The 54,666-nt window shown below is 61.6% G+C and carries 62 protein-coding genes (2 of these 62 running past the window's edge); 37 read left to right on the plus strand and 25 right to left on the minus strand.

The features are described from left to right. The 7 genes in view from B9Z50_RS03525 to B9Z50_RS03555 are tightly spaced (at most 41 nt apart) and all read left to right on the plus strand, a layout consistent with a single transcriptional unit that may run on beyond the window. Positions 1–514 carry the 3' portion of an ABC transporter substrate-binding protein gene (locus B9Z50_RS03525; RefSeq protein WP_370463057.1) on the plus strand. 1,085 nt of this gene lie to the left of the window's left edge, so the window shows 514 of its 1,599 coding nt (coding positions 1,086–1,599); its start codon lies off the left edge, out of view; its stop codon occupies positions 512–514. Beyond that, positions 514–1,494: an ABC transporter permease gene (locus tag B9Z50_RS03530; RefSeq protein ID WP_108362243.1), complete on the plus strand. Its 981-nt coding sequence runs from the start codon at positions 514–516 to the stop codon at positions 1,492–1,494. Before B9Z50_RS03525 ends, B9Z50_RS03530 begins: the two co-directional genes overlap by 1 nt. Positions 1,495–1,496: 2 nt before the next feature. Then, positions 1,497–2,747, plus strand: a complete 1,251-nt coding sequence (locus tag B9Z50_RS03535) for a M20 aminoacylase family protein (RefSeq protein WP_108362244.1) — start codon at positions 1,497–1,499, stop codon at positions 2,745–2,747. 41 nt (positions 2,748–2,788) lie between these two features. Then, positions 2,789–4,372: an ABC transporter substrate-binding protein gene (locus B9Z50_RS03540; RefSeq protein WP_233249734.1), complete on the plus strand. Its 1,584-nt coding sequence runs from the start codon at positions 2,789–2,791 to the stop codon at positions 4,370–4,372. 2 nt (positions 4,373–4,374) lie between these two features. Next, on the plus strand, positions 4,375–5,286 hold the full coding sequence (locus B9Z50_RS03545; protein WP_108362245.1) for an ABC transporter permease: 912 nt from the start codon (positions 4,375–4,377) through the stop codon (positions 5,284–5,286). Further along, on the plus strand, positions 5,283–6,251 hold the full coding sequence (locus B9Z50_RS03550; RefSeq protein WP_108362246.1) for an ABC transporter ATP-binding protein: 969 nt from the start codon (positions 5,283–5,285) through the stop codon (positions 6,249–6,251). The genes B9Z50_RS03545 and B9Z50_RS03550 overlap by 4 nt, the downstream gene beginning before the upstream one ends. Continuing rightward, positions 6,248–7,243, plus strand: a complete 996-nt coding sequence (locus tag B9Z50_RS03555; RefSeq protein ID WP_108362247.1) for an ABC transporter ATP-binding protein — start codon at positions 6,248–6,250, stop codon at positions 7,241–7,243. The genes B9Z50_RS03550 and B9Z50_RS03555 overlap by 4 nt, the downstream gene beginning before the upstream one ends. A gap of 343 nt (positions 7,244–7,586) precedes the next feature. Here B9Z50_RS03555 and B9Z50_RS03560 read toward each other — a convergent pair whose 3' ends face one another. Beyond that, positions 7,587–8,501, minus strand: coding sequence for a porin (locus tag B9Z50_RS03560; RefSeq protein ID WP_146183153.1), 915 nt, complete (start codon positions 8,499–8,501; stop codon positions 7,587–7,589). A gap of 314 nt (positions 8,502–8,815) precedes the next feature. On the opposite strand from B9Z50_RS03560, the gene coq7 reads away from it, so the two are divergent. Beyond that, positions 8,816–9,436, plus strand: a complete 621-nt coding sequence (coq7, locus tag B9Z50_RS03565; RefSeq protein ID WP_108362554.1) for a 2-polyprenyl-3-methyl-6-methoxy-1,4-benzoquinone monooxygenase — start codon at positions 8,816–8,818, stop codon at positions 9,434–9,436. Positions 9,437–9,677: 241 nt separating this feature from the next. On the opposite strand, the gene B9Z50_RS03570 is transcribed toward coq7, so the two are convergent. The 3 genes from B9Z50_RS03570 to B9Z50_RS03580 are packed head-to-tail and all read right to left on the minus strand — an operon-like array spanning position 9,678 to position 10,973. Next, positions 9,678–10,181 carry a hypothetical protein gene (locus tag B9Z50_RS03570; RefSeq protein ID WP_146183154.1) on the minus strand — a complete coding sequence of 168 codons (504 nt, stop codon included), beginning with the start codon at positions 10,179–10,181 and terminating at the stop codon, positions 9,678–9,680. Further along, positions 10,178–10,480: a nucleotidyltransferase domain-containing protein gene (locus B9Z50_RS03575; RefSeq protein WP_108362250.1), complete on the minus strand. Its 303-nt coding sequence runs from the start codon at positions 10,478–10,480 to the stop codon at positions 10,178–10,180. Before B9Z50_RS03575 ends, B9Z50_RS03570 begins: the two co-directional genes overlap by 4 nt. A 40-nt stretch (positions 10,481–10,520) precedes the next feature. Further along, the gene (locus B9Z50_RS03580) at positions 10,521–10,973 is read right to left on the minus strand and encodes an OsmC family protein (protein WP_108362251.1); all 453 of its coding nucleotides are present in this window, start codon (positions 10,971–10,973) and stop codon (positions 10,521–10,523) included. A 293-nt stretch (positions 10,974–11,266) separates the two neighbouring features. Between B9Z50_RS03580 and ilvA the strand changes: the two genes are divergently transcribed. After that, positions 11,267–12,814: a threonine ammonia-lyase, biosynthetic gene (ilvA, locus tag B9Z50_RS03585; RefSeq protein WP_108362252.1), complete on the plus strand. Its 1,548-nt coding sequence runs from the start codon at positions 11,267–11,269 to the stop codon at positions 12,812–12,814. Positions 12,815–12,854: 40 nt separating this feature from the next. On the opposite strand, the gene B9Z50_RS03590 is transcribed toward ilvA, so the two are convergent. Then, entirely contained in the window at positions 12,855–13,331 is a 477-nt protein-coding gene (locus B9Z50_RS03590) for a type II secretion system protein N (RefSeq protein ID WP_108362253.1), read from the minus strand. Positions 13,332–13,352: 21 nt separating this feature from the next. Between B9Z50_RS03590 and gspG the strand changes: the two genes are divergently transcribed. The 12 genes from gspG to B9Z50_RS03650 are packed head-to-tail and all read left to right on the plus strand — an operon-like array spanning position 13,353 to position 24,878. Next, the gene (gene gspG, locus B9Z50_RS03595) at positions 13,353–13,826 is read left to right on the plus strand and encodes a type II secretion system major pseudopilin GspG (protein ID WP_108362555.1); all 474 of its coding nucleotides are present in this window, start codon (positions 13,353–13,355) and stop codon (positions 13,824–13,826) included. After that, a complete protein-coding gene (locus tag B9Z50_RS03600; protein ID WP_108362254.1) occupies positions 13,801–14,289 on the plus strand; it encodes a prepilin-type N-terminal cleavage/methylation domain-containing protein in 489 nt (162 codons plus the stop codon). The genes gspG and B9Z50_RS03600 overlap by 26 nt, the downstream gene beginning before the upstream one ends. Then, entirely contained in the window at positions 14,286–14,639 is a 354-nt protein-coding gene (gene gspI / locus B9Z50_RS03605; RefSeq protein ID WP_108362255.1) for a type II secretion system minor pseudopilin GspI, read from the plus strand. The genes B9Z50_RS03600 and gspI overlap by 4 nt, the downstream gene beginning before the upstream one ends. 14 nt (positions 14,640–14,653) lie before the next feature. Further along, the gene (locus tag B9Z50_RS03610; protein WP_108362556.1) at positions 14,654–15,406 is read left to right on the plus strand and encodes a type II secretion system protein J; all 753 of its coding nucleotides are present in this window, start codon (positions 14,654–14,656) and stop codon (positions 15,404–15,406) included. Beyond that, positions 15,403–16,389: a type II secretion system minor pseudopilin GspK gene (gene gspK / locus B9Z50_RS03615; RefSeq protein ID WP_108362256.1), complete on the plus strand. Its 987-nt coding sequence runs from the start codon at positions 15,403–15,405 to the stop codon at positions 16,387–16,389. Before B9Z50_RS03610 ends, gspK begins: the two co-directional genes overlap by 4 nt. Positions 16,390–16,396: 7 nt before the next feature. Then, complete coding sequence (gene gspL / locus B9Z50_RS03620; RefSeq protein ID WP_158270622.1) at positions 16,397–17,656, plus strand: type II secretion system protein GspL; 1,260 nt, start codon at positions 16,397–16,399, stop codon at positions 17,654–17,656. Next, entirely contained in the window at positions 17,653–18,180 is a 528-nt protein-coding gene (gene gspM, locus B9Z50_RS03625; RefSeq protein WP_158270623.1) for a type II secretion system protein GspM, read from the plus strand. Before gspL ends, gspM begins: the two co-directional genes overlap by 4 nt. 14 nt (positions 18,181–18,194) lie before the next feature. Next, positions 18,195–19,016: a type II secretion system protein N gene (gene gspN, locus B9Z50_RS03630; RefSeq protein WP_108362558.1), complete on the plus strand. Its 822-nt coding sequence runs from the start codon at positions 18,195–18,197 to the stop codon at positions 19,014–19,016. 44 nt (positions 19,017–19,060) lie between these two features. Continuing rightward, positions 19,061–21,265 (plus strand): type II secretion system secretin GspD, encoded by a 2,205-nt coding sequence (gspD, locus tag B9Z50_RS03635; RefSeq protein ID WP_233249735.1) that lies wholly within the window; start codon positions 19,061–19,063, stop codon positions 21,263–21,265. A 7-nt stretch (positions 21,266–21,272) separates the two neighbouring features. Continuing rightward, positions 21,273–22,691, plus strand: coding sequence for a GspE/PulE family protein (locus B9Z50_RS03640; protein ID WP_108362258.1), 1,419 nt, complete (start codon positions 21,273–21,275; stop codon positions 22,689–22,691). A 6-nt stretch (positions 22,692–22,697) separates the two neighbouring features. Then, positions 22,698–23,936: a type II secretion system inner membrane protein GspF gene (gene gspF / locus B9Z50_RS03645; RefSeq protein WP_108362259.1), complete on the plus strand. Its 1,239-nt coding sequence runs from the start codon at positions 22,698–22,700 to the stop codon at positions 23,934–23,936. Positions 23,937–23,978: 42 nt separating this feature from the next. Beyond that, on the plus strand, positions 23,979–24,878 hold the full coding sequence (locus B9Z50_RS03650; protein ID WP_108362260.1) for a 5'-nucleotidase: 900 nt from the start codon (positions 23,979–23,981) through the stop codon (positions 24,876–24,878). Here the strand turns inward: B9Z50_RS03650 and B9Z50_RS03655 are convergent, their stop codons facing one another. The 8 genes from B9Z50_RS03655 to phaP all read right to left on the minus strand — a co-directional run bounded on the left by B9Z50_RS03655 (position 24,879) and on the right by phaP (position 31,788). Then, positions 24,879–25,505 (minus strand): DUF3299 domain-containing protein, encoded by a 627-nt coding sequence (locus B9Z50_RS03655; RefSeq protein WP_108362261.1) that lies wholly within the window; start codon positions 25,503–25,505, stop codon positions 24,879–24,881. 70 nt (positions 25,506–25,575) lie between these two features. Beyond that, complete coding sequence (locus B9Z50_RS03660; RefSeq protein WP_108362262.1) at positions 25,576–26,877, minus strand: ABC transporter permease; 1,302 nt, start codon at positions 26,875–26,877, stop codon at positions 25,576–25,578. Further along, positions 26,874–27,563, minus strand: a complete 690-nt coding sequence (locus B9Z50_RS03665) for an ABC transporter ATP-binding protein (RefSeq protein ID WP_108362263.1) — start codon at positions 27,561–27,563, stop codon at positions 26,874–26,876. Before B9Z50_RS03665 ends, B9Z50_RS03660 begins: the two co-directional genes overlap by 4 nt. Continuing rightward, a complete protein-coding gene (locus tag B9Z50_RS17545; RefSeq protein ID WP_158270624.1) occupies positions 27,560–27,733 on the minus strand; it encodes a hypothetical protein in 174 nt (57 codons plus the stop codon). The genes B9Z50_RS03665 and B9Z50_RS17545 overlap by 4 nt, the downstream gene beginning before the upstream one ends. A 182-nt stretch (positions 27,734–27,915) precedes the next feature. Beyond that, positions 27,916–28,854, minus strand: coding sequence for a DMT family transporter (locus B9Z50_RS03670; RefSeq protein WP_108362264.1), 939 nt, complete (start codon positions 28,852–28,854; stop codon positions 27,916–27,918). A 124-nt stretch (positions 28,855–28,978) separates the two neighbouring features. Continuing rightward, positions 28,979–30,223 (minus strand): hypothetical protein, encoded by a 1,245-nt coding sequence (locus B9Z50_RS03675; RefSeq protein WP_108362265.1) that lies wholly within the window; start codon positions 30,221–30,223, stop codon positions 28,979–28,981. 130 nt (positions 30,224–30,353) lie between these two features. Beyond that, positions 30,354–31,142: an enoyl-CoA hydratase/isomerase family protein gene (locus tag B9Z50_RS03680; protein WP_108362266.1), complete on the minus strand. Its 789-nt coding sequence runs from the start codon at positions 31,140–31,142 to the stop codon at positions 30,354–30,356. Positions 31,143–31,230: 88 nt separating this feature from the next. After that, complete coding sequence (gene phaP / locus B9Z50_RS03685) at positions 31,231–31,788, minus strand: TIGR01841 family phasin (protein WP_108362267.1); 558 nt, start codon at positions 31,786–31,788, stop codon at positions 31,231–31,233. 239 nt (positions 31,789–32,027) lie between these two features. Between phaP and B9Z50_RS03690 the strand changes: the two genes are divergently transcribed. Beyond that, positions 32,028–32,627, plus strand: coding sequence for a hypothetical protein (locus B9Z50_RS03690; protein WP_108362268.1), 600 nt, complete (start codon positions 32,028–32,030; stop codon positions 32,625–32,627). Between the two features lie 10 nt (positions 32,628–32,637). Here the strand turns inward: B9Z50_RS03690 and B9Z50_RS03695 are convergent, their stop codons facing one another. From B9Z50_RS03695 to B9Z50_RS03705, 3 genes are all read right to left on the minus strand, one after another. After that, complete coding sequence (locus B9Z50_RS03695; RefSeq protein WP_108362269.1) at positions 32,638–33,573, minus strand: alpha/beta hydrolase; 936 nt, start codon at positions 33,571–33,573, stop codon at positions 32,638–32,640. A 107-nt stretch (positions 33,574–33,680) separates the two neighbouring features. Further along, positions 33,681–33,962 carry a heavy-metal-associated domain-containing protein gene (locus B9Z50_RS03700; protein WP_199221655.1) on the minus strand — a complete coding sequence of 94 codons (282 nt, stop codon included), beginning with the start codon at positions 33,960–33,962 and terminating at the stop codon, positions 33,681–33,683. A gap of 11 nt (positions 33,963–33,973) precedes the next feature. Further along, entirely contained in the window at positions 33,974–34,726 is a 753-nt protein-coding gene (locus tag B9Z50_RS03705; RefSeq protein WP_108362270.1) for a DUF4395 domain-containing protein, read from the minus strand. A 48-nt stretch (positions 34,727–34,774) separates the two neighbouring features. Between B9Z50_RS03705 and B9Z50_RS03710 the strand changes: the two genes are divergently transcribed. Further along, positions 34,775–35,386: a Crp/Fnr family transcriptional regulator gene (locus B9Z50_RS03710; RefSeq protein ID WP_158270625.1), complete on the plus strand. Its 612-nt coding sequence runs from the start codon at positions 34,775–34,777 to the stop codon at positions 35,384–35,386. Here the strand turns inward: B9Z50_RS03710 and B9Z50_RS03715 are convergent. The 4 genes from B9Z50_RS03715 to B9Z50_RS03730 all read right to left on the minus strand — a co-directional run bounded on the left by B9Z50_RS03715 (position 35,383) and on the right by B9Z50_RS03730 (position 38,978). Continuing rightward, entirely contained in the window at positions 35,383–36,597 is a 1,215-nt protein-coding gene (locus B9Z50_RS03715) for a serine hydrolase (RefSeq protein WP_108362272.1), read from the minus strand. The genes B9Z50_RS03710 and B9Z50_RS03715 overlap by 4 nt on opposite strands. 285 nt (positions 36,598–36,882) lie before the next feature. Continuing rightward, positions 36,883–37,026: a hypothetical protein gene (locus B9Z50_RS03720; protein ID WP_199221671.1), complete on the minus strand. Its 144-nt coding sequence runs from the start codon at positions 37,024–37,026 to the stop codon at positions 36,883–36,885. A gap of 16 nt (positions 37,027–37,042) precedes the next feature. Continuing rightward, the gene (locus tag B9Z50_RS03725; protein ID WP_108362274.1) at positions 37,043–38,266 is read right to left on the minus strand and encodes a Fic family protein; all 1,224 of its coding nucleotides are present in this window, start codon (positions 38,264–38,266) and stop codon (positions 37,043–37,045) included. Positions 38,267–38,366: 100 nt separating this feature from the next. After that, positions 38,367–38,978, minus strand: a complete 612-nt coding sequence (locus B9Z50_RS03730; RefSeq protein ID WP_108362275.1) for a PolC-type DNA polymerase III — start codon at positions 38,976–38,978, stop codon at positions 38,367–38,369. A 202-nt stretch (positions 38,979–39,180) separates the two neighbouring features. On the opposite strand from B9Z50_RS03730, the gene B9Z50_RS03735 reads away from it, so the two are divergent. Genes B9Z50_RS03735 through B9Z50_RS03745 form a run of 3 tightly spaced genes read left to right on the plus strand, consistent with a single transcriptional unit; the run spans position 39,181 to position 40,603 of the window. Beyond that, positions 39,181–39,465 carry an antitoxin gene (locus B9Z50_RS03735; protein ID WP_108362276.1) on the plus strand — a complete coding sequence of 95 codons (285 nt, stop codon included), beginning with the start codon at positions 39,181–39,183 and terminating at the stop codon, positions 39,463–39,465. Positions 39,466–39,480: 15 nt separating this feature from the next. Then, positions 39,481–39,879, plus strand: a complete 399-nt coding sequence (locus B9Z50_RS03740) for a type II toxin-antitoxin system VapC family toxin (protein ID WP_199221656.1) — start codon at positions 39,481–39,483, stop codon at positions 39,877–39,879. A 46-nt stretch (positions 39,880–39,925) separates the two neighbouring features. Next, the gene (locus tag B9Z50_RS03745; RefSeq protein WP_108362277.1) at positions 39,926–40,603 is read left to right on the plus strand and encodes a metallophosphoesterase; all 678 of its coding nucleotides are present in this window, start codon (positions 39,926–39,928) and stop codon (positions 40,601–40,603) included. Between the two features lie 26 nt (positions 40,604–40,629). Here the strand turns inward: B9Z50_RS03745 and B9Z50_RS03750 are convergent, their stop codons facing one another. Next, on the minus strand, positions 40,630–40,842 hold the full coding sequence (locus tag B9Z50_RS03750) for a hypothetical protein (protein WP_108362278.1): 213 nt from the start codon (positions 40,840–40,842) through the stop codon (positions 40,630–40,632). 162 nt (positions 40,843–41,004) lie between these two features. On the opposite strand from B9Z50_RS03750, the gene B9Z50_RS03755 reads away from it, so the two are divergent. From B9Z50_RS03755 to B9Z50_RS03790, 8 genes are all read left to right on the plus strand, one after another. After that, positions 41,005–41,427 carry a hypothetical protein gene (locus B9Z50_RS03755; RefSeq protein ID WP_108362279.1) on the plus strand — a complete coding sequence of 141 codons (423 nt, stop codon included), beginning with the start codon at positions 41,005–41,007 and terminating at the stop codon, positions 41,425–41,427. A gap of 25 nt (positions 41,428–41,452) precedes the next feature. Next, positions 41,453–41,593: a hypothetical protein gene (locus B9Z50_RS17550; protein ID WP_158270626.1), complete on the plus strand. Its 141-nt coding sequence runs from the start codon at positions 41,453–41,455 to the stop codon at positions 41,591–41,593. A gap of 157 nt (positions 41,594–41,750) precedes the next feature. Beyond that, entirely contained in the window at positions 41,751–43,853 is a 2,103-nt protein-coding gene (locus B9Z50_RS03765; protein WP_146183156.1) for a DNA/RNA helicase domain-containing protein, read from the plus strand. 29 nt (positions 43,854–43,882) lie between these two features. Continuing rightward, entirely contained in the window at positions 43,883–44,344 is a 462-nt protein-coding gene (locus B9Z50_RS03770) for a DUF3427 domain-containing protein (protein ID WP_108362562.1), read from the plus strand. A 197-nt stretch (positions 44,345–44,541) separates the two neighbouring features. Continuing rightward, complete coding sequence (locus B9Z50_RS03775; protein ID WP_108362282.1) at positions 44,542–45,132, plus strand: hypothetical protein; 591 nt, start codon at positions 44,542–44,544, stop codon at positions 45,130–45,132. Beyond that, positions 45,113–45,859 carry a Fic family protein gene (locus B9Z50_RS03780; RefSeq protein ID WP_233249736.1) on the plus strand — a complete coding sequence of 249 codons (747 nt, stop codon included), beginning with the start codon at positions 45,113–45,115 and terminating at the stop codon, positions 45,857–45,859. The genes B9Z50_RS03775 and B9Z50_RS03780 overlap by 20 nt, the downstream gene beginning before the upstream one ends. 412 nt (positions 45,860–46,271) lie before the next feature. Beyond that, on the plus strand, positions 46,272–48,341 hold the full coding sequence (recG, locus tag B9Z50_RS03785) for an ATP-dependent DNA helicase RecG (protein WP_108362283.1): 2,070 nt from the start codon (positions 46,272–46,274) through the stop codon (positions 48,339–48,341). A gap of 16 nt (positions 48,342–48,357) precedes the next feature. Continuing rightward, positions 48,358–49,320 (plus strand): LysR substrate-binding domain-containing protein, encoded by a 963-nt coding sequence (locus B9Z50_RS03790; RefSeq protein ID WP_108362284.1) that lies wholly within the window; start codon positions 48,358–48,360, stop codon positions 49,318–49,320. Here B9Z50_RS03790 and B9Z50_RS03795 read toward each other — a convergent pair. The 4 genes from B9Z50_RS03795 to nthA are packed head-to-tail and all read right to left on the minus strand — an operon-like array spanning position 49,281 to position 51,884. Then, positions 49,281–50,138: a DMT family transporter gene (locus B9Z50_RS03795; protein ID WP_108362564.1), complete on the minus strand. Its 858-nt coding sequence runs from the start codon at positions 50,136–50,138 to the stop codon at positions 49,281–49,283. The two genes, B9Z50_RS03790 and B9Z50_RS03795, sit on opposite strands and share 40 nt — an antisense overlap. Positions 50,139–50,170: 32 nt before the next feature. After that, positions 50,171–50,548: a nitrile hydratase accessory protein gene (locus tag B9Z50_RS03800; protein WP_233249737.1), complete on the minus strand. Its 378-nt coding sequence runs from the start codon at positions 50,546–50,548 to the stop codon at positions 50,171–50,173. After that, positions 50,545–51,234, minus strand: a complete 690-nt coding sequence (nthB, locus tag B9Z50_RS03805) for a nitrile hydratase subunit beta (protein ID WP_108362285.1) — start codon at positions 51,232–51,234, stop codon at positions 50,545–50,547. Before nthB ends, B9Z50_RS03800 begins: the two co-directional genes overlap by 4 nt. Then, on the minus strand, positions 51,231–51,884 hold the full coding sequence (gene nthA, locus B9Z50_RS03810) for a nitrile hydratase subunit alpha (RefSeq protein ID WP_108362565.1): 654 nt from the start codon (positions 51,882–51,884) through the stop codon (positions 51,231–51,233). The genes nthB and nthA overlap by 4 nt, the downstream gene beginning before the upstream one ends. Before the next feature lie 213 nt (positions 51,885–52,097). Here nthA and yajC point away from each other — a divergent pair, with 213 nt between their 5' ends. From yajC to secF, 3 genes are all read left to right on the plus strand, one after another. Then, positions 52,098–52,427, plus strand: a complete 330-nt coding sequence (gene yajC, locus B9Z50_RS03815; protein ID WP_108362286.1) for a preprotein translocase subunit YajC — start codon at positions 52,098–52,100, stop codon at positions 52,425–52,427. A gap of 73 nt (positions 52,428–52,500) precedes the next feature. After that, positions 52,501–54,381 carry a protein translocase subunit SecD gene (gene secD / locus B9Z50_RS03820; RefSeq protein ID WP_108362287.1) on the plus strand — a complete coding sequence of 627 codons (1,881 nt, stop codon included), beginning with the start codon at positions 52,501–52,503 and terminating at the stop codon, positions 54,379–54,381. Positions 54,382–54,393: 12 nt separating this feature from the next. Next, positions 54,394–54,666: the start of a protein translocase subunit SecF gene (gene secF / locus B9Z50_RS03825; RefSeq protein WP_108362288.1), read on the plus strand. 678 nt of this gene lie beyond the right edge of the window; 273 of the gene's 951 nt are visible here — the first part of the coding sequence; it begins with the start codon at positions 54,394–54,396; the stop codon falls past the right edge of the window.

Raw genomic sequence — 54,666 nt, forward strand, 5'->3', positions numbered from 1 at the left:
GACCGATGCCGGTTACCCCAATGGCTTTGAGGTGGACTTTGCCTGCCCGAACAACCGTTACATCAACGACGAAGAAATCTGCCAGGCCATCACGGCCATGTGGGCCAAAGTGGGTGTCAAGGCCAAACTGCGTACACAGCCGCTGGTGACTTACTTCCCCATGATCCAGCGCTACGAAGCCAGCATCTACATGCTGGGCTGGGGCGTGCCGACCTTTGACGCGCTCTACAGCCTGCAGTCGCTCACTCGCTCGGTGGGCACAGGTGGCGACGGCAACTACAACGTGGGCCGCTACAGCAACACCCGCATGGACTACATCGTGGACCGCGTGAAAACCGAGACCGATTTGTTGGTCCGTGACCGTTTGCTGACCGAAGGCCTGCAGTTGCAAAACGACACCGTGGCGCACATCCCGCTGCACAACCAGGTGATCCCTTGGGCCATGAAGAAAAACGTCGATGTGGTGCACCGCCCTGACAACCGCCTCGACTGGACACTGATCAAGGTCAACTGATGCTCGCTTTCATCTTGCAGCGGCTGATCCAGGCCGTGATCGTGATGATCACGGTCGCCTTCATCGCCTTCTTGCTGTTCCAGTACGTGGGCGATCCGGTGGTGTTCCTGCTGGGGCAAGACGCCACCAAAGAGCAGATCGACCTGCTGCGGGCTGACCTGGGTCTGGACCAGCCTTTCTTTGTGCAGTTTGGCCACTTTTTGGTCAATGCGGTGCAAGGCGAGTTTGGTCTGAGCCTGCGCCAAGGTGCGAAAGTTTCGCGCCTGATCGCCGAGCGCTTGCCCGCCACGCTGGAGTTGGCCATGGTGGCCGCTGGCATGGCCTTGATCATTGGCATTCCCATGGGGGTGTACGCGGCTTTGCGCCGGGGCACCTGGGCCAGCCAACTCATCATGACGGTGTCGCTGCTGGGGGTGTCGCTGCCAACTTTCCTGATCGGCATCTTGTTGATCTTGGTGTTTGCGGTGATCCTGGGCTGGTTCCCCAGCTTTGGCCGCGGTGACGTGGTGCAAATGGGCTGGTGGTCGAGCGGTTTGATGACGGCCAAGGGCTGGCACCACATCGTGCTGCCAGCCGTGACGCTGGCCATTTTTCAGCTCACGCTGATCATGCGCTTGGTCCGGGCCGAGATGCTGGAGGTGCTGCGCACCGACTACATCAAGTTCGCCCGCGCCCGTGGCCTGTCCAACCGCGCCATTCATTTTGGCCATGCGCTCAAAAACACACTGGTGCCAGTGATGACCATCACCGGTTTGCAGCTGGGCGGATTGATCGCATTTGCCATCATCACCGAGACCGTGTTCCAGTGGCCTGGCATGGGCTTGCTGTTCATTCAGGCGGTGACATTTGCCGACATCCCGGTCATGGCCGCCTACCTGTGCCTGATCGCGCTGATCTTTGTGGTCATCAACCTGATCGTCGATTTGCTCTACTTTGTGGTGGACCCGCGCCTGCGCGTGGGCAAACCTGGGGGGCATTGAGCGTGGGCGCTTCTTTGCAATCGGTGTTGGGGCGGGGCGCAGCGTTTGCACGCATTGCCCAATTCCATCCTGAACTCACGGCCTTCAGGCGAGACCTGCATGCCCACCCCGAGTTGGGCTTTGAAGAGGTGTACACCTCGGCCCGCGTGGCCGAGATGCTCAAAGTTTGCGGCGTGGACAGCATCCACACCGGCATCGGCAAAACCGGCGTGGTGGCTTTGGTGCATGGCCAAGGTCGCACGGCGGACAACCCGGGCCGCATGATAGGCCTGCGGGCTGACATGGACGCGCTGCCGCTGACCGAGCACAACGAATGCAACTGGAAATCTGGCACGCCTGGCTTGATGCACGGGTGTGGTCACGACGGCCACACCGCCATGCTGATGGGTGCGGCGCGTTATCTGGCCGAAACCCGGCGCTTTGATGGCACGGCCGTGCTGATTTTTCAGCCCGGCGAAGAAGGCTACGCGGGTGCCCGCGCCATGATGCAAGATGGCCTGTTCGACCGATTTCCTTGCGAGCAGGTCTATGCCCAGCACAACTCCCCCGAGACGCCCTTGGGCGTGATCGGCATCACCCCCGGACCCATGCAGGCGGCGGTAGACCGCATCGAGATCCGCATCATTGGCAAAGGCGGACACGGTGCCCGCCCCCACCAGGGGATTGACCCGGTTCTGGTGGCCGGCCACATCATCACGGCCGCACAAAGCGTGGTCTCGCGCAACTTGTCGGCTTTTGACCAGGCGGTCATCAGCATCTGCTCGATGCAGGCAGGTCATCCCGGTGCCATGAGTGTGATTCCGGGCGAAGCCACGTTGGTGGGCACAGTGCGCACCTACAGCGAGCGCGTGCAAGACCAGATCGAAGACCGCCTGCGCGCCTTGTGCAATGGTGTGGCGCAAGGCTTTGGGGCCTCGGCCGAATTGACCTACGAGCGCGTCTACCCTGCCACCGTGAACACCGTACCTGAAGCGCAGTTTGCCTGCGACGTGGCAGCCGCGTTGGTGGGCGAAGACAAGGTCTGGCGCGACATGCTGCCCAGCATGGGCGGCGAAGATTTCTCTTTCATGTTGCAGGCCAAGCCCGGCGCGTACATCCGCATTGGCCAAGGCCTGCCGCACGGCCCTGGCCCGCACCCGCTGCACAACAGCCGCTACGACTTCAACGACGACATCCTGCCCTTGGGTGCCGCCTTGCATGCCAGCTTGATCGAGCAGGCTTTGCCACTGAGTTCTGCCTTGCGCAGTTCATGATTTTTTCAGCCCCTTTCACTCACCACTAACAGGAGTTTTTCATGCGCATGCATTCCTTCAACCGCACATTGACCGCTTTGGCCGTGGTTTCGGCTTTGGCTGTGGGCAGCGCCCATGCCGCCACACTGCGTGTGGCCAACCAGGGCGACGCCAACTCCATGGACCCGCATTCGCTCAACGAGTCGCTGCAACTGAGCGTGACCAACAACATCTACGAATCGCTGGTCGGTGTCAGCAAAGACCTGAAGTTTGAAGCGGGCCTGGCCACTTCGTGGAAGCAGACCTCGCCCACCGTGTGGCGCTTTGAGCTGCGCAAGAACGTGAAATTCCATGACGACACGCCCTTTACCGCCGATGACGTGGTGTTCTCGCTCAACCGCGCCGCAGGCGAAGGCTCGGACATGCGCAGCAACACCAACGACATCAAGGAAGTGCGCAAGATCAACAGCCACACCATCGAGATCGAGACCAAATCCCCGTTTCCCATTCTTCCTAATGTCTTGTCCACAGTGTTCATCATGAGCAAGAAATGGTGCGAAGACAACCAAGCCACGCGCCCGGTGGACCGCCGCAAAGGCATTGAAAACGCCGCCTCCTTCCGCGCTAACGGCACAGGGCCTTATCGCTTGCGTGAGCGCCAGCCCGATGTGCGTACAACCTTTGTCCGTAATGCCAATTACTGGGGCAAGATTGAGGGCAACGTGGAAGAGGTCATCTTTACGCCCATTGCCAATGATGCGACTCGTGTAGCGGCCTTACTTTCAGGTCAGGTGGACATCATTGAGCCGGTCCCTGTGCAAGATGTCCCACGCGTCAATAACAACGCCAACACAATTGCACTCGTCGGGCCAGAATTGCGCACCATTTTTCTGGGGATGGACCAAAAACGTGATGAATTGTTGTTTTCCAGCGTGAAGGGCAAAAACCCCTTCAAGGACAAGCGCGTGCGCCAGGCCTTCTACCAAGCCATTGACATCGAAGGCATCAAGCGCGTGGTGATGCGCGGCGCCTCCAACCCCAGCGCCCTGATGGTGGGCCCGGGCATCAACGGCTTCAACCCCGAACTGAACAAGCGCCTGCCCTACGACCCCGAAGCCTCCAAAAAGTTGCTGGCCGAAGCCGGTTATCCCACAGGCTTCACCATCGACATGAACTGCCCTAATGACCGCTATGTGAACGACGGCCAGATCTGTGAAACCGTGGCCGCCAACTTGGCTCGCGTGAACGTCAAGGTCAACCTCAAGGCCGAGACCAAGGGCACCTATTTCCCCAAAGTGCTGCGCCGCGACACCAGCTTCTATTTGCTGGGATGGACCCCCAGCACCTATGACGCGCACAACGCCCTGAACGCGCTGATGCGCTGCGTGGACGACAAGGGTGCAGGCCAGTTCAACCTGGGTTCCTATTGCAACCCCAAGGTCGATGAGCTGATGATCAAGGTGCAAAGCGAGACCGACCAGGCCAAACGCAACGCCATGATCCGCGAGTCCTTTGAACTGCACAGCGCCGACATTGGCCACCTGCCTTTGCACCAACAGGCCTTGGCCTGGGGCACCAGCAAAAAGGTCACGCTGGTCCAGCGTGGTGACAACTACATGCCCTTCAAGTCCATCACCGTGAAGTGACCATGAGCAATGTCTTGACCCGTTGGCTTCACAGCGATGTGGGCTACAGCTTTCGCCAGTCGCCCACCGCCATGGTGGCGGCGGCCATTGCCTTTGTGTGTCTTTTCGCTGCGGTGTTTGCCGGCTGGGTCGCGCCCACCAACCCGTTTGATCTGGCCACGCTGGAGCTGAGCGATGCCCGCTTGCCTCCGGCTTGGATGGAGGGCGGCAGCACCAAGTTCTTGCTGGGCACCGATGACCAAGGCCGGGACATTTTGTCGGCCATCATCTACGGCTCGCGCATCTCCTTGGTGGTGGGGCTGGCCTCGGTCGTCTTGTCGGTGGTGGTGGGCGTGGGTCTGGGCTTGCTGGCGGGTTTCAAAGGCGGCTGGATCGACGCCTTGCTCATGCGCCTGTGCGACGTGATGCTGTCCTTCCCCGCCATTTTGGTGGCTTTGCTGATCGCTGGTGTGGGGCGTGCCCTGTTTCCCAACGCGCACGAATCACTGGCCTTTGGTGTGTTGATTTTGTCGATCTCACTGACCGGTTGGGTGCAATACGCCCGCACGGTGCGAGGCACCACCTTGGTGGAGCGCAACAAGGAATACGTGCAGGCCGCCCGCGTGACGGGCGTGGCCCCCTTGCGCATCATGGTCAAGCATGTGCTGCCCAATGTGATGGGCCCGGTCATGGTGCTGGCCACCATCCAGGTGGCGACCGCCATCATCACCGAAGCCACGCTGTCGTTTCTGGGTGTGGGCGCACCACCCACCTCGCCATCGCTGGGCACGCTCATTCGCGTGGGCAACGATTATTTGTTCTCAGGCGAGTGGTGGATCACGATTTTTCCGGGTCTGATGCTGGTGCTGATCGCCCTGTCGGTCAACTTGCTGGGTGACTGGTTGCGCGATGCGCTCAATCCGAGATTGCGATGAGTCTTTTACAAGTCAAAAACCTGGTGGTGGAATTCCCCAGCCGCCACGGCACGCTGCGTGCGCTGGACGATATTTCTTTCGACATCGCCCCCGGTGAAATTCTGGGTGTGGTGGGTGAATCGGGCGCGGGCAAGTCGCTCACAGGCGCGGCCATCATTGGCCTGCTGGAGCCGCCGGGTCGAGTGGCCAGCGGCGAAATTTGCCTCGAAGGCCAGCGCATCGACCACCTGAACAACGACGAGATGCGCCACATCCGTGGACGCAAGATCGGCGCGATTTTTCAGGACCCGCTGACCTCGCTCAACCCGCTGTACTCCATCGGGCGGCAGCTGACCGAAACCATCCTGGCCCACCTGCCTGTGTCGCCGCAGGAAGCTCGCCAGCGCGCCATCCAACTGCTCAAGGACACCGGCATTTCGGCCGCCGAAGAGCGCATCGACCATTACCCGCACCAGTTCTCTGGCGGCATGCGCCAGCGCGTGGTGATTGCGCTGGCCTTGGCCGCTGAGCCGCTGCTGATTGTGGCCGACGAGCCGACCACGGCGCTTGACGTGTCGATCCAGGCGCAGATCATCAGCTTGCTCAAAAAGGTTTGCAAAGACCGGGGCGCTGCCGTGATGCTGATCACGCACGACATGGGTGTGATCGCCGAGACCTGTGACCGCGTGGCCGTGTTGTACGCCGGGCGCGTTGCCGAAATCGGCCCGGTGCACCAGGTCATCAACCACCCGGCCCACCCTTACACCGCAGGCCTGATGGCCTCCATCCCCGACATGGACAGTGACCGCGAACGCCTGAACCAAATTGACGGCACGATGCCGCGCCTGAACGCCATCCCGCAAGGCTGCGCCTTCAACCCGCGCTGCCCCAAAGCCTTTGACCGCTGCCGCCAAGACCGACCCAATTTGGTCCAAGCAGGTGTTACTCGGGCCGCTTGCTGGCTGCACGATGGGAGCGCCGCATGAGCGAACACAAGACCCAGCCCTTGGTCGTCGCACATGACCTGGCCAAAACCTTTGACGTGTCGGCCCCATGGCTCAACCGCGTGATCGAGCGCAAGCCACGCCAGATGCTCAACGCCGTGGACGGCGTGAGCTTTGAGATCGAGCGCGGCAAAACTTTGGCGCTGGTGGGCGAGTCCGGCTGCGGTAAAAGCACTGTGGCACGTTTGCTGGTGGGACTTTACGAGCCCACACGCGGCGGCCTGACCTTTGATGGCCAAGACGCGCACGCGGCTTTCAAGTCAAGCGATGCCAAAGCCATGCGCAAACGCATCCAGATGATTTTCCAAGACCCCTATGCGAGCCTGAACCCACGCTGGACGGTGGACAACATCATTGGCGAGCCGCTCAAAGAGCATGGCCTGATCAGCGACGCCGAAGAGCTCAAAGCCCGCGTGGCCGAATTACTCAAGTCGGTGGGTTTGTCGCCGCTCGACATGGTCAAGTACCCGCACCAGTTCTCGGGCGGTCAGCGCCAGCGCATCTCGATCGCCCGCGCCTTGGCCACCGCGCCCGAGTTTTTGGTGTGTGACGAGCCGACCTCGGCGCTCGATGTGAGCGTGCAGGCGCAGGTGCTCAACATCATGAAAGACCTGCAACGCGAACGGGGCCTGACCTATTTGTTCATCAGCCACAACCTGGCCGTGGTGCGCCATGTGAGCGACCAGGTGGGCGTAATGTATTTGGGCCGACTGGTGGAGCTGGCCGACAAGCACACCTTGTTTGACAACCCGCAGCACCCCTACACCCGCATGTTGCTGGACGCGATTCCGAAGATGCATGACACCGGCCGCGCCCGCACCCCAGTGCAAGGCGAAGTGCCCAACCCGCTCAACCCGCCCAGCGGCTGCACCTTCCACCCCCGCTGCCCACAGGCTACTGACATCTGCCGCGCCGAACGCCCCGCTTTGCGCGACTTCAAAGGCATCAAGATCGCTTGCCACGCAGTGGTGTGAATTTGGGGCGAGTGTTGAAAAGTCATTGAGTGGATTGAGTCAACGTTTGACAAAATTCTCACGATCCAGCTTGATCTGATCTTCCAGCAGTTTTTGAGCAACAATCATTTCTTCAAATTGTCGCTGGGAATCTTGTTGTGCATATGCCATGTCTTTGCTCCAATGTTGCAGTTCTTGATTTGATAAATTCATCAGCTTGCACACTGTGCAGCACCAGTGTTTTCCCTTGTGTGCAGTTGTGTCGTCTCTTCAGCACCATCGTGTAGGCGACAAAAAACCCACCGTGTTGCCACGGTGGGTTTTTGTTCTTCTGAATCTCAAGCTGGGTTACCCCAGCGAGGGATTAGAAGTTGTGACGGATACCGAAGCCAACAGCTGCATCAGCGTTGTCAGCTTTGGAAGTGTATGCAGTCAAGCTGCTGCGCTTGCTCAAAGCGTACTGTGCAGACAAAACGTAGGTGTTGACGTCTGTGTCTTTAACCATGCGATAGTCAGCTTGCAGAGTCAAAGCACCCATGGGTGCGCTAACGCCAACGTTGGTTGTTTGACCATCAGCATCTGTATCAACGCTGCTCAGGGAAACCTTAGCGGCGCCCAGATTGTAAGAAGCACCCATGTAAGTGCCTTTACCGTTAGCAGCACCGTTGTCAGCAGAAGATGCTGCCAGTGTCAAAGGACCAGCAGCGTAAACAACTGACAAGTCAGTTGCGCCTTTGGCACCACCGTTGTCAGCTTTTTGAACCATGGCTGCACGAATGGTCAGAGCACCGATTGTGTTGCTGTAGTTGATGCTGTTGTCGTTACGTGTGGCACCGCCGTATGTGGCGATGCTGTAGTTGTTGGCAGCAGAAGCGTCAGAGCTGGCGCGGGCAAAGAACGAAGGGCTCAGAATGCTTGAGCCAATTTGCACTGTTCCGAAGCTACCAGACAAGCTGATGTGTGCACCGCGGTCACCCAAAGAAGCAGCTGTTTCTTTGCCGCTGTTCAAGCCAGTTTCGACGGTGAAAGAAGCTTTCAAGCCACCGCCCAAGTCTTCGGTGCCCTTCACGCCCAAACGTGGGGTGCCGTTGACACCACTCTTGAATTTGGTGTCGGTGCCGTCGTTGATGAAGCCAGCGTCAACAACGCCGTACAAAGTCACGGTGGATTGAGCGAAAGCGGCGCCGGAAGCTGCCAAAACAGCCATAGCAATCAGAGTTTTTTTCATTGCAAATTTCTCCAAGGTTAAAACAAGGGCCCGAATCAGAAAGATGTTCAACACCTGTCGAGACCCTGAGCCAACCCCCGATACCGGGTGGTTGAAGCTATTGCACCAGAGGCTTGCGTCAATTCCAAGGAATTTGCCCAAATAAGCGCCATTTCGTTGCACGGATGCAACAAACAACGGGGAATCGGACCCTTGTTTTCAGAATTTTTGAAGATTTATCTAATAAATTCAACAACATCCAAGCCGTTTTGAATCTAAAAAATGACTTAATCCTTGGCAACCGTGTCTGTGGATGTGCGGCCCATCCCACTCAAAAGCCTTGGATGAGACGTGCCTGTTCTGTGCCTGTATAAACTGTTGGCATGATGAATGCCCTGCTTTTGGCCACCGACAGTGCCCTGCGCACTCTGTTTGCACAACCCCGCGCCAGTCGGCCTAACCCCGCCTCGTCTGTCACTGAGCTGCAGCTCAACGATGCCGAGCGCCGCCAGGCCGGGGCTTTGATGCGCATCAACCATGTGGGTGAAGTTTGCGCCCAGGCGCTGTACACCGGGCAGGCCTTGGCTTGCCGCGATCCGGCCTTGCGCGCCCAGTTGGCGGAGGCCAGCCGCGAAGAAACGGACCACTTGGCCTGGACGCAGCAGCGCCTGAACGATCTGAACGACCGCCCCTCGTTGCTGAACCCCCTTTGGTATGCGGGTGCCTTTGCCATTGGTTTTGCAGCGGGCAAGATCGGCGGAGACAAAGTCAGCTTGGGTTTTGTGGTCGAGACCGAACGCCAGGTCGAAGCCCACCTGCAAAGCCACATGGATTTGCTGCCCGCCGCAGACACAGCATCACGCGCCATCGTCTCGCAAATGAAAGCCGACGAGATCGCCCACGCCCAGATGGCGATGCATGCAGGTGCGGTGGAGCTGCCCGCGCCCGTCAAGACCCTGATGCAAGCGGCGGCCAAGGTGATGACCACGGTGGCTAACCGGGTTTGACGTGCGCAACTGGCTTGATTTGTCGCCCACTTCTATGCGGATAGAAAATTTTTTAGCCTGAAGTTTTGCGCTTTGCACGCGCTGCAACCAGAAAACCTGACGCACCTCTTTTCCGAATTTATGGAATGCGATTCCATAAATTCGGGTTTTAAGCCACTTTCACCACCTCAATACTGTTCTTGGTTTTGAACCTTGGGTCCAGAATGATGCTGCCGAGCAAAGAAAGCATCAAACAGAAACGTCAGTCCAGCAGGTTTTGCGTTCTCTGTTTGAATCTATCGACAGTCGTCCCCAGCATGGCCACGTGCGCATGCGCTGCGTAAAGGGCCATGTGCAAGGTTTCAGCGCGGTCGATGTATTCGTGCACCATCAAGTTACGCAGCTTTCTCACAGCCAACCATTCGTCAGCACCATCAATCAGACCCAATCGCTCAGCACGGTCCAGATTTTCCAGAACTGCGCCAACCCCCTCTTCCATGGCTTTGAGCCAGGCGGGCAGCAGTTTGTCACCCAACAAATCTTGCAGCCGACCAAATCGCGCCACAAAAGCGTCAACACGTTCTGAAAAATCGATGTCCGCAAGATGGATCACCAAGCCTTCGGGACTGAAGGGTTTGCCAAAAAGCCGTTGATCCGTTTGCTGCAAATGCAGAAACTCAGCCTGCGCCGTTTTGAGCAAGCCTGACAAACGCTCACGATCGCCTTGGGTGAGTTTGTCTTTCAAACTTGGGGGATGCGCGCTCATGTCAACAAAATACCTTCTGACAGCGCCACAGTGTCCACAGGCAAGGTGTTGTGCGTGTCGACCTGCAAACGAACATCGACCTTGCGCCCGTCAAGCTGCCGCTGTAATTGCGCAGCCAACAATGAGGCCTCCCAGATTGGGTTGTTCACTTCACCCTGAACTCGAACATGCAGATCAATGTCGCCACCTTTGGCCGCATCATCCAGACGCGAGCCAAACAAGCGCACCTGCGCCTGATCGCCAAAACGCTGTACAACAGCTTGGTGAATGATGGTTTGCGATTGTGCCGAGAGTCTCATGGGTGGGGGTGTCTCATCAGAGAGGCTGAGCGTAACGGATTCAGCCCGCTTCCACCACATCAAAACTGGTCGTGATCTCGGCCGTTTTGCCCAGCATGATGCTGGCCGAGCAGTATTTGTCGTGGCTCATGGCGATCGCGCGCTCCACGGCAGTGGCCGGCACGCCCTTGGCCGTGACGGTGAAGTGCATGTTGATCTTGGTGAACACTTTGGGGTCTACCTCAGCACGTTCGCTGCTGATTTTGACGCTGCAGCCGCGAACGTCGTGGCGTCCACGCTTGAGGATTAGCACCACGTCGTAAGCGGTGCAGCCCCCGGTGCCAGCCAACAGCATTTCCATCGGACGTGGGGCGAGGTTCTGGCCGCCGTTTTCGGGCTTGGCTGCGTCAGGCGCACCGTCCATGTTGACGATGTGGCCCGAGCCCGTTTCGGCAACAAAGCCCATGCCCGAGCGGGTGCCGGCAGCGCCGGTCCAGGTGACTGTGCATTCCATTTTTTTGGTTTCCTTATGGGTCGTCGCTGCTCAACGCAGGGATCTTGAGAGGTCGTTAAGGTGGTCAACTTTACAAGTTTTTGCACTTTGAGACCGTCACCTTGCTGCAATGCAACAAAAAGACCCGTACAATTGCGAACAAGCGTGCTTTTTTAGCCCGCACCGTTTGTCTCCTCCACCCTCTGAAAAGGTGGATTTGCCCCAAGTCGCAAGATTTGGGGCATTTTTTTTGGCCGTTATCATCAAGCCCATACTTTTTTAGGCGATGCGGCACGTCTGCCATCGCACCGGACATGACGACCCCACACCTGACCCCCGCCGATTACCTGATCAAAATCCTTAACGCCAAGGTCTATGACGTGGCCAGCGAATCGGCCCTTGAAACCGCCAAAAACCTGTCGCGCCGCTTGGGCAACCAGGTGCTCCTCAAACGCGAAGACCAGCAGCCCGTGCACAGCTTCAAGCTGCGCGGGGCTTACAACAAAATGGCGCACCTGAGCCCTGAGCAGCTCCAAAAAGGCGTAATCTGCGCCTCGGCCGGCAACCACGCACAAGGCGTGGCGCTCAGCGCGAGTCGCCTAGGCACTCGCGCCGTGATCGTGATGCCGACCACCACACCCCAGGTCAAGATCGATGCCGTCAAAGGGCTGGGCGGCGAAGTGGTGCTGTTTGGTGACAGCTACTCCGACGCCTACAACCATTCGGTGGCGCTGCAGAAAAAGCAGGGCCTGAGCTTTGTTCACCCATTTGACGACCCGGATGTCATTGCAGGCCAGGGCACGATTGCGATGGAGATGCTGCGCCAGCACCAAGGGCCGCTCGATGCGGTGTTTGTGGCCATTGGCGGCGGCGGCCTCATCAGCGGCGTGGCCAACTACATCAAGGCGGTGCGCCCCGGCGTCAAGGTCATTGGCGTGCAGATGAACGACTCCAACGCCATGATCCAGTCGGTGGCTGCCAAACAGCGCGTGACACTGCCCGACGTGGGCCTGTTCTCGGACGGCACGGCCGTGAAGCTGGTGGGCGAAGAGACCTTCCGCGTGGCCAGCAACTTGGTGGACGAGTACATGACGGTGGACACCGACGCGGTGTGCGCGGCCATCAAAGATGTGTTTGTGGACACGCGCTCGATTGTGGAGCCCGCTGGCGCACTGGCGGTGGCCGCCATCAAGCAATACGTGGCCGCGCACAAGTGCAAGGGCCAGACCTTTGCGGCCATCTTGTGCGGCGCGAACATGAACTTTGACCGCCTGCGCTTTGTGGCCGAACGCGCCGACGTGGGAGAAGAAAAAGAAGCCCTGTTTGCCGTGACCATTCCGGAAGAGCGCGGCAGCTTCAAGCGCTTTTTGGAAACCATCGGTAACCTGCCAGGCGGCCCACGCAACGTGACCGAGTTCAATTACCGCATGAGCGACTCGGACAAAGCCCATGTGTTTCTAGGCCTGAGCACCCACGGCAAGGGCGAAAGCGCCAAGATCGCGGCCAAATTCAACAAGCAGCAATTCAAGGCGATTGACCTCACGCACGACGAACTGGCCAAAGAACACATCCGCCACATGGTGGGCGGGCATTCGGCGCTGTCACAAGACGAGCGCTTATTGCGTTTTGAGTTCCCCGAGCGCCCCGGCGCCTTGCTCAAATTCTTGAGCCTGATGCGCCCGGGCTGGAACATCAGCCTCTTCCATTACCGAAACCAAGGCGCCGACTACGGCCGCATTCTGGTGGGGCTGCAGGTGCCACCCAAGGACGATAAAGCCTTTGACAAGTTCCTCAAAACACTGGGTTATCCGTATGCGGAAGAGACGGACAACCCGGTGTACCGCTTGTTTTTGCGCGCCTGAGACGCCTTACAAGCCAGCTCGGCTGGCCATTCCGGATGCTTCAAGGCGCCTTGTCGGTGCCGGGCAAGCTGAGTGAAAAAAGGCCCGCGCCTTGTGCGCTGGCACCCAGCTGGGCTTGCTTGGGTCCCAGGCCCTGCAAAACCACACCCTCCGTCACGGTCTGCCCCACCCGAAAAGCCCGGGGCGGCTGGCCGTCGACCGCGATCAGGGCGCTGCCCTGACCCGAAGCCCCGGCCACCACACCCCAGAGCTGAAAGCGTGAGGATTGGGCGATGCTGACCTCCGGTGCTGGTGCTTGTACGCCCCAAGCCCGGGCCAGGTACACCGAGGGTTGCAAGGCCGATGCGGCTGTGGATTGGCCTGCGCTGTGCACCACAGGCACGCCCTGCACCGTGCTGCCTGAAGGAAAATTCAGCACCCAAAAGGCGGCGCTGGCAGCGGCCGCACACCAAAGCAGGGCCGCGCCAGCGCCGGGCCAGAACTTGGCGCTTTGTGGGGTGGGGGAGATTTGCAACATGGGCGGATTATGATCGAAGGTATGCAAGACATCGCCCCACTCCCCGCCCCAAGTTCTGTGACCGCTGCGGCTCGCCCAGCGCCAGCCCGCCAACGCGGCTTCACCCTGATCGAGCTGATGGTCGTGCTGGCCATCATCGGCGTGCTGGCCGCGCTGATCGTGCCCAATGTGCTCGGCCGCGCTGACGACGCCCGCATCACCGCCGCCCGCACCGACGTGGGCAACCTGATGCAGGCACTCAAGCTCTACAAGCTGGACAACCAGCGTTTTCCCAGTACCGAGCAGGGCCTGAACGCGCTCGTCCTCAAGCCCACCACCGAGCCTGTGCCCGGCAACTGGAAGCCTTATTTGGACAAACTGCCCAGCGACCCGTGGGGCCGTCCTTACCAATACCTGAACCCCGGCATCAAGGGTGAGGTGGATGTGCTGTCCTTTGGCGCTGACGGTCAGGCCGGCGGTGAGGGCAACAATGCCGACCTCGGCAGCTGGCAGTAAACGCCCCACCGCCCTGCCCACGGGCTTCACCCTGCTGGAGCTGCTGGTGGTGGTGGCCTTGATCGCCGTGGCCACTGCAGGTGTGAGCTTGTCTCTGCGCGACAGCGCGCACAGCGCCCTGCAGCGCGATGCCGAACGCTTGGCCGTGCTGCTCGAAACCGGGCGAGCACAGGCCCGCGCCAACGGCCTGCCCGTGGTCTGGCGCACGCAAGACAACGCACAAAACGCATTGCAAAGCTTTGTATTTGAAGGCCTGCCGCCGCCCGGCCTGCCGCAAAACTGGCTGGCCGCCAGCACCCGCGCCACCCCCGGCAGCGCCGTCACCTTGGGGCCAGAGCCCCTGATCGAGCCCCAAGCCGTGGCCTTGTCGGCGCCGCAGTCGCCCGGCCAGACGCTGTGGGTGGTGACAGACGGCCTGCGGCCCTTCAAAGTGCAAAACACGCTTGAACAGGCGCTGCCATGAAGCAGCGCGGCTTCACCCTGATCGAGGTGCTGGTGGCTCTGGGCATCACGGCGGTGGCGCTCATGGCGGGGCTCCAGGCCACAGGTTCACTCAGCCGCAATGCCGAGCGACAGACCGTGAGCATGCTGGGCCAGATCTGCGCCGACAACCAACTGATCGCTCTGCGCCTGCGCAGGCAACTGCCAGACACAGGCAACACCAGCGTCGAGTGCCTGCAGGCTGGGCGACCGTTGCAGGTCGAGGTGTCAGTTCGGCCCACGCCCAACCCCAATTTCAGACGCGTGGATGCACGGGTGCTGGACCAAGGCGCTTTCGTGTTGCAGGTATCCACCGTGATGGGGCGCAACTGATGACGATGCAAAGGATGAGGCCCCCCCCACAAGCCACACGCGGCTTCACCCTGATCGAGGTGATGGTGGCCATCAGCGTGATGGCCTTGATGAGCCTGATGGCCTGGCGCGGTTTGGACGGCATGCTGCGCAGCCAAAGCAGCCTGCAAAGCCGCTCGGACGAGATCCGCAGCCTGCAAGCGGGCTTGGCGCAGTGGCAAACCGATCTGGACCAATTGGCCGAGCTGAGCGGCACACCCAGCTGGGACTGGAATGGTCAGGTGCTGCGCCTGACCCGACGCACCGCCGATGCCCCCTTGCCCAACAGCAGCCCCAATACAACCCCCCCCCCCGTGCCCGCCAGCGTGCGTGTGGTGGCCTGGACCTGGCGCAGCAACCCAGGCCGGCCCGGCGGCGGCGATTGGCAGCGTTGGCAATCCCCCCCCCTGAGCCAGCGCCAGGACTGGCAAAACGCCTGGGCCCTGGCCGCACAATGGGGCCAGACCGCCAACGACAGCACGCGAGCCGGACAGATTCAGATCCACCCCTTGTCGGGCTGGCAGCTGTTTGTGCACCGGGGCGGCAGCTGGACCAACCCCTTGTCGAGCGATGCCGTGACCGCGGGCACACCGGACAGCCCGAACACCACCCCGAACTCCAACACAGCGCCCACCGCCACCCCCCCCGACGGCGTGCGCCTGGTGCTGACGCTGCCCCCCGGCCCCGCGGGCGCGGGCTCACTCACCCTGGACTGGGTGCGCCCCACCTTGTCAGGCGCGCCGTCATGACACGCCCCGCACACCAGCAGCGCGGCGCGGCCTTGCTCACGGCCATGCTCACGGTGGCCCTGGTGGCCACATTGGCCAGTGCCGCGCTGTGGCAGCAGTGGCGCCAAGTCGAGATCGAGATCGCTGAGCGCGGGCGCAGCCAAACCGCATGGATGATGACCGGTGCACTGGACTGGACGCGGCTGATCCTGCGTGAAGACGCGATTTCGGCGCAAGGCGCTGCCGCCGACCACCTGGGCGAGCCCTGGGCCTTGGCGGTGCAAGAATCCAAACTGTCCACCTTTTTGTCACAAGACCAGCAGTGGCGCGAGGGCGATGCCGAGGTCTTTTTATCGGGCCAGGTCACCGACGCGCAGTCGCGCATGAACGTGATGAACCTGGTTGAAAACGGGCAAGTCTCAGCCCCGGCGCTGGCCCGTTTTGCCGCCTTGTTCGAGCGCCTGGGCCTGCCCCTGGGCGAGCTGCAAACTTTGGCCCAGCAGCTGCAGGCCAGCTTGCAGGCCAGCAGGGCCAACCCATCCAGCGCATCCAGCCCCAACCCTGGCCCCGCCGCGCTGATGCCCCAACAAACGGCCCAACTCGTCTGGCTGGGCCTGAGCCCCGGCACGGTGGCGGCCTTGCAGGCGCACATCACCGTATTGCCCGAGGCCACGCCCGTGAACCTGAACACCGCCTCGGCCGAGGTGCTCTCGGCCGTGCTGCCCGGGCTGGACCTGGCCTCGGCCCGGCAAGCCGTGACCCAGCGCCAGCGCGGGCACTGGGCCAGCCTGAACGCCGCGCAAGAGGCTTTGGGCGCCAGTGGCCGCTTGCTGGACGACAAACAGCACAGCGTGCAAAGCCGTTACTTTGAGGTGCAGGGGCGCATGCGCATCGACAACGTGGTGCAGCAAGAGACCGCGCTGGTGAGGCGCTATGGCGGCCAGGTGCGCATGCTCTGGCGCGTGCGCAGCCCGCAGTTGCGTCTTGATGCCCCTCTACAATGAGCCGCACATGCGCACCCTGATCATCCAACTGCCGCCAGGCCTGCCCAGCCCCAGCTTGGCCTATACCCATGCCCAGGTTATGGCCGAGCCCGGCACACGCCCGCTGGCGCTGCAGTGGGCCGCAGCCGCTTTGTTGCCTGCTGCCGACCGCCAAACCGAAACCGTGGCCCTGGTGCCTGCGGCAGCCTTGTCGTGGCACCGCGTTGATTTGCCCGCAGGTCTGCACAAACAAGCCCAGCGGGTGCAAGCGGCCTTGCAAGGCCTGCTGGAAGAGCGCCTGCTCGACGACCCTGAACACATGCACCTGGCCTTGCAAACCAACTGGGCCAACACCCCCAGCCCTTGGGTGGCGGTGTGCGACCGCGCTTGGCTCGGTGCCCACCTGCAAGCCCTCGAACAAGCCGGACTGCCCGTGCACCGCATCGTGCCCGAACTCGCTCCGGGCACGCCCGGCAGCCCGGTGCAGCTCACGGCCCTGGGCGATGCCGACACCGGCTGGCTGTGGGTCAGCCACCCCGAACGCGGCGTCTGGGGCCAGCCCTGGCCTGCCCTGCGCCAAGCCGGCTTGGCCGCCCATGAGCGCCTGGGACTGTCCGAGCCCGAGCAGGCCACGGCCACGCTGCAGGCCGAACCCGGCGCGGTGGCCGTGGCATCGGAGCTGCTGGGCTCTGGCGTGCGCCTCATGCCCCCGGCCCAGCACTGGCTGGCCGCCCTGGCCGGTGATTGGGACCTGGCCCAATTTGAGCTGCGCGCCAACGCCCGCAGCCGCCAGCTGAAAAACTGGCAACGCACCGCCAGCCATCTGTGGCACAGCCCCGCCTGGCGTCCGGCGCGCTGGGGCTTTTGGCTTTTGCTGGCCGCGCAATTGGTGGGCCTGAACGCCTGGGCCTGGAAAACCCGCGCCGACTGGCAAGCCCAACAAAACAGCTGGGCCCAGGTGCTGCGCGAAACCTTCCCACAAACCAGCCTGGTGGTCGATGCGCCGCTGCAAATGGCCCAACAGGTCGAGCGCCTGCGCCAAGGCTCGGGCCAGCTCGGCGCGGGCGACCTCGAAACCATGCTGGCCGCCCTGGGCCAAGCCCTGCCGCCAGGGCTGGCCGCGCCGCGCCAATGGGCTTACCAAACAGGCCAGATGCGCCTGCAAGACTTTCAACCCGATGTGGCCCAGCAGCAAGCCTTGCAACAACGCCTGAGCGCCCTGGGCTACGCCTGGCGCGCCCAAGGCGACGGCTGGTTGATGAGTGCCCAAACGGAGGCCAAGCCATGAGCCTGCACAGCTGGACGGCCACCTTGCGCCAAGGCTGGCAAACCGCCTGGGCCCGGCGCAGCCCGCGTGAGCGGCAGTTGCTGGGCATCGGCTTTGGGGTGCTGGTCTTGGCCGCGCTGTGGTTGCTGGCCCTGGCCCCGGCGCTGCGCACCTGGCAAGAGGCCCCGGCCCGCCAGACCCTGCTCGACACCCAAAGCCAACGCATGCGCCAGCTGCAAGCGCAGGCCCAGGGCCTGCAAAAACCCCGCGCCATCGCCCGCACCGATGCCGCCCTGTGGCTGGAAAAAAACCTGACCGAGCTGGGCCCCAACGCACGCATCAGCATCCAAGACGACAGCGCCACCCTGAGCCTGCAAGCCGCCCCGGCTGCCACTTTGGCCCGTTGGCTGAGCCAAGCGCGTGACATCGCACAGGCCTTGCCCACACAAGCCCAACTGCAACAAGTCAGCCCAGCAGGCCCGAGCCAACAGATCAACAGCCCCGAACCCACCTGGCGCGGCAGCCTGGTGCTGCGCCTGCCGTGAATGCGATGCACGCCATGAAATCCCTGCAACGCGCCAACGCTCCTTCGGCCCGACCCGTGCATTCGCCTTGGTCTTTGGCCCTGCTCGGCGCGCTCTTGGGCCTGGGCCTGGCGCTGCTGGTGTGGGCCCCTGCCCGCTGGCTGGCGTGGGGCGTGGCACAGGCCAGCCAAGGCCAGGTTCAATGGCTCAACCCCCGAGGTACGGTGTGGCAAGGCTCGGCTCAGCTGCTGCTCAGCGGCGGCGTGGGCAGCCGCCAGCCGCAGGCCCTGCCCAGCCGCTTGCACTGGACCTTGTCCCCCACCTGGACCGGCTTTCGCCTGGGCTGGCGGGCCGACTGCTGCATGACCGAAGCCGCCAGCGTGCAAGCGGTCCTGGGCTGGAACACCCTGCAGCTGCAAGCCAGCGACCACACATCCAACTGGCCTGCCGCATTGCTGACAGGCCTGGGCGCACCCTGGAACACCTTGCAAGCCGAAGGCCAGCTGCAACTGCGCACCGAGGCGCTGCAACTGCACTGGGCGCAAGGCCGCCTGCAAATGCAGGGCCTGCTGGAATTGAACCTGCAAGGCATGTCCTCGCGCCTGAGCCCCATCAAGCCCATGGGCAGCTACCGCGTTGCCCTGACCGGCACCCCCGAAGGCACGCCCACGCCTGGCCTGGCGCTCAGCACACTGCAAGGCCCCTTGCTGCTGTCGGGCCAGGGCCAATGGGTGGGCCAGCGCCTGCGCTTTACCGGAGAGGCCCGCGCCGCCGAAGGCCATGAAGCCGCGTTCGACAATTTGCTCAATATCCTGGGCCGCCGCCAAGGCGCGCGCAGCCTGTTGTCTTTGGGATGACCACGTTTCATCTTCAGACCCCACCGATTCAAGACCTGAACACCATGAACGACTTTGCTCACATGCGCCCCTTGAACCGTGCCCGCTGGCCCCACAGCGCTTTGGCCATGGCCTGTTTGGCAGCCATGGGCTGGCTCGCGCCCGCAGCGCATGCCCAAAACGCGGACAAGCCCGTCGCCAACTCGGTGGCCAATCCGATCGCCAACCCGCCCGCCCTCAAGGCATCGCGCCGGGAGCCGGTGACACTCAATTTTGTGAACGCCGAAATCGAAGCCGTGGCGCGCACCTTGGCCACCTTGTCGGGCGCCAATGTCGTGGTGGACCCGCGCGTCAAAGGCACCATGTCACTGTCGAGCAACGTGCCCGTGCCCCCGGCCCAAGCCCTGCGCTTGTTTGCTGCGCAGTTGCGCACCCAGGGTTTTGCGCTGGTGGAGTCGGCCGGGCTCTACACCGTGGTGCCCGAGGCCGAGGCCAAACTCCAGACCAGCACCGTGTCGGCCGGGGCCGTGCCCACCGGCACCGGGCAAATCGTCACACAAATCTTCAAGCTCAACCACGAAACCGCCAACAACCTGGTGCCGGTGCTGCGCCCCCTGATCAGCCCCAACAACACCATCAACGTCAACCCCGGCACCAACGCCTTGGTCATCACCGACTACAGCGACAACCTGCAGCGCCTGGGCCGCATCATCGCGGCGCTCGACGTGTCCAACGCCACAGGCGTCGAGGTGCTGCGCTTGCGCCACGCCATCGCAGGCGACCTGGCCCCCATGGTGCAACGCCTGATCGAATCGGGCGCGGCCGCTGCCCCGGCGGCCCAAGGCCAATCGGACAACGGGTTCAAGACCACGGTCATCCCCGAGGTGCGCACCAACTCGCTCATCGTGCGGGCGGCCAACCCGGCACGGCTGGCCCTGGTGCGCAGCTTGGTGGACCAGCTCGACCAGCCCAGTGCCACCGGCGCAGGCGCAGCCAGCGGCAACATCCATGTGGTCTACCTGAAAAACGCCGACGCCACCCAACTGGCCACCACTTTGCGCGCCGCCATCGCAGGCGAGGCGCGCAGCGGTGCAGTCGCCAGCACTTCGCCCAGCAACCCGGCTGCAAGGGGCGCTGCGGCTGGCAGCCTCAGCGCCTCGGCTCAGCCGTCCACTGGCGGCCAGATCCAGGCCGACCCGGCCACCAACGCCCTCATCATCACCGCGCCCGAGCCGCAATACCGCCAACTGCGCAACGTAATCGACATGCTCGACCAGCGCCGCGCTCAGGTGTTTGTGGAAAGCCTGATCGCCGAAGTCAACGCCGACAAGGCCGCCGAGTTTGGCGTGCAGTGGATGAGCGGCACCGGCAACAGCGGCAGCGCCGTGGGCTTGCTGGGCACCAACTTCCGGGTGGGTGGTGCCAACGTGTTCGACCTGGCCGCTGGCGTGGCAGCAGGCACCCCCGTACTCGCACCCGGCTTCAACCTGGCGCTGGGCCAACGGCGCAACGGCGTGCTGGCCTTGGGTGCGCTGGCGCGCTTTTTACAAGCCGATGGCGACTCCAACGTGCTGTCCACGCCCAACTTGCTCACGCTGGACAACGAAGAGGCCAAGATAGTGATCGGGCAGAACGTGCCCTTTGTCACGGGCCAGTACACGGCCAACAACAGCAACAGCGGTGCGGTCAACCCTTTCCAGACGATTGAGCGCAAGGACGTGGGCCTGACGCTGCGCGTTAAACCCCAGATCAGCGAAAACGGCACCGTCAAGATGCAAATCTTCCAGGAAGTCAGCAGCATCGACACACGCAGCTCGTCTTCGGCGGGGCTGATCACCAACAAGCGCTCGATCGAATCGACCGTGTTGGTGGACGATGGCGCCATCGTGGTGCTGGGGGGCTTGCTGCAAGACGACACCACCAACAGCCAGGAAAAAGTGCCGGGCCTGGGCGACATCCCCTTGTTTGGCAACCTGTTCAAGTCCGAGGCCCGCAGCCGCAAAAAGACCAACCTGATGGTGTTCTTGCGCCCGGTGGTGGTGCGCGACGGCGCGGCGGCCGAAGCCCTGTCAATGGGCCGCTACGAGCAAATGCGTTTGCAGCAGCAAGGCTTTCAGCCGCTGCCCACCGGGCAGCTGCCTGTGGCGGGCTCGGCGGTGCTGCCGCCCGTGGACACGTCGCCCACTGTGACACCTGTGGCGCCTTCTGCCGATGCGTCCCCCTCTGCTGCTCCACCCGTGACGCCCGCAACGCCCACCCGCCAGCCCTGAGCCCGTCATGCGCCACCCCCTGCCCTACGCCTTTGCCCGCACCAGCCGTTTGCTGCTGGAAGACGATGGCCAGCGCCTGTGCCTGCTTTGGTGCAACGAGAGCGAGCGCCAAGCGATGTCCGAGGTCATGCGCAAATACGCCGCCCCCGGCCAGCACCAAGGCCTGCAGATGCAGCACTGCAGCCCCGCCGAGCTGGCCCAGCGCATCCACGAAGCCTATTCGGGTGGCCAGGCGCATGGCGCATCCACCGCTGCAGCGGTTGTGAGCGAGGTCGAGTCCGAAGCCGACCTCTCGCGCATGATGCAGGAGTTGCCCGCCGTGGAAGACCTGCTCGAAGCCAGCGACGACGCGCCCATCATCCGCATGCTCAACGCCTTGCTCACCCAGGCCACACGCGACGGCGCCAGCGACATCCACATCGAGCCCTATGAGCGCCACTCGAGTGTGCGTTTTCGCATAGACGGCACCCTGCGTGAGGTTGTACAACCGAACCGGGCGCTGCATGCCGCACTGATTTCGCGCCTGAAAATCATGGCCGAACTCGACATTGCCGAAAAACGACTCCCCCAAGACGGCCGCATCAGCCTGCGATTGGGCGCACGCGCCGTCGATGTGCGCGTGTCCACCCTGCCCAGTGCGCACGGCGAACGCGCCGTGCTGCGCTTGCTCGACAAAAGCGAAGCACGCCTGACCCTGGAAGCCGTGGGCATGCAAGGCCAAGTGCTCCAGCAGGTGGACCAGTTGATCCAGCAACCGCACGGCATCTTGCTGGTGACCGGCCCCACGGGTTCGGGCAAAACCACCAGCCTGTACGCAGCGCTGCAGCGCCTGGACGCCACGCGCAACAACATCATGACGGTGGAAGACCCCATCGAATACGAGTTGCCCGGCGTGGGTCAAACCCAGGTGAATGCCAAGATCGACCTGACGTTTGCCAAGGCGCTGCGCGCCATCTTGCGGCAAGACCCGGATGTGATCATGATCGGCGAGATCCGCGACTTTGAGACCGCACAAATTGCCATTCAGGCCTCACTCACCGGCCACTTGGTGCTGGCCACGCTGCACACCAACGATGCGGCCAGTGCCGTCAACCGCCTGATCGACATGGGCGTGGAGCCGTTTTTGCTCAGCTCCTCCCTATTGGGTGTGCTGGCCCAGCGCCTGGTGCGCAAGCGCTGCACCGCATGCCATGGCGCGGGCTGTGAGGCCTGTGGTCAAACCGGTTACTCGGGGCGCACCGGCATTTTTGAGCTGTTGGTGGCCACCGACGAGATCCGTGCCCAGATCCACCACCGCGCGGCCGAAGCCGACCTGCGCGCCACGGCCCTGGCCCAAGGCATGGTGCTGATGCGTGACGACGGTCAGCGCTTGGTGGATGCAGGCATCACCAGCGCCGAAGAGCTGCTGCGCGTCACACGGGACTGATGCTGCATGCCTGCTTACCGATTCGAAGCCCTGCAAACCGATGGTGCCCTGCGCAAAGGCACGCTCGAAGCCGACAGCCTGAAAGCCGCACGCACGCAATTGCGTGGGCAACAACTGGTGCCGCTGTTGGTCGAAGCCATCGCCTCGGGCTCGGCCAGCGAAGCGACCCGTGACTTGCCCTGGTGGCAACGCCCCATCGGCGGCGGGCGTGCTTTCAGCACCAGCGAACGCGCCGTGTGGACACGCCAGCTGGCGGGCCTGGTGGGCAGCGGCCTGCCGGTCGAACGCGCCTTGGCCGCCCTGAGCGAAGAGGCCGATGACGACAAACAACGCCTCCTGCTGGCCGCCATCCGCGCCGACATCAACTCGGGCAGCACACTGGGCCGGGCGCTGGCGCAATTTCCACAAGAGTTTCCCGCCATCGACCGCGCGGTGATCGCAGCGGGCGAGCAAAGCGGCCACTTGTCGGATGTGCTCAACCAGCTTGCGAACGACCTGGAAGACCAGCAGGTCTTGCGGGCCAAGTTGCTGTCGGCCTCGCTGTACCCGGCCATCGTGAGCCTGGTGGCGCTGGCGATTGTGATTTTTTTGGTCACCTCGGTGGTGCCGCAAGTGGCCGGGGTGTTTGCGGGCACCAAACGGCAGCTGCCGGGCCTCACGGTCGCCATGCTGGCCATCAGCGACTTTGTGCGCACCTGGGGCTGGTTCATGCTGCTCTCGATCGCGGGCGGCGTGATGGCTTTTCGGGTCGCCATGCGCCAAGCGGCGCTGCGTCTGCGTTTTGACGCGGCCTGGCTGCGCCTGCCCCTGATCGGTCGCCTGGCCCGGGGCTACAACAGCGCCCGCTTCGCCTCCACACTGGCCATGCTCACGGCCGCGGGTGTGCCCATCCTCAAAGCGCTGCAAGCGGCAGCCGACACCCTGTCCAACCAGGCCCTGCGGGCCGACGCTTTGGAGGCTCTGGTGCGCGTGCGCGAGGGCGCGCCCTTGGGCACGGCGCTGGCGCAAAACGCCCGCTTTCCGGGCCTGCTGTCCATGTTTGCGCGGCTGGGCGAACAAACCGGCCAACTGCCTGTCATGCTGCAGCGGGCCGCCACGCAACTGTCGGGCGAGGTGCAGCGCCGCGCCATGGCTTTGGCCACGGTGCTGGAGCCCCTGCTCATCGTGGCCATGGGCGGCATGGTGATGCTGATCGTGCTGGCCGTGCTGATGCCCATCATGCAACTGAACCAGTGGGTCCGATGAACCACCAACCCATGCCTCTCACCGTGTCCAAAGGAGCCCTCGATGCCCGCATCCCTTGAAGGCCAGTTGGTCGTGGCCATCTCGTCTCGCGCCCTGTTCGACTTTGAAGAAGAAAACAAGGTGTTCGAACAAGGCGACGACCGCGCGTACATGAAGCTGCAGCTCGATCGCCTGGAGGCGCCCGCCAAACCCGGCGTGGCCTTTTCTTTGGTGCGCAAGCTGCTGGCATTCAACACCGCCGATGCGCAGCGCGTGGAGGTGGTGATCCTCTCGCGCAACGACCCGGTCTCGGGCATGCGGGTGTTCCGCTCGGCGCAGCATTACGGCCTGCCCATCCAGCGCGGCAGCTTCACACGCGGGCAGCCGCCGTGGCGCTACCTGCGTCCGCTCAATGCCAACCTGTTTTTGTCCACCCATTTGTCAGATGTGCGCGCCGCCCTTGACGCCGGTGTGCCCGCAGCGCAGGTCTACCCGCATTCGGCGCTGGCTTCCGAAGCGCACCCGCACGAGGTGCGCATCGCTTTTGACGGCGATGCCGTGCTGTTTTCGGACGAAGCCGAGCGGGTGTTCCAAGCCGAGGGACTGTCGGCCTTTCAAAAGCACGAAAGCGACAAGGCTGGCCAGCCCCTGCTGGCCGGACCATTCAAGCCTGTGCTGCAAGCGCTGCACCAACTGCAGCAAGCGGGCACGCCCGCCATGCGCATCCGCACCGCGCTGGTCACAGCCCGCAGCGCCCCGGCGCACGAACGCGCCATCCGCACCCTGATGGACTGGAACATCGAGGTGGACGAAGCGATGTTCTTGGGCGGTTTGCCCAAGGGCGAATTTCTGCGCGAGTTCGAGCCGGACTTTTTCTTTGACGACCAGACTGGGCACATCGAGTCGGCGGCGCGGCATGTACCCTCAGGGCATGTGGCCTCGGGTGTATCCAACCCGGATTGATCAGCGCTTTTTTTCTTGGTAAGGCGTCACCGCTTTGGCATCGATGCGGTAACTGGCCACGCCCATGTGCGAGTCTGTTTTGGTCACACTCAAGGGACCCGACACCCAGACCACATCCATCAGTCGCAGGTTTTTGGCGGGTTTGTCCAGCAGCACATGCACGATCTGGTTGGCCGGGGGCGGGGGCGAATGCACACATGCGCCAAAGTAAGGCACCAGCAAAAATTCCTTGATGCCTGTGGCCAGGTCTTCCAGCGGCACCACATAACCCGGCAGGCGCACGCTTTCACCCAAGATCAGCGGATTAATGGGCGCGTTGTCCCACATCTTGCGCATTTTTTTCAACGCTTCCTCGGCCTTCGGGTCGTTGTCCTGGAGTTTGTCCAGGTTCAGTGCCTTGAGGTCTTTGTAGGGGTCCCAGCCCGCCGGAATCAGCTGTTCCCACCCGATGGTGCGGGTGCGGCCAGGCAAGCTGGCACCGGGCGGTGGGGCTTCGGCCGACAAGGCGGGCTGGACCTGCGGCACCGTCTCGCGCGCGGTCTCGCGCACGCTTTGCGCCTGCACCGCCGAGGCGCACAGCACCACCAGCAGCAGGCTCACTGGCCAAGACCTCGTGACTTGTTTCATCCCTGAACTCCCATTCCTGTTGTCGTTTCAACTGATTTTGCAACAACAGATTGACCGCTGACCCTGCACCTCACACGCGCGGCGACAAGCCATCGGCCAAGGACAAGTGGTAAGCCCGCCAGGCGGGCCCCAGACTGGCCAGCAACCCGGCCAACAACACCGCGCCCGCCAGCGCCAACTGCGTGGGCAAAGGCGCTGCCAGTTGCAAGCGAATGCCCAGCGACTGCTGCAGCCAGGGCGTGGCCAGCGCCATGCCCGCGTGCGCCAGCAGCACACCCAACACGACCCCGGCGCAGGTGACCCACACCCCCTCCAAAGTGAGCAAGCCCAGCACATGGCGCGGCGCGGCCCCCACGGCGCGCAACACCGCCAGTTCGCGGCGGCGCTCGTTCAGGCCCGCCAACACCACGGCCACCAGCGAGACCACACTCACCAAAGCCACCAGGGCAGACACGGCCAACAAAGCGTTTTCGCCCACGCCCAGCACCGACCACAGCTCGCCCAGCGCCACACCGGGCATCACGACCATCAGGGCTTCTGCTTCGTAAAAATTCACAAAACGCTGCACATTGAACACCGCCGCACGGCTTTTCAGGCCCACCAGGGCGGCCGTGACTTCTTCCGGCTCCAGATTGAATTTGCGCGCTTGGTCGGCCGGAATCTCCCCGCCGGGCATGGGCGTGCCCGCGACCCAGTCCAAGTGGATGGCTTCGAGGGCCTTCAGGCTCACTTGCACCGAACGGTCCACCGGGGTGCCGGTGGGGGCCAGAATGCCGACCACCTTGAAGGGCTTGTCGGCGTGTTCATCCGCCTCTTCGCCTGCTTCCTCGTGATCATGACCGTGGTCGTGCATGCCGTGTCCCAGCGTGATGCTTTGGTCCAAGCCATAGCCCAACTTGCGCGCCACCTCGGCCCCGATCACGGCCTCGTACAAACCATCGAGCGTGTCCGCAAACGGCGCGCCTTGCTGCAAGACCAGCGGCTGTTTGTCACCATAGGCAAAGTGCTGAAAAAACGCGGGCGTGGTGCCCAGCACCGGAAAGCCGCGGTGCGAGTCCCCCAAACTCAAGGGCACCACCCAAGACACCGAGCGGTGCTGCGCCAATTTGTGCACGCTGTCCATGGACATGCTTTGCGGCACGCTGCCGATGTGGAACACCGAAAAAAGCATCAGCTGAACGGGGCTGCTGCGCGCGCCCACAATCAAATCGACACCACTGACCGATTGCGAAAAACTGTGGCGGATGTCGTGGCGCAAACGCTCCAGCGTCCACAACAAGGCGGTGGCCAGCGCCAGCGACACCACCACCCACACCAGCGTGCTGCGCCGGTTCCAGGCGCTGCTGCGCGCCATGTGCCAAAGGCTGTTCATGCGCTCACCCCCGCTTGCTGCAAGGCGGGCAAAGACCATTGCACATCAAATCGCACCGCCTGTTGTTCGTCGTGGCTCACGCACACCAAGGTGCTGCCCGCATCGCGTGCGGCCTGCAGCAACAAGTCCATGAAACCCTGGCGCAAGGCCGCATCCAGGGCCGAGGTGGGCTCGTCGGCCAAGATCAATTCGGGCTGACCCATCAGGGCGCGGGCAGCGGCCACACGCTGCTGCTGACCCACCGACAAGGCGTCGGCGCGGCGACTCCAAAGCGCCGCGGGCAAACCCATGCGCTGCAACCAGGTTTGGGCTGTGGCCTCGGGGCCACCAGCGGCCTGACACCGTTCGCGCCTCAGTTTGGAAAAGCGGCAAGGCAGCGTCACGTTGTCCAACACACTCAGGTAGGGCAGCAAATTGAACTGCTGAAACACCACGCCCACATGGTCGGCCCGGAAAGTGTCGCGCTGGCCGGGCTTCAAAGTGGCCCAGTCTTGCCCGAGCAATGACACGCGCCCTTGGCGGGGTGACAAGACACCCGACAACAAACCCAGCAAAGTGCTCTTGCCACAGCCGCTGGGGCCATGCAAAAACACAGTCTGACCACGGTCCACCTGCAAGCGGCCCAGCACCAGCGTGTCAGGCCCGCCCCGGGTCCAGGCAAAGCGCAAAGGCTCGATGTCGATCACGAAAATTCCCTTTGGATGTATTGGCCAACTGCTTTGTCGAACGCATGAAGGCAAGCACCTGAAAACGCCAAGCGACGCAGCAGACCATGGATCGCTTCGTCTCTCGCGATGACAAAAAAATCTCCCGTCATTGCGAGCGAAGCGCGGCAATCCATGCCTTCTAAACCCATGGATCGCTTCGTCCCTCGCGATGACAAAAAAATCTCCCGTCATTGCGAGCGAAGCGCGGCAATCCATGCCTTCTAAACCCGTGGATCGCTTCGTCCCTCGCGATGACGAAAAACCCCCGTCACAGCCTAGTGGCCAACACAGATTTGTTAAATAAAGTGATCAATATACCCGTCAAAACCATCTAAGAAGGCTTTCTCAGGCTTTCCCTGCGGGCAATCCAGACGGTGGCGCCCAGGATGACCAAGGCGCCGGCCCAGGTCCATTGGCTGGGCACGTCACCAAACACCAGCCAACCCAGCAAAGAAGCCCAGACCAGGTCCAGAAAGCGCAGCGACTGGGTAGCAGAAATGTCGGCCAGCGCGAAGGCCCGCGTGAGGCAATAGTGGGCCAGCGTGCCGAGCACGCCCGTGGCAGCAAAGCCGATCCACTGCATCAGGGTGGGCGCTTGCCAGTTGGGCAGCGCCATCGGCAGGCTCAACACCGTGACCGTCAGCGCTTGCCACAGCACAATCACGCCCGCTTTTTCGTACCGGGTCAGGGCTTTGGTGATGAGAAAAGACGCCGCAAACACGGGCGACGAGGCGAGCATGACCAGGTTAAACCAGCCGCCCTCCCCTGACATTTTGGGCAGCACCACCACCAGCACGCCTGCAAAGCCAATGATGGCGGCGATCCAGCGGTCTTTGCGCATGGGCTCGCCCAAAAACCAGGCCGCACCGATCATGATGAAAATCGGGCCGGTAAAGCCAATGGCCGTCATGTCGGCCAAGGGAATTTTGGGCAAAGCCGTGAACCACAACACCAACCCCAGCGTGTGCACCCCACCGCGCCAGAACTGGCCCGTCATGTTCACCGGCATATAGGCCCGCCAGCCGTCACGCCAAACCCAGGGCAAGATGACCAGCAAACCAAACAAATACCGCAAGAACTGCGATTGGTAGACGTCCAGGTGCAGCGTCAACTCACGGGCGATGGTGTTCAGGAAAGAAAACAGCAGCCCGCCCAGCACCATCCAGACCATGCCCCGCACCGCCACGGGCCAGGCGGCAAAGGTTCGCCTGCTGCGGTGCTGCGCGAGCGACCACTGGCGAGTGGGGGACCAAGGCTTGCGCGGTTTCATGCCGCGGCGCTTTTGAAGGGGTAAATCACCCGTTCATCTTAGGGGCAAGGCGCATCCGGGCCGGTCGCTTGTGTTACCTGCCCCCGCCTTGTTCACCGGTTCAGGCTGTCATTGAGGCAGGGATTCAAGAAGGCGGCAGAGGCGGCAAGGACCTGGCTGCCGGGTTGGAGCCAGGCGTGGCCGCAGCGGCGGGTGGGGCCACGGGCGGCGGCAGCGGCGCTGGAGTCGATGCCGTCGCTGGCACTGGCGCGTTAGGTGCGGCTGGGCTCGCCGCTGTTGGCGCTTGTGCCGGTGGTGGTGCCGGCGGTGGTGCAGCAGATGCGGGCGCAGCTGGGGGCGCCGATGCAGCAGGGCTGGCGGGTTGAGGGGCCTCTTGGGGCTTGGCTTCGGGTGCTGGCACCCCCCTGATTTTGTCGATCTGCTGGAAGACCCAATTCTTCTCTTGTGCAGCCTGCGCTTTTTCTTCGGCAATCTGGGCCTTCAAGGCCGCGATCTTGTCTTGCAGCGCACGCTGCTCGGCGGCCTTGGCCTCTTGGGCCTGGCGCTCGGCGAGCAACTTGGCGTCTTCGATGGCCTGCAGTTTGGCGGCCTCTTCGGCTGCAGCACGGGCCACGCGGTCTTTTTCCTGCTGGATGCGCGAGGCCCTGACGGACGCGATCTCACGCACCCCAGTGCTCCAAGGCAAATTTTGCAATTGCCTTTGGATGGCGGCTTCGCGCGAAATCGTCTGCACCTTGCCGTTCACGTTGGCCGTGAAAAAGCCCTCGCATCGGGTTTTGATGCCCGCCACGGTGCAGGCATGGCCTTGCGGGCTTTGGGCCCCCCAAGCTTTGGGGCGGGCCAAAAATGCCTCGCATTGGGCAAAGGCCCGGTCAATTTTGGCGTCCTCGCCGCTGGGCTGCGGGTCATTGAAGTCAAACCATTCGGGTCGCACCCGGTCCAGCTCGAATGCGGTGCGCAGACAGTCGGCCTTGGCTGGGGGCATTTGAGCCTGCATGCCCGCCCAAACAGCCCGCGTCAGGGCGTTGCTGCTGACCACCATGAAGCGGGTTTCGCCTTGGGTGGGGCAGCCATTGACCACCTGGTCGTTGATGCGCCGGGCCTGGCCCTGCCAACGCACCGTGACGGATTCCTCATCTTGCGGTGTGATGGCCACAGCCGTGTCAAAAAACGGGGCTTGCACCACGCGCTCAACATCGGCCTGACCCGGCACACTGATGCGCAAATTGCAACGCGTCTCGCCATTGACCACCCGGGCGGCGACGGGCACGGTTTGGGTTTGTCCGGCTTGCAGCACGTACTGACCCGCCCACGCCAAAGGCGCAGCGCACAGCCACAGCAAACCAGCCCACCCAACACTTGATCTCATTGCGCACCCGTCCACAGAAAAAGACATTCCACAAAAGGTATCGACAGCAAAGCGCCCAACTTGATAGCGCAGCGCTTGGGCTCCGCAACTGGGTTGTGGATGCGCCTGGCGCTGCGGGTGCGCCAGAGCCTCAACGGCCGGTAAAAACCGGCACTCTGCGCTGAGCAAAAGCCGCCCTGCCCTCAGCAAAGTCTTCGCTTTGGCTGCTGCGCTGCTCGCGCTCGCGCATGCGGGCCACGTCGCCCAGCCCGACCTCGATTTCCCGAATCGATTGTTTGGTCTCCTGCACGGCCACGGGGGCCAGCGCCAACAGATCGCGCACCAGCGCCTGCTGGGTCGCGGCCCAGTCGCTCGGGCCGACCAGGGCTTCAAACAAACCCAGAGCCTCCAGTTGACGATCGGTGAAAGGCCGGGCTGTCAAAAAAGCCCGCCGGGTCGCCGCCAGGCCAAAACGGCTGACATAGCGCTGCAAGCCACTGGGGTAGTAATGCAGGCCCAGCGCCGTGGCCGGCATGCGCCACTCAATGCCCAGCAGGCCCATGCGCAGGTCGCAGGCCAGCACCACATCCGTGGCCCCACCATAAACGCTGCCATTCAAGGCGCACACCGTGACCGGTCGCATCGCGGCCAGGGCATCCGGAATTTCTTCAAAAAACGTCGACCCATGCCCAGGCTCGTCAAAACCGCCAATGTCGTAGCCCGCGCAAAACACCGGCCTGGGCTGGCCACTGGTGTTGGCGGTGAGCACCAACACCCGCACAGCCTCATCGCGGTTGACCGTGTCAAAGTGCACCAGCAAAGCCTTGAGATCGGCGTTTTCCAGCCGGTTGCGCTGGGCCGGGCGGTTCAAGGTGATGGTGGCCACACCGCCTTCGATGTGCAAAACGGGAACAGAAGCGGGCGGGGCAGCAGGTGACATGGGCAATCCAAAACAAAAAGGGTGTCCGAAGACACCCTGATTGTAGAAAGCCGCCCCTGTATTCAGGGCCGGCTCATGAAGTCAAAGCTCAAGCCTTGGCTTTAGCCTTGCCCATGGCGGCCTTGACCGAAGCTTCGGCTTGGGCGGTGGCGGCCTTCATGCTGGCTTCGGCGCTGTCAGCGGCTTGCTTGGCCACTTTTTTCAGGGTCTCGGCAGCGCTTTGGCTGGCTTCGTAGGCAGTTTTGAACACGGCCACAGCAGCGTCAGAACCGGCGGGGGCGTTCTTCAGGCTGTTTTCGACCAGGCTTTTGACGGCTTGCTCGGACTCGGCCATTTTGCTCTCGACGGCCTTGGTGAACTCGGCGCCGGTGCTGTTGGCGATGTCAGTCAGGTGACGGCTGTAAGACACCGACTTTTCGAAGGCGGGTTGCACCAATGCGGCTTGCACAGCCATCAGGTCTTGAGGCGACTTGGCGGCCATCAGGGCTTGCATGTTGGCGAAAGACTCGCCCACAGCGGCTTTGCCGGCGGCCATGTTCAGCTCGACCAGGCGCTCGAAACCGGCGAAAGCCGATTGCGACAGGCCAGCGGCCACGTTCAGGTTGGCTTGCTGTGCAGCGGCGAATTGTTCAGTGTTGAAGTTCATGGTGTTTCCTTGGAGAGGTTTTGTTGCAATGCAGCAATTTGAACAGCACACCCTGCCCGTGACAAGGGAAAACCCGCACTTTAGAGTCCGCTCTCCAATTGCTGCACTGGTGGGCGAAACCACGTAATGCCTGTCATAAAGGCCGTGTTTCATGTGCCCGGCAAGGCCTTTGAGAGGAGCGTGCATCCAGCTCACTACACTTGTCGGCTTGGCCAATCCGGCCCGCACACTTTGCACGTATGGAATTCATCAGTCTGCTCTTCATCCTGGCCATGGGCATCCACTGGCTCAACATCCAAGGACAGCGCAAACGCACGGCCTTGCTGGCCGAGCAATTGCGCCCCTTTCAGATCGAAAAAAACATGGCCCAGCTGACCGGTGCCTACATGCGGGCCTTGGGCGAATCTGACCCCGAGCGCCAGCAGCACATCCTGCAACTGCAGGACGCGGCCGAGCATCAACTGGCCAGCGAGTTCAAAAATCTGGCGCGAGAATTTGCCAAACTGCCCGCCCCCGAAACGCGTGGCTTCAAGCTGGCCCTGCCTTACATCGACCAGCTCTCACCCAAAGCCACGTTTGACATGCGCCGTCTGCTGGAAGTGCACGCCCAAGGCATCGAGCGCACCGTGCGCAACCCGCAGGGCCTGGCCCCCAAAGAGCGGTCCTTTCGCATGATGGGCGAGATGTTTTTGATGCAGCACAGCTGCCACTGGTTTTGCCGCGCCAAAACCATCGCCTCGGCCCGCATGGTGGCCCAGCACCAGACCCGCTACGAGCAAGCGCTCGACGCGGTCAGCCCCGAAACCCGCCAAGCCTATCTGGCCGTGGTGCAGGGCTGATCAGGCCTGATTAGCCCTGCGTCCAAGCGGTGCGCAGCGCTTGGGCGCACACAGCCACCGCCGTGTTGGCCTCTTGCAGCACCCGGCCCATGGTGATGAAGCCGTGGATCTGTCGCTCAAAACAAATGTACTGCGCAGGCACGCCCGCCCGGCTCAGGGCATCGGCGTACATCAGGCCCTCATCGCGCAATGGGTCAAAACCTGCCGTCAACACCAAGGCCGGAGGCAAGTTGGCGTGGCTGGTGGCCAACTGGGGTGAAGCTCGCCAGTCCAGCGTGTCTTGCGGGCCGCGCAGATAGTTGCCCGAATACCAGGCCATCGACTCGCGCGTGAGCATGTAGCCTTGGCCGTTGGTCTGGTACGAGGCGGTCTCTGGGGCCATCAGGGTGCTGGGGTAAATCAACAACTGCAAGACGGGCTTGAGGCCCAAGTCACGCAAGCCCAAACATGCCGCAGCGGCCAGGTTGCCTCCCGCGCTGTCGCCGCCGATGGCGATGCGGGCCGGGTCAATGCCCAAAGCCGCGGCTTGCGATGCCACCCACTGCCAGGCGGCCACCGCATCGTCGTAGCCGGCCGGAAATTTGTGCTCCGGCCCCAGCCGGTAGTCCACCGCCACCACCACACCCCCAGCTTGCTGGCACAGGCTGCGGCACAGCACATCGTGGGTGTCCAAGTCGCCAATGGTCCAGCCGCCGCCGTGCAAGTACACCAGCGCAGGCAGGGCCGGGCTGACCGCGGCCGGGTGGTACACACGCACCGCAATGTCCACACCCGAATGTTGAAACGACAGTTCCTGCACCCGTCCCACCTCGGGCGCATCGGGCTGTGTGAAGCTGCGCCGCGCCCGGTAAGAGGCCCGCGCCTCGGTGGGCGTTTGGGTGTGAACCGGGGGAATGCCCTTGTCGATCATCAAGTTCATCAGGTCTTGGGCTTGCGGGTCGAGCATGGGCACTCCGGACGGTGGGTGTTGAGGGAATCGGTAGAGAAACGCCATCCATTATGTCAACGCGCACAGCTTGTCGGGACTGGCCCGAGCCCTCAAAGTGAAAACGCTTAAGCGCTGACTTTGCCGATCGCGCAGCTGACCATCGACTTGGCCTGCGCCAAGCCCGACTGAAAACCAGTCACCGAACCTTGTTCGGGGTAGCCCATGCTGCGCAGTTTGTCGGCGATGGCGCTGCGCTCGGCCTCGTTGGCCAATAGCGTGATGCGTTGCTGCTCGCGGTCAATCTGCACCTCGCTCACGCCCGCAATGCTGCTCAGGCCTTTGCGGATGGAGTTCTCACAGCCGCCGCATTTGATGTTCTCAACGTCAAAGGTCAAAGTGGTGTTCATGTGGGGTCCTTTCAAAGACAGCCGTTGTGTTGTTTCCAAATCGTTTCGTGGCCCATGGCCTTGGCGAAATCGGGCACACGGCAGCGTTCTTCCTCGTTGCCCGTGGGCTGGCTCGGTGCGCTGTGCATGCCCGGATGGTGCATGCCGCGCAAGGCGGGGCCTTGCTTGACCCAGCCCGCCACCGCCACCATCACCGCCACAAAACCCACCAGCACCAAGGCTTGGCCCCAGTGGCCGCCCGCGCCAGACGGTGGTGTGTAGGTGCAAGTGCCACCGGGGCACAGCTGGGCTTGCTCGGGGCGGAGCAGGTCGTGCAGCTTGCAGCCAATGCAAATGCCAAAAGCGGTTTCAAAAAACATGAGCAACAAACAGGTACCACACACCAGCATGTTGAGCGGCCCAATGCTGCGCTCGATCACCAGCAGATACAGCATCCACAGGCCCAGCGCCAAGCCAATGCCCCAGGCAAAGCGCTTTTGTGGCGCACCCACATATTCGGGTTCCTGGCCGCGCACAACCCACTGGCCGATGATCATGGCCGGGGCCCAGCGCGGGTTGATGAAAAGGCGAATGCCGAACTCGATCACAAAGGCCACCACAAACACCTGCGTGGTTTGGAATTGGCCCAGCATTAAAGCCTGGGCAAAGGCGGCGAAGGCCACCACAAACAAAATGCCGGCGCTGGCACGCACCGCGCGTTCGTTGAAGACAGGCACCGCGTAGTCGGGCAGGGTTTGGCCAAAGGCAAAGAAGGGGGATTTCATGCGGGCAGTATGCGGTGCGGCGGCGCTTTCTCATATGATTTCAATCACATGAACACCACACCCACAGACCCGCGCTTGCTCGACCTCTTGCCCCCGGCCCTGTTGGCCGACTGCGAGGTACTGCAGCTGCGCAAAGGCGAAAAGCTGTTCACGACAGGCCAACAACCACGCTATTTGTTCTGGGTCCATGCCGGCCAAGTCGTGCTGGAGCGGGTCGCTGCCAACGGCAGCAGTGTGGTGCTACAGCGCACGCAGCAAGGTTTTGTGAGCGAAGCCAGCCTCCAGTCGCCCCGCTACCACTGCGACGCCGTGGTGGTGGTGGACGCACACATCACCCGAGTGCCCGTGCCCGCGCTCTTGCAAGCACTCACGCACGACCCCGCCTTTGCCCTGCGCTGGATCGGTATGCTCAACCAAGAGGTGCGCCGCTTGCGCTTGCAATGCGAACGCCTGAACCTCAAGGGCGTGCAAGCGCGGGTGCTGCACTGGCTGGAAACCGAAGGCAAGGGCGGCTGCTGCGCCGTGACGGCGGGCTACAAATCGCTGGCGGCTGAGCTGGGCGTGAGCCACGAAGCGCTCTACCGCGCCTTGGCCGACATGGTCGACGCGGGCTTGGTGCTGCGCGAGCCTGAGCGTTTGTGTTTGAAGGCCCCCCACTAGCGTTTGGCTGCAGCCTCGGCAACTTCGGCATCCACGGCCTGCTGCACCGCCACGTAAAAAGCCTCCCGAGCGGCAGTGGCCGTCGGATCGGTGGCGTTGTTGCCCCAGTTGGCGTTGGAGGCAATCACGAGCTTGCGCGCCGGGTCAATGAAGATGCCCTGGCCGAAGATGCCACGGGCGGCAAAGCTGCCGTCATCGTAGGTCCACCACTGGTAGCCGTAGCCGCGCCCGGGCTGGCCAATGCCGGTGCGCGAGGTGGTGGCTTCTGGCAGCCAGCCCTCGGGCAAAGTGGGCTGGCCGTTGATTTGCGCGCCATTCAAGATGAACTGCCCGAAACGGGCAAAGTCTCGCGTGGCCGCTTGCAGGCAGCAGCCGCTGATCTCTTGCCCGGATTTGCTCAGAATCCAGGTGGCCTGTTGTTCCATGCCAGCGGGCCGCCAGATTTTTTCCGACAAATAGTCCGACAGCGTTTTTTGGGTGGCCCGCGCAACGAGCACACCCACCAAATTGGTCTCGCCCGTGCTGTACAGCCAGCGGGTTCCGGCGGGCACGGCACGCGGCAGCTTGCGCAGGTAACTCACCACGGCGTCCTCGCCGTCTTTGGGCTTATGGTTGTTGAACTGGGCCACATCGGATTTCGGGTCGTCGTAGTTCTCGTTCCAAGCCACCCCCGAGGTCATGGTGAGCAACTGGCGGATGCTGACGTCGTCGTAGGCCGAGCCCTTCATTTCGGCAATGTAATCACTGACCTTGTCGTCCATGCTTTTGATGTGGCCATCGCGCACGGCCATGCCCACCAAGGTCGAGGTCAAAGACTTGGCCACAGAAAAACTGGTCCAACGGCCTTCGCTGTCAAAGTCGAGCCCGTAGCGCTCCAGCCGCACCTGGCCGTTGTGCAGCACCATGAGCGCCGCACTGCGCTGGCCTTGCATGTAAGCATCAACGTCCAGAGGCAGCGCCAGCGGCGCGCCGGGGGGCAAAGCAGATGGCTTATCACCCGCAGGCACCACGCGGTGCTTGGCCAAAAAAGGCAAACGGTCCAGCGCCCGAAATGCTGCATCGCGCTGCGATGTGCTCCAAAACAGCAGGTCGGTGTTGGTGGGGAACGCCGCCAAGAAACCCCGTGTTTCCTTGTCCAGACTTTGCCAACCCAAGGCACCCGCACCCAAGATGGCGGCCAGACCGACCAGTGCAATTTTTTTGAACTTCATGACGGGTAGCTCCTTCGCAGCGATTGGGATGAAAGGGTTTGGTTGGCCACCATGTAGGCGCCTGGTTGCGTGTTGGATGTTCTTGATGAGATGCCTGATTTTTCGACCGCCTCAAGCACAAGGGTGTGAGCTCAAAAAACACGCCAACCGCCATGAGCTGTAGGAGCGGTCTCTGACCGCGATGACTGGGTCTAGCGATTCATCGCGGTCAGAGACCGCTCCTACAGCTCATGGAAACGAGTTCGATTTGACCATGACTTTGTTTGCGCAGAGCAAAAAAACAACTCAAAAATTCATGCTTTTGGTTGCAGCCTGCGCAATGCTGGCCGCGTCCACCACCAAGAAGCGGCGCAGCACAGCGGCATCCACGCCCGCAGGCAAGTCGGGCTGGGCGTAGTTCTCGTTCATCAATGTGACGTCATAAAACACGTCTGTTGATTGGCTTTTAGCCCTGCGCCTCGGCCTCTGGCCACAAACTCGGAAAGTAAAAGCGCAGCGCATGCTGCGGCACGCCCCAGCGCAGCTTGCCGTGGGGCGAATCGCTTTCCAGCAAACCCCTTTTGAGCAATGCAGACACCTGCGCCGTGGCCAAGCGTTCGCCCAAACCCAGCATGGCTTTGAAGTCGGCCCGGTCCAGCTCGGCCTGCGAGGCAAACAGGTAATGCAGCGCCCGCAAAGCCTCGGCGCGCACGCCTTGCTTGACCACGTTTTCCTCGTAGGCCAAACACGCCGCCATACGGTCCTTCATGCCACCAAGCGACAGCAAGCCCGACATGAAGTCGACTTGGTCGATACACACGCCCAACACGTAATCGATCCAGCGAATCAAACCCGATTCAGTCAGGTTGCCCCGGCCATCCAGATCGCCTGCCCGGGGTTCATCGGCTGCTGCCAAGTTGGCGTAATACACCTCGTGTGTGCGGGCAAAGCCCCGCAAAGGCGACCACAAACCGTTGGTCAATCCCATATGACCCAACACCAAATGGCTGTGCAGCCGCGCCACACGCCCGTTGCCGTCTGCAAAGGGGTGAATCCAGGCCAGCCGCTGGTGCGCCGCCGCCATGGCCACCAGCTGCAGCTCGCCTCGGCGCAGCCCCGAATACACAGAGGACCACCGCGCTAAAAAAGCCGGCAAAGCCGCCGCAGCAGGTGCAGCATGCCGCCCCACACTCACCTCGCGTTCACGCAAAGCACCGGGCTGCAAAGTTTGGGGGCCAGAGGGTGATTCAAGCTGGCGATCGGCTTCGGGCAAGCGGGCAAACAAATCCTGGTGGATATCGCAGACGGTCTGCACCGACCAGACTTGGGCACCGCCCCACGCAGGCCACAACGCCTCTAATTGCGACTCGGTGGCCATGTGGGCCAGCGCCATGCGTTGGCGTCGGGCCTTGTCGGCGTCCTGGGCGTAATCGTTGCGCAGGGCTTGCTCGATCTCCAGCGGCAAGGTGTGCTGACCCTCGATCTTGTTGGAGTAATACGAGTTCATGGCCCGCAACGATGAGCGCAGCCCCGGCAGCGCCCCGCTCGGGCACCAGCCCGACAAACGGTCCGCCTTGCGAATCAGGTCATGCGAACGCTCCAGCAGGGGACCCATGCGGTGCTCAGCGGGCAGTAAGGGCTCCATCTGAGCCGGATCGTCGTACAGCTGAAATTTTTGCGACTTTGACATAAGACACAAGTCTATGTCATGTAAAGATATTTACCAAATCATGCGGGAAATTTTGCGACTTTGAATGCGACTTCGAATTCGACTTGAAATGCGCTTTTATTCAGCCCTGCGCACGCGCCTTCAAGTACGGCCCCACCATGTGGCGGCTGGTGCGTTGCAGGCCCATCAGCAAAGCGTGGTCGGCCTGGCTGCAGCCGTAGCGGGTTTTCAGGTCGTGCTGCATCTGCGCCAGCAAATGCGCGGCCATCTCGGCATCGGCCAAGGCCCGGTGGGCGCGACCAGACGACGGCAAATGGTGCAGCGCGGCCAGCGTGCCCAGCTTGTGGTTGGGCGCTTGCGGGTACAGGCGGCGCGACAGCAGCAAAGTGCAAGCAAAAGCGTGCGAGCCGTCTTGCCCGCAACGCGCCAGCTCGGCCTGCCAGAACTTTTTGTCAAAGGCCGCGTTGTGCGCCACCATGGGCCGCCCGCCCACAAAGCGCGCCGCCTCGCGCATCACCTCCTCGGCAGGCGGCGCGGCCTGCACCATCTCGTTGGTGATGCCCGTGAGTTGGGTGATGAAACTGTTCACCCGCACCCCAGCGTTCATCAGGCTTTGGTAACGGTCCACCACCTGGCCGCCTTCGAGTATGACGATGGCCACCTCGGTGGCGCGGTCACCCATGTTGGGCGAGATGCCCGTAGTTTCGAAGTCGATGATGGCGATGGGGGTCATTGGTGGCACAGCGGCAGTCATTCGGAGGAACTGTTCAAGCTTATCCGAAGGCCCAGCCAGCAGCGCCTAACGGGCCGCGCAAGGCTTTTAGAGTTTTTGGGAGGGGCTGCGGGTGGGCATGGCGTTGGATATGCCCCTTGGGTAGCGCATGCTCAATACACGTCATATACTTTGGTATATGCTCGCACCCAGGGAGGCCACCATGTCACAAACTGCCAAACTTTTTGCCAACGGCCGAAGCCAGGCTGTGCGCCTGCCAGCCGCATTTCGGTTTGACACCCCAGAAGTCTTCATCCGACAAGACCCCGCCACGGGCGACGTGATCTTGTCTCGGCGGCCCGAAGACTGGCAGGGTTTTTTAACCGCCGCTCTGGCAGCCCAAGTGCCCGATGACTTTTTGGGCAGCGAAGAACGCCAAACACAAGGCCACGCGCCAGCTCCCGAGCGAGACCCATTTGAAGACATGCCCCCTTCACTCAATCACTGACCAGCGAGCACGCCCATGTCACCGCGCTACATGCTGGACACCAACACCGTCAGCCACATCATCAAACGACACCCGCAAGTCATTCAGCGCTTGCTGGCTGTGCCCATGCACACCGTTTGCATCTCGGCCATCACGGCGGGCGAATTGTCATTTGGTCTGGCCAAGCGCCCCGAGGCCATGGCCTTGAAAGCAGCCGTCACAGAGTTTTTGCGCCGTGTCGAAGTGCTGCCTTGGGATGCCGCCGTGGCCCACACCTACGGCACCGTTCGCGCACAGTTGCAAAGCCTGGGTACACCGTTGGCGCCGCTGGACACCCAAATTGCAGCCCATGCACTGCATGCCCAAGCCACCTTGGTGAGCAGCGACAAAGCCTTTGTGCAAGTCGCAGGCCTGCAGCTTGAAAACTGGACTTGATCAACCCTTGGACAGTTCAACACTGACCGCCCCAAGCTGCGCACACATGACCGGCCCTCTCCTCTTCTGCGGCGACCCGCACGGCCAATGGCAGCACATCATTGATGCGGCTGAGCAAACCCACGCCCGCGCCGTGATCTTGCTGGGCGACCTGGAGCCAGCCCAGCCGCTGCACATCGAGCTGGAAACGATTTGGGAGCGGGTCTGGTTCATCCACGGCAACCACGACACCGACCATGCGGGCAACTTTGGCAACGTGTGGCACGACGAAATGAGCGAGCGCAGCCTGCACGGCCGCGTCGTCACGCTGCCCTGCGGCACGCGCATCGCTGGGCTGGGCGGTGTGTTTCGTGGTGCGGTGTGGTACCCCAAAGACCAGCAAGCGCCCAAATTTCGCAACCGTGAAGCGCACGCCCGCGTGACGCCGCGCCAAGACCGCTGGCAAGGCGGCGTGCAACTCAAGCACTGGTCCACCATCTACCCCGACGAGGTGGAACAATTGGCCTCGCAACAAGCCGACATCCTCATCACCCACGAAGCGCCCGGCTACCACGAACACGGATTCAAAGAGCTGGACTCACTGGCCCGCCGCATGGGCGTGCGCATGACGGTGCACGGCCACCAACACGACAACATCGACAGCAGCGCCCAATGGGACGCGCAAGGTTTTCAGAGCTTTGGGGTTGGACTGCGGGGGGTGATGGTGGTGGATGGATTGGATTGATCGTCACCCCATATCAACATCCGGACTCATTTGACAGTGCGCACTTTGGCAGCCATGCCCTGCAGGTGATTGCGCAAGCCTTGTCTGGATTCAAAAGTTTTGTAACGCCCTGCATCGATATCGGCAATGCCCTCTTGGGCAGCATTTCGTAAAACCGCTAACTGGTCAGCGTCTTCGGATTGGCCTTGCTCCATCAGCGAAGCTGAATCATCTGTCAGCACAAAATTTCGGGTGGCCATGCTGGACTCCTTTTTTTAACAGGCAGTGCTTATTGTGCCAACGAGGGTGTGCGGGATGCATTCTGAATCAGAGCCTGAACAACCCACTGCCCCAGGCAAAGCCCTGGTACACAAAGCCCCGCCCCGTTCGTAAGCTGAGCGCCTTTTCAGCAAGGTCGCGATATGCCCAACCAAACAAAAGCAGCCGATGCACCCGTTTACGGCATTCGGCCCCAAAAACCCGGCATGTATTTGGGCTTGTTTCATGGCCGCGACACACCCAACCAAGTCATGAACGACTGGGGTTTTGATGGCCCCGCCCTTGGCCCGCTCCAACACGTTCACACCACCTACGCGAGCAACGTGCATGTCCAGTTCACCAGCCCGAGCGACGCCCACTTGCTCACCGGCAACAACGACACGTTTTTGGAACTGCAACTCGACGGTGACCTGCTGTGCTTTGACGGCAAGCTTTATGGCGACTGGACGGTGTATTGGGTCTCGCCCGAAGAATGCTTCAGGCCGACCGACACCTTCCGGCAAAACACCCGCCCCAACGATTTGCGCAGACAAGCCAAACCGATCCCGTGGGACGAGGACAGCTAATATCTGCCATCAGGGAGAACAACACATGCCACGATCCACCAACTGGACGCGCAAGGAAACATTGGCGGCGTTTCACATTTACCTGCAACTGCCTTTTGGGCAGCTAAACGGCAAGCGATTTAAATACATCGCGCCCAACAGCGCAAGCAACATTACAAATGGTTGACCGATGCCGCCTCCATCACCTTTTAAAACCCAATTGCCTTGCCGATCGCAACAACAAAGGTTATCGACACTAACGGGAGCGAAGCAAAATATCTGCCCTGGCGAAGACTACTCAAGAATCCTCCGATAAACTAAACCGAGTAATTTAGGAGCTAATTTTGAGTGCAGGTGCAGCTTGGTATGTTAATGCTCGGGAAGCATTTGTTCGCGATCCCATACAGACCGTTGTCGGTCAACTGGCAAGCAGTGCAGCTGCAGAGGGTTTGCATGTCGAAGCAGATCAGCACGAGGAGTGGCGTGCGAGCGTTGGTGTGCTTCAACGTCAGCTTCATCAACATACAGCCGAAATTGAGCTCCTCAAGTCAACACTAGCGTCCGATGAGTTGATTGATTTCCGTCACGTTTTACTTGAGTTTGATTTCAAACGTCGCGGTCTTCGCATGGACTGCGTTCTTCTTGGCGATGGGATAGTCGCTATCGTGGAGTTCAAACGGACAAAACTGAGCGCAGCGGACCGTGAGCAGGTCACCAACTATGCCGTTAATCTCGTTGAATTCCATGAGGAAACGCGAAGGCTAATTAAGGAAGATCAATGCATCGTCGCACCTCTGCTGACGCTCACAACAGGTACTAGGACTGGCAAGTCCTCTGGCTTTAAGGGTGGGTTTCTTCGCGAACCATGGGCCAGTGTCATTGGCCGCCCATTGGAGTGTGACAGCACCACCCTTCATGCAGCATTGCATTTTTCTCTTGAACAGCGCAAAAGCCGGATACCTATCGATTGTCGGCGCTGGTTATCTGCACGCTTTTCACCATCCTCCTCCATCCTTGATGCTGCCATATCACTTTACGGCCAACACGATGTGAGCGCCATAGCAGCGCATGCCGCACCGGTCGAGATGATTGATCAATGTGCCCGTGAAGTCGCTGAAATTGCAGAACAATCACAACGTGATGGTACGAATCGAATTATTTTTGTATCGGGCGCACCAGGCGCTGGTAAGACTCTCGTTGGACTGAAGCTCGCATTCGACAAGCGGTTACGTAGCGATGCAGTTTTCGTCACTGGCAACAGCCCTCTGGTAGAGGTCCTCGGTGAAGCACTCAAAGGGGCGTATAAGCGTCGCAGCAAACAAGCGATGCAAGCCGTCGTGGCGAGCGGTTATGCACGTGAGGATGCGGCACGCGTCATGAGCATGTCGACCTTCAAATTAGTAAAGGCGCACGCATTTCTCGGTGAACGCGGTAAACATCTAGACAGTGCAGATGGTCGAGTTGTGATCTTCGATGAAGCGCAACGGACGTATCGCAAAGGGCGTCTCGTTTTACGTAAACCATTGGCAGCCGATGAGGCTCAACTGATTCTCGAGTCTGTTCAAAAAACTCATCCTCGAGGCGCGATCGTGGTCGCACTAATTGGCCATAACCAGGCCATCAATAGTGGTGAAATGGGTATTAAGGCTTGGTTCACAGCGGCTGAGGTGTGTGGATGGCGTTTTGCCATAAGCGAACAAACCTTGTCGCTCGATGAAGTCACCTCAAGTGGCCAATGGTCCCAACATCCGTTGCGCGACCATTTGACAACTGGTCACCTTCCGCATTCGATGCGTTACTACAGGAATGGCGATATTGAGCGCTGGGCTGACCACATCCTGAGCGGAAATGTCGACACTGCGGCCAAATTAGCTGATGAACTTGACGAAAGGGGTGATACGGTTTGGATTACGCGCAGTCTACAAACTGCAAGGCACTGGGTTCGTCAGCACCGGGTTGCCCAAGAGCGCGCCGGAATCATCGCCTCGGGACAAGCTAGGCGACTCGCAGCGGAAGGTTTGTTCGTAGACCTCAAACCAGACATCGCAAAATGGATGCTTGAACCAAGCGGTGATGTCCGATCTTCGAACATGCTTGAAACCGTGCAGAACCAGTATCAAGTGCAAGGCCTGGAAATGGACTACACAGTAGTCTGCTGGGATGGTGATTTGCGACGTAACACCAGTGAGTGGCAGGCCTGGAAGATGTCGGGGTCTAATTGGCAAAAAGACAAAGAGCTGGCCATTGCCACAAATGGCTATCGCGTACTTCTTACGCGTGCGAGGAAGGGGATGATCATTTTTGTTCCACTTGGCGATATGACTGGTGATGATGAAACGCGTGATCCGCTCATGTATGACGACATTGCGAATTACCTCATTAAATGCGGCTGTCGCGAGTGGCATTCCGAAACCGAACCATTGCATAAGTCTGGTCTGGCCAGTTGAAGGCCCCAGATCGGCCCACCACCGACGACATGCGCACGCTCGCACGCCTGCGCAACATCATCGATCCACTGGATCTGGCGCTCGGTGAGTCTTTCATGCGCGAAGACATTCCGGCGCTGTTTGGCGAGGCCTACAACCCCGGCAATTTGAATGTCGGCCATGTGGTGCTGGCCCCCAAAAAGGCGCACATCCTGCTGGTCACGCTCAACAAACAAGGCCGGGCTGACGAGCACAAGTACATGGACCACTGGATCGATGACACGCACTTTCACTGGCAAAGCCAGAACGCCACCGACCCGACCAGCAAACGCGGCGACGACATCATCCGCCACGCCGCTTTAGGCATCGACATCCACCTCTTTGTGCGCGACACCAAGCTGGCCGTCGGCAAGGCCGCACCGTTCACGTACCACGGCCGGGTGCTCTACCAGTCGCACCAGGGCAGCAGGCCCATGAGCATTGTGTTTGGGCTGCAAAGTGGGGCGGCATGACGGGTTTCACGCTGCAGGAGTTGCAACTAGATTGGCATATACTGCATCTTTAAGTCATTGACTTTATTGATTTTTTTATTAAAATCAATGTCAAGTGACATCTGCATTATCGAGGTTGTATGAAGATCATAGACAGGCTGAAAAGATCACTCAGTCAGCGGCGTGACCGGGTGATTCTTCGTTCGGAGTGGGCGAGCATGTGCAGCCCTTCGCAGCTAACCAATGCCTTGAATCAGCTGCTCAAAGAGGGCTTGTTGGTGCGGATCAGCTCTGGGGTTTACGCCAAAGCTCAGGCAGGTGCCAACGATGCCGCACTTTACAGCGCAGAGGTCGAGCAATTGACCCACGAGGCTTTCAAAAAGCTGGGGCGCACCATCCAAAGTACCAGAGCCCATTCAGATCAAAACCAGGATGTGTTGCTGGTTGACGGTGGACGTCATCGCCTGAGCCGTCAATTCACATGGAGCCATGCCACGGTCGAATATGCAGCGCCAAACAAGGCACCAACCATACCCAGCAGGCCCATCAGCTTGCCCGAAGACTTGAATGCCTTGCCGTTGAAAAATGTGAGCGCATTTGTCCAGCGTTTTGCGATGTCACGCGATGTGCACTTCAAGCGCTCAGGATTGGACCAATGGGCAGAGGCGGTCACGAGGGCATCGGGCGACGATGTCACGCTGGACGAAACCGGCAAACTCTTGGTCGCGCTGAAAAAGAAACATTTGATCAATGGCCGTCAGATGGCACGCTTGATGTCCAACCACTTGAGTGAGCATCGCGGTGTTTGATCCATTTGGCGACTTCGAAACCCGCGGCTATTTGCGAAATTTCGAGGGCCTCAAAAGAATGGATGAGGTCAAGGTGCTTGAGCACACTTTTTTCGAGGCCAACCTCGAGGATGCGTTTCATTTTTTGGGGGCGGTCAAAGGGCCGCTGACCTACAAGCACTTTCTCAAGGTGCACCATGTTTTGTTCAGCGACTTTTACTCATGGGCTGGGCAAGACAGGTTGCAACTCGGGGTGGGTCAATTTGTCGAAAAAGGCAACTTCCAGTTTGAAGAGGCTTCACTGGCGCAACGGGCCGTTGAATGGGGTTTGCAGTTGGGCAATGACCCGGCAGTTTTGACCAAAAAACCCGGCGTGGTGATGGGGCAATTTGCGTGGGGCCATCCATTCCTGGATGGCAATGGCCGGACCATGCTGATTGTTCACACGGAGCTTTGTTCGCGTGCCAATTTTTCGATTGACTGGTCCAGCTCCAAGAAAATGGACTACCTCCAAGCGTTGACACAAGAGCTGACAACGCCTGACCGAGGTTTGCTGGATGGTTATTTCAAACCACTGATACAGAAGTTGCCTGCCCGCAATGTATGGATGGACCACATCAAAGCCTTACCCGGACTCGATGGTGCAAATTCCACAGACGACAACATGGCCTATGCCGCCGATGATGTACAGGCCAAGCAGCGCTATGAAGAAGCCAGTCAACGCCGAAAACGCAGCCAACAGGGCTGAGCTGGGCCTGACCTATGGCAGCATCTTGAGCAGTTCGGGCGTGGAAGGCGGTAAGTCATGACCGCCGATCTCACTGCGGGGCGATCCATTGGTTGACTCTTAAATCCGCGATTTTTTGAACTTTTGCGGGGTTTATCAACGAAACAACAAGATAACGTGTCGCTAAAACCCGATTTCAAGTCCATGACAACCAACTCATGTCGCAAAAATCTGGTTTTGGGTACATGACAAGGGTGTGCTTTGGATTTGTTGTAACACCCGTGGGTTTTGGCCCAAGCGCTCTGGATGCATCCGAGTGACTCGAATGGCAAAGTGCGGTTTGATTTCTAGACATTAGCGTCTGAGTACACCCTTATCCAAAACAGGTCCTGTACCGGGTGGCAAGCCGGGATACACACGGCACAATCAGGCCATGCCAGCCAAAGCCCCCTCGCCTGCCGCCAAGACGCTCAGCGCCCCTCAAAAGGCGTTGATCAAGCTTGGGCTCAAGCGCGACATTGATCTGGCGCTGCACCTGCCGCTGCGCTACGAGGACGAGACCCGCATCGTCAAGCTGCGCGATGTGCGTGAGGGCGATACCGCGCAGATTGAGGCGACGGTGACGGCTTGCGAGATCACGATGCGCCCGCGCCGCCAGTTGTTGGTCACGGTGGACGACGGCTCAGACACCTGTGTGATGCGGTTTTTCAGCTTCTACCCCTCGCACCAAAAGGCGCTGGCCGTGGGCAACCGCATCCGGGCGCGGGGCGAGGTCAAGGGCGGTTTCATGGGGCTGACCATGATGCACCCGACCTTCAAGGCCGCTGGCGGCAATCTGGCCGAGGCGCTGACCCCGGTGTATTCGACCGTGGCCGGGCTGGCGCAGGCCTATCTGCGCCGCGCCGTGATCACCGGACTGAACCATGCCGACCTGAGCGAGACCATGCCTGCGGGCATCGCATGGCCCGATCCGCGAGGGGCCTGGTCGCTGCGCGATGCGCTGCAGTTTTTGCACCACCCCACACCCGATGTGTCACTGGCCGCCTTAGAGGACCGCAGCCACCCGGCCTGGGTGCGCCTGAAGTGCGAGGAGTTGCTGGCGCAACAGTTGTCGCAGCTCACAGCCAAGCGCGAGCGCGATTTGCTGCGTGCCCCGGCTTTGAAGATGAAGCGTGGCGCTTCGCACGACCAGTTGCTGGCCGCCCTGCCCTTTGGCCTGACGAAGGCCCAGCAGCGCGTGGGCCGCGAAATTGCCCAAGACCTGGCCCGCAACGTGCCCATGCACCGTTTGCTGCAAGGCGATGTGGGCGCGGGCAAAACCGTGGTGGCGGCGCTGGCGGCCATGGTGGCGATCGATGCGGGCTGGCAATGCGCTTTGATGGCGCCGACCGAGATTTTGGCCACCCAGCACTTTGCCAAATTGGTGGGCTGGCTGGAGCCACTGGGCGTGAAAGTGGCCTGGCTGATTGGCAGCCAAAAGAAGAAAGAACGCGCCGCGATGCTGGCCCTGATCGAGTCGGGCGAGGCCGCGCTGGTGGTGGGCACACACGCGGTGATTCAAGAGCACGTCAAGTTCAAAAACCTGGCGCTGGCCATCATTGACGAGCAGCACCGTTTTGGTGTGGCCCAGCGCTTGGCCTTGCGCAGCAAGATGCAAGCCGACGGCATGGAGCCGCACATGCTGATGATGACGGCCACGCCCATTCCCCGCACGCTGGCCATGAGCTATTACGCGGATCTGGATGTCTCGGTGATTGACGAGCTGCCGCCCGGGCGCACGCCCATCGTGACGCGTGTGGTGTCGGACCACCGCCGCCACGAGGTGGTCGAGCGCATTGGGGCCCAAATACAGCAGGGGCGGCAGGTGTATTGGGTGTGCCCGCTGATTGAAGAAAGCGAAGCGCTGGACCTGACCAACGCCACCGAGACCCACGCCGACCTGAGCGAGGCGCTGCCGGGTGTGATGGTGGGCCTGCTGCATTCGCGCATGCCCGTGGCCGAGAAAAAGGCGGTGATGGAACTCTTCACCGCAGGGGTGATGGGCGTGCTGGTCAGCACCACCGTGATCGAGGTGGGGGTGGACGTGCCCAATGCGTCGCTGATGGTGATCGAGCACGCCGAGCGCTTTGGCCTCTCCCAGCTGCACCAGCTGCGTGGCCGGGTGGGGCGTGGCGCGGCGGCGTCGGCCTGTGTGCTGCTATATGGCACGCCAGAAGGCGGGCGCCTGAGCGAGACCGCCCGCGAGCGGCTGCGCGCCATGGTGGAGACGAACGACGGTTTCGAGATCGCCCGGCGCGATTTGGAGATCCGCGGGCCGGGCGAGTTTTTGGGGGCACGCCAGTCGGGTGCGCCCTTGCTGCGTTTTGCCGATCTGGAGACCGACAGCCATTTGCTGGACTGGGCGCGTGCCCTGGCCCCGCAGATGCTGGACCGGCACGCGGGTTTGGCCGAGCGTCACATTGGCCGCTGGTTGGGCGGAAAATCCGAATACCTCAAGGCTTGATGTTTAAATAACACCTATGACCCTGACCGAACTCAAATACATCGTGGCCGTGGCCCGAGAAAAACATTTTGGCAAGGCGGCCGAGGCCTGCTTTGTGTCGCAGCCCACGCTGTCGCTGGCCATCAAGAAGCTTGAAGAAGAGCTGGAAGTCAAGCTGTTTGAGCGCAGCGCCAGCGAGGTGTCGGTCACCACGCTGGGCGAGGAGATCGTGCGCCAAGCGCAAAGCGTGCTGGAGCAAGCCGCCGAGATCAAGGAAATTGCCAAGCGCGGCAAGGACCCGCTGGCCGGCATCATGCGGCTGGGCGTGATCTACACCATCGGGCCTTATTTGCTGCCCGATTTGGTGCGCCAGATCATCACCGACATGCCGCAGATGCCGCTGATGCTGCAAGAGAACTTCACGGTGCGTTTGCTGGAAATGCTGCGCACGGGTGAGATCGATTGCGCCATCCTGGCCGAGCCTTTCCCCGAGTCGGGTTTGGCGGTGGCGCCCTTGTACGACGAGACCTTCATGGCCGCCTTGCCGCTGAACCATCCGCTGGCGCAAGAGGCGTTCATCACCCCCGAGCAGCTGAAAAACGAGACCATGCTGCTGCTGGGCTCGGGTCACTGCTTTCGCGACCATGTGCTGGAGGTCTGCCCCGAGTTTGCCCGCTACGCCAGCCAGACCGAGGGCATCCGCAAGACTTTTGAGGGCTCGTCGCTCGAGACCATCAAACACATGGTGGCCGCAGGCATGGGCGTGACGCTGGTGCCACGCATGTCGGTGCCAGACCTCAAGCCTGTACGCCAGCGCACGGGCGGGCCCCACGATTCACCGGTGCGCTATTTGCCCATCGTGGACCCGGAGGGTGGCAAGCCCCCAACCCGCCGGGTGGTGCTGGCCTGGCGGCGCAGCTACACCCGCTACGAGGCGATTGCCGCCATGCGCAACGCCATTTATGCCTGCCCGCTGCCGGGTGTGACGCGCCTGTCCTGACCGGCCGACCAGGCGGTGCCCATGGAGGCGGCCATGACCAGCGCAATGGCCAGGCCTTGCGCCAGCGTCAGGTGCTCGGCCAGCACCAGCCAGCCCGCCAGTGCGCCCACGGCGGGCTCCAGACTGAGCAAGATGCTGAAGGTGTTTTTGGGCAAGTGGTTGAGCGAGAACATCTCCAGCGCATAAGGGATGGCGCTGGACAACAAAGCCACGGCCAGCCCTGCCACCAGCCATTGCGGATCGAGCAAGGCGCTGCCCGCATGCCACATGCCGATCGGGGCCACCACCAAAGCGGCCGCGAGCATGCCCATGGGTGTGGCCATGGCGCCGTAGCGCAGGGCCACGCGCTGGCCAAACACGATGTACAGCGCCCAGCAAATGCCGGCTGAGAAGGCGAAGAACATGCCCATCGGGTCGAGCGCAGTGGCCGCATTGGCACCCGGGAAAGGCAGCAACAAGGCCAGTCCCACCACCGCCAGCGTCACCCACAGCCAGTCGCTGGCTTTTTTGGAGGTCCAGACGGCCACAGCCAGCGGCCCGGTGAACTCGATGGCGATGGCCACACCGAAGGGGATGGTCTTGATCGAGCTGTAGAACAGCAGGTTCATCACACCCAGTGTGACGCCATACAGGCCCAGCGGCAGCGCGTCGGCCCAAACCCACTTGCGGCGCCAGGGCCTGAACACGGCCATGAGCATCAGCATGGCAAACACGATGCGGTAAGCGGTGGTGCCCTCGGCCCCCAGGGCTGGAAAAAGACTCTTGGCAAACGAGGTGCCCACTGCCAGCGACACCAGACTGCCCAACAAGGCCAGCATGGCCCACAAACGGAGATTCAATCCAGGCCTCTTTATTCAGCGTTCAAAACAATGGGCTGGCCGTGCGGGGTGCGCTCGGCGGCCGCTTCCCACGCGTGTTCCAAATCATGGATTTCATCGGGTGTGCCCAGTTGGCGCTCGATCACCAGCTGCTCCAGCGCATTGAGCCAGTGGGTGTAGTACAGACTGCCGTCGTCGGCTTCGCCGCGCGTTTGGCCCGCACGGATCTCGCGGGTCAGGGCATCGGCCCACTGCGGCCAGGTGAAGACGCCTTTTTCGTGCAGCTGCAAGGTCATGGCAAAGGCGTGGGCCTGCCAGGGTTCTTCAAACACAGCCCCGTTGTTGGCCGTGGGGGGCATGGGAAAGCCGTCGCCACAGGCTTGGGCCAGATCGTTCAGGGTGGGGTTCATGCGGGCACCGTCTCTGGTACGGCCTCTAAATAAGACTCCCAGGCGTCCACGCTCACTTGGTGGCCGGCTTCGGCTTGCGGGCCCCACAGCTCGGTGCCATCAAACACCACGGTGTAGAGGTGCTCGGCCGTGCCGTCAAAAGGCGGCAGCATCCTGTTGACGTGCTGGTCGGGCAACACGTGGCTGCCGTGGTGCAGCACCACGGTGCCCACGTGGCCACGCACATAACGCGGCAAGCGGGTGTGGCCTTGGGGGTTGAGGTTCAGGGCCCGCACGCGTTGGCCCACGGCAAAGCGTGGTTCTTGCGTACTGGGGCGGTCTGCCGGGCTGCCTTTGGCCAAAGCCGCGTCTACCTCTGTGGCTTTGAGGACTCGCACGCCCGCCACGGGTGGCGTGAGGGCTTGGCCCTGCGCCAGTTCCTGTTCGGTGATCAGGCCGCGCTCGATCAACAGCTTTTGCAAGGCCTTGGTCCAGATGGCGTAATAGGGGCCTTGCACATAGTCCAGCGGGGGCAAAGATTCGCGGGCCGAGCGGGCCAGGTCAATGTTCCACAGACCGCTGGCGCCCATGGCCACCGTCACGCCCAGCGCCCGGCGCTCCCATTCGCCATGGAAAAGGGGCTCGTTGGCCTCGATTTGAACCGGGCCGTAGCCTTGTTGGCCACCCATGTCGTGCACGCCGTTCATGGGACCTCCTTGGCGATGTCATGAGGATTCAGCGCCAAACCGGTGCCGATCATGGCGTCGCGGGTCACCAGTTGGGCCAGTTGTGCTTCAGTCCAGCCCTCGGTGCCTGCGGGGCGTTCGGGCAGCACCAGGTAGCGCACTTCGGCGGTGGAGTCCCAGACGCGGATGTTTTGGCCCGGCGGCAGGGTGACGCCAAAATCGGCCAGCACGGCGCGCGGCTCGATCACAGCGCGCGAGCGGTAAGCCGCGCTTTTGTACCAAACCGGAGGCAGGCCCAGCACCGGCCAGGGGTAGCAGCTGCACAGGGTGCAGACCACCATGTTGTGGGTGTCGGGGGTGTTGGGCACGGCCACCATGTGCTCGCCCTGGCGGCCGGTGTAGTCCATCGAGGCGATCGCTGCGGTGGCGTCTTGGAGCAGCCAGTCTCTGAAAGTGGGGTCGGCCCATGCGCGGGCCACCACTTTGGCGCCGTTGTGTGGCCCGACATGCACCTCGTAGGTTTCGATGATGCGGTCCACGGCGGCGGGGTCCAGATAGCCTTTTTGCGTCAGCAGGGTTTCCAGAGCGCGCACGCGCAAGTCCATCTCGCCCAGGGTGCTGTGCGCGTGGTCATGTGCATGGTCGTGCGCGTGGGGGTGGTCAGCTGACATCGCGGTCTCCTTGTCAGGGTGTCTGGGGTGGCCCTGCATGGCCCGATTTGGCTGCACTGGAGTGGCCATTCATGGGCTACTGAAAGGGGTCTGCCCCCTTGTGGCCGGGGCTTTTGGAAGTGATCATAGCGCCGCATACAATGGCGGCTTCGCCCGCGGCGACACCTCAATGTCACCCGCACCAACCCGAATTTGACTTTCAGTGGAGTTTCCATGTTCATTTCTTCTGCTTTTGCCCAAACCGCCCCGGCCGCCGCGGGTGGCGACATGACATCCACCATGATGAGCATGCTGCCGTTGCTGCTGATGTTTGTGGTGCTGTATTTCGTCATGATCCGCCCCCAGATGAAAAAACAAAAAGAGCACCGCGCCATGATCGACGCACTGGCCAAGGGTGACGAAGTCGTGACCGCTGGTGGCTTCTTGGGCAAAGTCAGCAAGCTGGGTGACGCCTACGTGGGGATCGAGTTGGCCACAGGCGTGGAAGTGCAGATGCAGCGCAGCGCCGTGGTGCAAGTTCTGCCCAAAGGCACTTTGAAGTAATTCAACCGGTTTTTTCCTTCAAGGGGCCTTGGTTTTTCAAGGCCCCTGTTTTTCTTCCTGCAGGCGAGTCTTTATGAACCGTTACCCGGTCTGGAAATACGTGGTCATCGTGATCACTTTGTTGTTGGGCACGGTCTACACCCTGCCCAACTTCTTTGGTGAGGCGCCTGCGGTGCAGGTGTCTTCGGGCAAGGCCACTGTCAAAGTAGACACCTCGACCTTGCAAAAAACAGAGGAAGCGCTCAAAGCGGCCGGGGTCACCCCGCAAAATTTGGCACTCGAAGGCAGCTCCATTCGGGTTCGGCTCGACAGCACGGACGAGCAACTCAAAGCCAAGGACGCGATCGAAAAGGCCTTGATTCCGGACGCCAGCAACCCCTCTTTTGTGGTGGCGCTGAACCTGGTGACGCGTTCGCCCGCTTGGTTGACCTCGCTGAGCGCCGCACCCATGTACCTGGGCCTGGATTTGCGCGGCGGCGTGCATTTCATGCTGCAGGTGGACATGCAGGCGGCCTTGACGCAGCGCGTGGAAGCCTTGACTGGCGACCTGCGCACCGCCTTGCGTGAAAAAGACTTGCGTCACGGCGGCATCAGCCGCAATGGCCAAACGATTGAGGTCCGTCTGCGTGACGCCCAACAACTGCAAGCGGCACAAGACCTGATCACCGCCCAGTTTGCCGACCTGCAAAGCACCTCGCAGGCCGATGGCACCGAGTTCCGCCTGCTGGTCACGGTGAAGGCCGAATCAGCCCGCGCTGTGCAGGCGCAGGCGCTCAAGCAAAACATCACCACGCTGCACAACCGGATCAACGAACTGGGCGTGGCCGAGCCGGTGATTCAGCAGCAGGGCCTGGACCGCATCGTGGTGCAGTTGCCCGGCGTGCAGGACACGGCCAAGGCCAAGGACATCTTGGGCCGCACCGCCACCTTGGAAGTGCGCATGGTCGACGAGAGCACCGAGGCGCGCGCAGCCGAGCAAGCAGGCGGCATGGTGCCCTTTGGCACCGAGCGCTATCTGGAGCGCGACGGCCGCCCCTTGATCGTCAAGAAACAAGTGGTGCTCACTGGTGACAACCTGACCGACGCGCAGCCTGGCTTCGACAGCCAGACCCAAGAGCCCGTGGTCAACCTGACGCTGGACGGCAAGGGTGCGCGCATCTTCAAGGATGTGACACGCGACAACGTGGGCAAGCGCATGGCCATCCTCTTGTTCGAAAAGGGCAAGGGCGAAGTGGTCACGGCTCCGGTGATCCGCGCCGAAATCGGTGGCGGACGGGTACAGATTTCGGGCCGCATGACCACGGCCGAAGCCAACGACACCGCGCTGCTGCTGCGTGCCGGATCGCTGGCCGCGCCGATGGAGATCATCGAAGAGCGCACCATTGGCCCCAGCCTGGGTGCCGAGAACATTGCCAAGGGCTTCAACAGCGTGACTTGGGGTTTCCTGGTGATCGTGGCCTTCATGTGTGTTTATTACGCGATGTTTGGCGTGTTCTCCAGCTTGGCGCTGGGTTTCAACTTGCTGCTGCTGGTGGCGGTGCTGTCTTTGCTGCAGGCCACCCTCACGCTGCCGGGCATGGCCGCGATGGCGCTGGCACTGGGCATGGCGATTGACTCGAACGTGCTGATCAACGAGCGCATTCGGGAAGAACTGCGCAACGGTGCCAATCCACAGGCTGCCATCAATGTGGGTTATGACCGTGCTTGGTCCACGATTATGGATTCCAACATCACCACGCTGATCGCGGGTGTGGCCTTGTTGGCCTTTGGCTCCGGCCCGGTGCGCGGCTTTGCCGTGGTGCACTGCATCGGCATCTTGACCAGCATGTTCTCGTCGGTGTTCTTCTCGCGTGGCTTGGTCAATTTCTGGTATGGCCGCAAGAAAAAACTCAAGACCGTGTCCATCGGCACTGTTTGGCGTCCGGAAACGGAAACTGCGGTCAAAGCCGATTAAGGGGAACGGATCATGGAATTATTCAAAATCAAAAAAGACATTCGCTTCATGCGCCACGCGCTGGTGCTGAACGCGGTGTCCTTCATCACCTTTTTGTTGGCGGTGTTCTTCCTGTTCAGCAAAGGGCTGCACCTGTCGGTGGAGTTCACGGGCGGCACCGTCATGGAAGTCAGCTACAGCCAACCGGCCGATCTGCCCAAGGTGCGTGGCGTGATCTCGGGTCTGGGTTACAACGATGTGCAGGTGCAAAATTTTGGCTCGGCGCGTGAAGTGCTGATCCGCTTG

Origin of the sequence: Limnohabitans sp. Bal53 (assembly GCF_003063355.1) — a bacterium.
GTDB lineage: Bacteria > Pseudomonadota > Gammaproteobacteria > Burkholderiales > Burkholderiaceae_C > Limnohabitans_A.

Bases quoted from the DNA above. Each gene is read 5' to 3' on its own strand.
- B9Z50_RS03530 (WP_108362243.1), top strand. From the start codon at position 514: ATGCTCGCTTTCATCTTGCAGCGGCTGATCCAGGCCGTGATCGTGATG.
- B9Z50_RS03540 (WP_233249734.1), top strand. From the start codon at position 2,789: ATGCGCATGCATTCCTTCAACCGCACATTGACCGCTTTGGCCGTGGTT.
- B9Z50_RS03545 (WP_108362245.1), top strand. From the start codon at position 4,375: ATGAGCAATGTCTTGACCCGTTGGCTTCACAGCGATGTGGGCTACAGC.
- B9Z50_RS03550 (WP_108362246.1), top strand. From the start codon at position 5,283: ATGAGTCTTTTACAAGTCAAAAACCTGGTGGTGGAATTCCCCAGCCGC.
- B9Z50_RS03555 (WP_108362247.1), top strand. From the start codon at position 6,248: ATGAGCGAACACAAGACCCAGCCCTTGGTCGTCGCACATGACCTGGCC.
- coq7 (WP_108362554.1), top strand. From the start codon at position 8,816: ATGAATGCCCTGCTTTTGGCCACCGACAGTGCCCTGCGCACTCTGTTT.
- B9Z50_RS03570 (WP_146183154.1), bottom strand. From the start codon at position 10,181: ATGAGCGCGCATCCCCCAAGTTTGAAAGACAAACTCACCCAAGGCGAT.
- B9Z50_RS03575 (WP_108362250.1), bottom strand. From the start codon at position 10,480: ATGAGACTCTCGGCACAATCGCAAACCATCATTCACCAAGCTGTTGTA.
- B9Z50_RS03580 (WP_108362251.1), bottom strand. From the start codon at position 10,973: ATGGAATGCACAGTCACCTGGACCGGCGCTGCCGGCACCCGCTCGGGC.
- ilvA (WP_108362252.1), top strand. From the start codon at position 11,267: ATGACGACCCCACACCTGACCCCCGCCGATTACCTGATCAAAATCCTT.
- B9Z50_RS03590 (WP_108362253.1), bottom strand. From the start codon at position 13,331: ATGTTGCAAATCTCCCCCACCCCACAAAGCGCCAAGTTCTGGCCCGGC.
- gspG (WP_108362555.1), top strand. From the start codon at position 13,353: ATGCAAGACATCGCCCCACTCCCCGCCCCAAGTTCTGTGACCGCTGCG.
- B9Z50_RS03600 (WP_108362254.1), top strand. From the start codon at position 13,801: ATGCCGACCTCGGCAGCTGGCAGTAAACGCCCCACCGCCCTGCCCACG.
- gspI (WP_108362255.1), top strand. From the start codon at position 14,286: ATGAAGCAGCGCGGCTTCACCCTGATCGAGGTGCTGGTGGCTCTGGGC.
- B9Z50_RS03610 (WP_108362556.1), top strand. From the start codon at position 14,654: ATGAGGCCCCCCCCACAAGCCACACGCGGCTTCACCCTGATCGAGGTG.
- gspK (WP_108362256.1), top strand. From the start codon at position 15,403: ATGACACGCCCCGCACACCAGCAGCGCGGCGCGGCCTTGCTCACGGCC.
- gspL (WP_158270622.1), top strand. From the start codon at position 16,397: ATGCGCACCCTGATCATCCAACTGCCGCCAGGCCTGCCCAGCCCCAGC.
- gspM (WP_158270623.1), top strand. From the start codon at position 17,653: ATGAGCCTGCACAGCTGGACGGCCACCTTGCGCCAAGGCTGGCAAACC.
- gspN (WP_108362558.1), top strand. From the start codon at position 18,195: ATGAAATCCCTGCAACGCGCCAACGCTCCTTCGGCCCGACCCGTGCAT.
- gspD (WP_233249735.1), top strand. From the start codon at position 19,061: ATGAACGACTTTGCTCACATGCGCCCCTTGAACCGTGCCCGCTGGCCC.
- B9Z50_RS03640 (WP_108362258.1), top strand. From the start codon at position 21,273: ATGCGCCACCCCCTGCCCTACGCCTTTGCCCGCACCAGCCGTTTGCTG.
- gspF (WP_108362259.1), top strand. From the start codon at position 22,698: ATGCCTGCTTACCGATTCGAAGCCCTGCAAACCGATGGTGCCCTGCGC.
- B9Z50_RS03650 (WP_108362260.1), top strand. From the start codon at position 23,979: ATGCCCGCATCCCTTGAAGGCCAGTTGGTCGTGGCCATCTCGTCTCGC.
- B9Z50_RS03655 (WP_108362261.1), bottom strand. From the start codon at position 25,505: ATGAAACAAGTCACGAGGTCTTGGCCAGTGAGCCTGCTGCTGGTGGTG.
- B9Z50_RS03660 (WP_108362262.1), bottom strand. From the start codon at position 26,877: ATGAACAGCCTTTGGCACATGGCGCGCAGCAGCGCCTGGAACCGGCGC.
- B9Z50_RS17545 (WP_158270624.1), bottom strand. From the start codon at position 27,733: ATGGGTTTAGAAGGCATGGATTGCCGCGCTTCGCTCGCAATGACGGGA.
- B9Z50_RS03670 (WP_108362264.1), bottom strand. From the start codon at position 28,854: ATGAAACCGCGCAAGCCTTGGTCCCCCACTCGCCAGTGGTCGCTCGCG.
- B9Z50_RS03675 (WP_108362265.1), bottom strand. From the start codon at position 30,223: ATGAGATCAAGTGTTGGGTGGGCTGGTTTGCTGTGGCTGTGCGCTGCG.
- B9Z50_RS03680 (WP_108362266.1), bottom strand. From the start codon at position 31,142: ATGTCACCTGCTGCCCCGCCCGCTTCTGTTCCCGTTTTGCACATCGAA.
- phaP (WP_108362267.1), bottom strand. From the start codon at position 31,788: ATGAACTTCAACACTGAACAATTCGCCGCTGCACAGCAAGCCAACCTG.
- B9Z50_RS03690 (WP_108362268.1), top strand. From the start codon at position 32,028: ATGGAATTCATCAGTCTGCTCTTCATCCTGGCCATGGGCATCCACTGG.
- B9Z50_RS03695 (WP_108362269.1), bottom strand. From the start codon at position 33,573: ATGCTCGACCCGCAAGCCCAAGACCTGATGAACTTGATGATCGACAAG.
- B9Z50_RS03700 (WP_199221655.1), bottom strand. From the start codon at position 33,962: ATGAACACCACTTTGACCTTTGACGTTGAGAACATCAAATGCGGCGGC.
- B9Z50_RS03705 (WP_108362270.1), bottom strand. From the start codon at position 34,726: ATGAAATCCCCCTTCTTTGCCTTTGGCCAAACCCTGCCCGACTACGCG.
- B9Z50_RS03710 (WP_158270625.1), top strand. From the start codon at position 34,775: ATGAACACCACACCCACAGACCCGCGCTTGCTCGACCTCTTGCCCCCG.
- B9Z50_RS03715 (WP_108362272.1), bottom strand. From the start codon at position 36,597: ATGAAGTTCAAAAAAATTGCACTGGTCGGTCTGGCCGCCATCTTGGGT.
- B9Z50_RS03725 (WP_108362274.1), bottom strand. From the start codon at position 38,266: ATGTCAAAGTCGCAAAAATTTCAGCTGTACGACGATCCGGCTCAGATG.
- B9Z50_RS03730 (WP_108362275.1), bottom strand. From the start codon at position 38,978: ATGACCCCCATCGCCATCATCGACTTCGAAACTACGGGCATCTCGCCC.
- B9Z50_RS03735 (WP_108362276.1), top strand. From the start codon at position 39,181: ATGTCACAAACTGCCAAACTTTTTGCCAACGGCCGAAGCCAGGCTGTG.
- B9Z50_RS03740 (WP_199221656.1), top strand. From the start codon at position 39,481: ATGTCACCGCGCTACATGCTGGACACCAACACCGTCAGCCACATCATC.
- B9Z50_RS03745 (WP_108362277.1), top strand. From the start codon at position 39,926: ATGACCGGCCCTCTCCTCTTCTGCGGCGACCCGCACGGCCAATGGCAG.
- B9Z50_RS03750 (WP_108362278.1), bottom strand. From the start codon at position 40,842: ATGGCCACCCGAAATTTTGTGCTGACAGATGATTCAGCTTCGCTGATG.
- B9Z50_RS03755 (WP_108362279.1), top strand. From the start codon at position 41,005: ATGCCCAACCAAACAAAAGCAGCCGATGCACCCGTTTACGGCATTCGG.
- B9Z50_RS17550 (WP_158270626.1), top strand. From the start codon at position 41,453: ATGCCACGATCCACCAACTGGACGCGCAAGGAAACATTGGCGGCGTTT.
- B9Z50_RS03770 (WP_108362562.1), top strand. From the start codon at position 43,883: ATGCGCACGCTCGCACGCCTGCGCAACATCATCGATCCACTGGATCTG.
- B9Z50_RS03775 (WP_108362282.1), top strand. From the start codon at position 44,542: ATGTGCAGCCCTTCGCAGCTAACCAATGCCTTGAATCAGCTGCTCAAA.
- recG (WP_108362283.1), top strand. From the start codon at position 46,272: ATGCCAGCCAAAGCCCCCTCGCCTGCCGCCAAGACGCTCAGCGCCCCT.
- B9Z50_RS03790 (WP_108362284.1), top strand. From the start codon at position 48,358: ATGACCCTGACCGAACTCAAATACATCGTGGCCGTGGCCCGAGAAAAA.
- B9Z50_RS03795 (WP_108362564.1), bottom strand. From the start codon at position 50,138: ATGCTGGCCTTGTTGGGCAGTCTGGTGTCGCTGGCAGTGGGCACCTCG.
- B9Z50_RS03800 (WP_233249737.1), bottom strand. From the start codon at position 50,548: ATGAACCCCACCCTGAACGATCTGGCCCAAGCCTGTGGCGACGGCTTT.
- nthB (WP_108362285.1), bottom strand. From the start codon at position 51,234: ATGAACGGCGTGCACGACATGGGTGGCCAACAAGGCTACGGCCCGGTT.
- nthA (WP_108362565.1), bottom strand. From the start codon at position 51,884: ATGTCAGCTGACCACCCCCACGCGCACGACCATGCACATGACCACGCG.
- yajC (WP_108362286.1), top strand. From the start codon at position 52,098: ATGTTCATTTCTTCTGCTTTTGCCCAAACCGCCCCGGCCGCCGCGGGT.
- secD (WP_108362287.1), top strand. From the start codon at position 52,501: ATGAACCGTTACCCGGTCTGGAAATACGTGGTCATCGTGATCACTTTG.